General features: G+C 37.2%; 39 protein-coding genes, 1 tRNA gene and 2 pseudogenes. 17 read left to right on the top strand and 25 right to left on the bottom strand.

From position 1 onward, the window contains the following. Positions 1-506: 506 nt before the first annotated feature. From F6K27_RS16175 to F6K27_RS16155, 5 genes are all read left to right on the top strand, one after another. The gene (locus tag F6K27_RS16175; RefSeq protein WP_287276063.1) at positions 507-1,889 is read left to right on the top strand and encodes a cytochrome 450; all 1,383 of its coding nucleotides are present in this window, start codon (positions 507-509) and stop codon (positions 1,887-1,889) included. A gap of 873 nt (positions 1,890-2,762) precedes the next feature. Beyond that, on the top strand, positions 2,763-3,662 hold the full coding sequence (glyQ, locus tag F6K27_RS16170) for a glycine--tRNA ligase subunit alpha (protein WP_287276061.1): 900 nt from the start codon (positions 2,763-2,765) through the stop codon (positions 3,660-3,662). Between the two features lie 179 nt (positions 3,663-3,841). After that, on the top strand, positions 3,842-4,318 hold the full coding sequence (locus F6K27_RS16165) for a DUF4079 domain-containing protein (RefSeq protein WP_124142730.1): 477 nt from the start codon (positions 3,842-3,844) through the stop codon (positions 4,316-4,318). A gap of 329 nt (positions 4,319-4,647) precedes the next feature. Further along, positions 4,648-7,104, top strand: a complete 2,457-nt coding sequence (locus F6K27_RS16160; protein ID WP_287276059.1) for a ComEC/Rec2 family competence protein — start codon at positions 4,648-4,650, stop codon at positions 7,102-7,104. Positions 7,105-7,365: 261 nt separating this feature from the next. Beyond that, positions 7,366-7,450, top strand: a tRNA-Ser gene (locus tag F6K27_RS16155). Positions 7,451-8,097: 647 nt separating this feature from the next. Here the strand turns inward: F6K27_RS16155 and F6K27_RS16150 are convergent. The 3 genes and pseudogenes from F6K27_RS16150 to dxr all read right to left on the bottom strand — a co-directional run. Beyond that, positions 8,098-9,612, bottom strand: coding sequence for a site-2 protease family protein (locus F6K27_RS16150; protein WP_287276057.1), 1,515 nt, complete (start codon positions 9,610-9,612; stop codon positions 8,098-8,100). Positions 9,613-9,936: 324 nt separating this feature from the next. Continuing rightward, positions 9,937-10,437 carry a tetratricopeptide repeat protein gene (locus F6K27_RS16145; RefSeq protein ID WP_240038734.1) on the bottom strand — a complete coding sequence of 167 codons (501 nt, stop codon included), beginning with the start codon at positions 10,435-10,437 and terminating at the stop codon, positions 9,937-9,939. Next, a pseudogene (dxr, locus tag F6K27_RS16140) lies at positions 10,438-11,592 on the bottom strand (1-deoxy-D-xylulose-5-phosphate reductoisomerase); the annotation flags it as partial. It lies immediately after the preceding gene. A 641-nt stretch (positions 11,593-12,233) separates the two neighbouring features. Here dxr and F6K27_RS16135 point away from each other — a divergent pair. From F6K27_RS16135 to F6K27_RS16125, 3 genes are all read left to right on the top strand, one after another. After that, positions 12,234-13,094 carry a sulfotransferase gene (locus F6K27_RS16135; protein WP_287276055.1) on the top strand — a complete coding sequence of 287 codons (861 nt, stop codon included), beginning with the start codon at positions 12,234-12,236 and terminating at the stop codon, positions 13,092-13,094. 80 nt (positions 13,095-13,174) lie between these two features. Continuing rightward, positions 13,175-14,794 (top strand): DUF2079 domain-containing protein, encoded by a 1,620-nt coding sequence (locus F6K27_RS16130; RefSeq protein ID WP_287276053.1) that lies wholly within the window; start codon positions 13,175-13,177, stop codon positions 14,792-14,794. 672 nt (positions 14,795-15,466) lie between these two features. After that, a complete protein-coding gene (locus F6K27_RS16125) occupies positions 15,467-16,939 on the top strand; it encodes a DUF2079 domain-containing protein (protein WP_287276051.1) in 1,473 nt (490 codons plus the stop codon). A gap of 574 nt (positions 16,940-17,513) precedes the next feature. On the opposite strand, the gene F6K27_RS16120 is transcribed toward F6K27_RS16125, so the two are convergent. Then, the gene (locus F6K27_RS16120; RefSeq protein ID WP_287276049.1) at positions 17,514-17,951 is read right to left on the bottom strand and encodes a PIN domain-containing protein; all 438 of its coding nucleotides are present in this window, start codon (positions 17,949-17,951) and stop codon (positions 17,514-17,516) included. Continuing rightward, on the bottom strand, positions 17,945-18,202 hold the full coding sequence (locus F6K27_RS16115; protein ID WP_287276047.1) for an AbrB/MazE/SpoVT family DNA-binding domain-containing protein: 258 nt from the start codon (positions 18,200-18,202) through the stop codon (positions 17,945-17,947). The genes F6K27_RS16120 and F6K27_RS16115 overlap by 7 nt, the downstream gene beginning before the upstream one ends. Before the next feature lie 238 nt (positions 18,203-18,440). Between F6K27_RS16115 and F6K27_RS16110 the strand changes: the two genes are divergently transcribed. Further along, positions 18,441-19,208 carry a Uma2 family endonuclease gene (locus F6K27_RS16110; RefSeq protein ID WP_287276046.1) on the top strand — a complete coding sequence of 256 codons (768 nt, stop codon included), beginning with the start codon at positions 18,441-18,443 and terminating at the stop codon, positions 19,206-19,208. Between the two features lie 405 nt (positions 19,209-19,613). Here F6K27_RS16110 and F6K27_RS16105 read toward each other — a convergent pair whose 3' ends face one another. The 3 genes from F6K27_RS16105 to F6K27_RS16095 all read right to left on the bottom strand — a co-directional run bounded on the left by F6K27_RS16105 (position 19,614) and on the right by F6K27_RS16095 (position 23,808). Then, positions 19,614-19,820, bottom strand: a complete 207-nt coding sequence (locus F6K27_RS16105; RefSeq protein ID WP_124142740.1) for a hypothetical protein — start codon at positions 19,818-19,820, stop codon at positions 19,614-19,616. A 56-nt stretch (positions 19,821-19,876) separates the two neighbouring features. After that, positions 19,877-20,959: an RNA-guided endonuclease TnpB family protein gene (locus F6K27_RS16100; RefSeq protein ID WP_287276045.1), complete on the bottom strand. Its 1,083-nt coding sequence runs from the start codon at positions 20,957-20,959 to the stop codon at positions 19,877-19,879. A 137-nt stretch (positions 20,960-21,096) separates the two neighbouring features. Then, a complete protein-coding gene (locus tag F6K27_RS16095; RefSeq protein WP_287276044.1) occupies positions 21,097-23,808 on the bottom strand; it encodes a caspase family protein in 2,712 nt (903 codons plus the stop codon). A gap of 373 nt (positions 23,809-24,181) precedes the next feature. Here F6K27_RS16095 and F6K27_RS16090 point away from each other — a divergent pair, with 373 nt between their 5' ends. Both F6K27_RS16090 and F6K27_RS16085 read left to right on the top strand, forming a co-directional pair. After that, on the top strand, positions 24,182-24,577 hold the full coding sequence (locus tag F6K27_RS16090) for a CU044_2847 family protein (protein WP_287276043.1): 396 nt from the start codon (positions 24,182-24,184) through the stop codon (positions 24,575-24,577). Continuing rightward, on the top strand, positions 24,570-24,710 hold the full coding sequence (locus tag F6K27_RS16085; protein ID WP_287276041.1) for a hypothetical protein: 141 nt from the start codon (positions 24,570-24,572) through the stop codon (positions 24,708-24,710). Before F6K27_RS16090 ends, F6K27_RS16085 begins: the two co-directional genes overlap by 8 nt. 242 nt (positions 24,711-24,952) lie before the next feature. Here the strand turns inward: F6K27_RS16085 and F6K27_RS16080 are convergent, their stop codons facing one another. The 6 genes from F6K27_RS16080 to F6K27_RS16055 all read right to left on the bottom strand — a co-directional run bounded on the left by F6K27_RS16080 (position 24,953) and on the right by F6K27_RS16055 (position 32,179). Beyond that, entirely contained in the window at positions 24,953-27,163 is a 2,211-nt protein-coding gene (locus F6K27_RS16080) for a phosphoketolase (protein WP_287276040.1), read from the bottom strand. Between the two features lie 659 nt (positions 27,164-27,822). Beyond that, a complete protein-coding gene (locus tag F6K27_RS16075; RefSeq protein ID WP_287276039.1) occupies positions 27,823-28,623 on the bottom strand; it encodes a PEP-CTERM sorting domain-containing protein in 801 nt (266 codons plus the stop codon). 537 nt (positions 28,624-29,160) lie between these two features. Further along, positions 29,161-30,009 (bottom strand): nidogen-like domain-containing protein, encoded by an 849-nt coding sequence (locus F6K27_RS16070; protein WP_287276037.1) that lies wholly within the window; start codon positions 30,007-30,009, stop codon positions 29,161-29,163. A gap of 448 nt (positions 30,010-30,457) precedes the next feature. Continuing rightward, a complete protein-coding gene (locus F6K27_RS16065; RefSeq protein ID WP_287276035.1) occupies positions 30,458-30,949 on the bottom strand; it encodes a YajQ family cyclic di-GMP-binding protein in 492 nt (163 codons plus the stop codon). A gap of 290 nt (positions 30,950-31,239) precedes the next feature. Then, complete coding sequence (locus tag F6K27_RS16060; RefSeq protein WP_287276033.1) at positions 31,240-31,662, bottom strand: MAPEG family protein; 423 nt, start codon at positions 31,660-31,662, stop codon at positions 31,240-31,242. Between the two features lie 13 nt (positions 31,663-31,675). Beyond that, on the bottom strand, positions 31,676-32,179 hold the full coding sequence (locus F6K27_RS16055) for a DNA recombination-mediator protein A (protein ID WP_124155252.1): 504 nt from the start codon (positions 32,177-32,179) through the stop codon (positions 31,676-31,678). A gap of 91 nt (positions 32,180-32,270) precedes the next feature. On the opposite strand from F6K27_RS16055, the gene F6K27_RS16050 reads away from it, so the two are divergent. Next, positions 32,271-33,725: a carotenoid oxygenase family protein gene (locus F6K27_RS16050; RefSeq protein WP_287276031.1), complete on the top strand. Its 1,455-nt coding sequence runs from the start codon at positions 32,271-32,273 to the stop codon at positions 33,723-33,725. 885 nt (positions 33,726-34,610) lie between these two features. Here the strand turns inward: F6K27_RS16050 and F6K27_RS16045 are convergent. The 3 genes from F6K27_RS16045 to ebsA form a co-directional block, all read right to left on the bottom strand. Further along, on the bottom strand, positions 34,611-35,684 hold the full coding sequence (locus tag F6K27_RS16045) for a phosphotransacetylase family protein (RefSeq protein WP_124155253.1): 1,074 nt from the start codon (positions 35,682-35,684) through the stop codon (positions 34,611-34,613). 283 nt (positions 35,685-35,967) lie between these two features. Then, positions 35,968-36,213: a hypothetical protein gene (locus F6K27_RS16040; protein WP_205127411.1), complete on the bottom strand. Its 246-nt coding sequence runs from the start codon at positions 36,211-36,213 to the stop codon at positions 35,968-35,970. A gap of 97 nt (positions 36,214-36,310) precedes the next feature. Then, positions 36,311-36,682, bottom strand: coding sequence for a type IV pilus biogenesis protein EbsA (ebsA, locus tag F6K27_RS16035; protein WP_124145616.1), 372 nt, complete (start codon positions 36,680-36,682; stop codon positions 36,311-36,313). 299 nt (positions 36,683-36,981) lie between these two features. Between ebsA and F6K27_RS16030 the strand changes: the two genes are divergently transcribed. From F6K27_RS16030 to F6K27_RS16020, 3 genes are all read left to right on the top strand, one after another. Further along, positions 36,982-38,487: a glycosyltransferase family 2 protein gene (locus F6K27_RS16030; RefSeq protein WP_287276030.1), complete on the top strand. Its 1,506-nt coding sequence runs from the start codon at positions 36,982-36,984 to the stop codon at positions 38,485-38,487. A gap of 522 nt (positions 38,488-39,009) precedes the next feature. Further along, positions 39,010-40,227, top strand: coding sequence for a succinate--CoA ligase subunit beta (locus F6K27_RS16025; protein WP_287276028.1), 1,218 nt, complete (start codon positions 39,010-39,012; stop codon positions 40,225-40,227). A gap of 132 nt (positions 40,228-40,359) precedes the next feature. Then, a complete protein-coding gene (locus tag F6K27_RS16020; RefSeq protein WP_124145613.1) occupies positions 40,360-41,262 on the top strand; it encodes a CoA-binding protein in 903 nt (300 codons plus the stop codon). Positions 41,263-42,164: 902 nt separating this feature from the next. Here F6K27_RS16020 and F6K27_RS16015 read toward each other — a convergent pair. From F6K27_RS16015 to F6K27_RS15985, 8 genes are all read right to left on the bottom strand, one after another. Then, positions 42,165-42,449 carry a YiaA/YiaB family inner membrane protein gene (locus F6K27_RS16015; RefSeq protein WP_124145612.1) on the bottom strand — a complete coding sequence of 95 codons (285 nt, stop codon included), beginning with the start codon at positions 42,447-42,449 and terminating at the stop codon, positions 42,165-42,167. Positions 42,450-43,034: 585 nt separating this feature from the next. Then, positions 43,035-43,526 (bottom strand): hypothetical protein, encoded by a 492-nt coding sequence (locus F6K27_RS33675; RefSeq protein ID WP_353735997.1) that lies wholly within the window; start codon positions 43,524-43,526, stop codon positions 43,035-43,037. Positions 43,527-43,697: 171 nt separating this feature from the next. Beyond that, a complete protein-coding gene (locus F6K27_RS33670; protein WP_353735996.1) occupies positions 43,698-44,135 on the bottom strand; it encodes a hypothetical protein in 438 nt (145 codons plus the stop codon). A 326-nt stretch (positions 44,136-44,461) separates the two neighbouring features. Continuing rightward, positions 44,462-45,457: a hypothetical protein gene (locus F6K27_RS16005; protein ID WP_287276026.1), complete on the bottom strand. Its 996-nt coding sequence runs from the start codon at positions 45,455-45,457 to the stop codon at positions 44,462-44,464. 259 nt (positions 45,458-45,716) lie between these two features. Beyond that, positions 45,717-46,121 (bottom strand): hypothetical protein, encoded by a 405-nt coding sequence (locus F6K27_RS16000; protein ID WP_287276025.1) that lies wholly within the window; start codon positions 46,119-46,121, stop codon positions 45,717-45,719. A 229-nt stretch (positions 46,122-46,350) separates the two neighbouring features. Next, positions 46,351-47,058, bottom strand: coding sequence for a hypothetical protein (locus F6K27_RS15995; RefSeq protein WP_287276023.1), 708 nt, complete (start codon positions 47,056-47,058; stop codon positions 46,351-46,353). 143 nt (positions 47,059-47,201) lie between these two features. After that, positions 47,202-47,366: a hypothetical protein gene (locus F6K27_RS15990; protein WP_287276022.1), complete on the bottom strand. Its 165-nt coding sequence runs from the start codon at positions 47,364-47,366 to the stop codon at positions 47,202-47,204. Positions 47,367-47,386: 20 nt separating this feature from the next. Further along, positions 47,387-47,653 carry a hypothetical protein gene (locus F6K27_RS15985; protein WP_287276019.1) on the bottom strand — a complete coding sequence of 89 codons (267 nt, stop codon included), beginning with the start codon at positions 47,651-47,653 and terminating at the stop codon, positions 47,387-47,389. Positions 47,654-47,899: 246 nt separating this feature from the next. Here F6K27_RS15985 and F6K27_RS15980 point away from each other — a divergent pair, with 246 nt between their 5' ends. Together F6K27_RS15980 and F6K27_RS15975 are read left to right on the top strand one after the other, a co-directional pair. Beyond that, complete coding sequence (locus F6K27_RS15980; protein WP_287276017.1) at positions 47,900-48,238, top strand: RodZ family helix-turn-helix domain-containing protein; 339 nt, start codon at positions 47,900-47,902, stop codon at positions 48,236-48,238. Positions 48,239-48,241: 3 nt separating this feature from the next. After that, positions 48,242-48,394, top strand: a pseudogene (locus tag F6K27_RS15975) (Zn peptidase); the annotation flags it as partial.

Here is a 48,394-nt window from a genome sequence, read left to right as displayed (position 1 = left end):
TTAAGAGGGAAGATTTGGGGAGAGATAATACAAAAAATTCAACACTCCTTCAACTGAATTTTCCTCAAAATTAATGCGCGAAAAGACTTGACTACCATAATTATATAGATCTCAAATGGGTTCTATATAGCACTACCCATTCAAGTTAGGACATTTTTCAATCCTGTTTGCGGAGCATTTCCGCAGGAAAAACCCCAGGAAAAACCCTTTGACAGTCTACTGTTCCCTGTTCCCTATTCCCTAGCGCGTAGCGCCATATATAGTCGTAATATCATGTCCGGATAATAGCGTGATCAAAAAACCTTCTCCCTTTGAACCAATATTCCCTTCTGCCTTCTGCCTTCTGCCTTCCTTCCACCAAAGTGTAAGTATTCAAGCGGACATGATATAAGTACTGTATTTTATCTGCAAAATGTAGGTTATAAAATTCGCATCAAATGCTAGACTGTTTACTACTTATTACTACTTATTCCCCCATTTTTTCAACAACCACAGAGAAAAACAATATGACTTCAACCACTCCGCCAAGACAACAACCAACCTATACAGCATCATTAATAGATATTGGGCTGAATAATTTTCAAATCTGGGCACTTCAACATCCAGAAAATATCTTTAGCAAAGTCTTGCTGCCAATAATTATCTTCATAGAAGGTATAGTCGCAAATCATCCTACATACCTAGACCAGAAACGCTTAGTTCTAGGACCAAATTTTTGTTGTGCTGGCCAAGTAGTAATGGGAGAATTTGCAGCCATAGAAACAGCACTGACTTCTCCACAAGCTCGAACATGGCGTTTAGGCACCACCGTACTAGAAGCAAATCATTTGCCTAACCAAGATGTAGGTGGCAGAAATGTTTTCCTACTGGCATTGTCAGACCAAGAAGCAACAGGTAGTAATGACCATGAAGCTTTCCGCAGATGTTTACAGGATTATATTCTCAATGACTCCTCAATAGCACGTCAGCAAGATGCGATCGCCAGACAACTTATTGAAAAGTTAGCAGCAGATTATATAGATATGTCTCACGGTCCTGGTGGAGCTTTCTTTAGCGAGGATAAGCGGGGTTGGAAACGGTTTCTGATTGAATATCTTCACTATGTTTTATTTAAGCTAGACCCTAACGATAACGCTACAATGGACTTACTCACAGATTTACACTATACACGCCAGGGTACACTGCGCTACTTTGCAGGTGTTAGTACTATCTTAGAAGAGTTAAACATATTTAGGCATGGAAAAATTTCAGAGTCCATCGAGCAAGCAGCAACCATATATGAAAATTCTCCTGTCTTAGCCAACTTTAACGAACAGAGCGATCAGTATAATGGCATGACAAGACGAGAATTAGCCAAACTGATGACATCTATTATGAGTATAGCAGCTTTACAAGGTCCTCTACATCTTGGTCAAACTGCCATGGGCGATCAGCCTCTTCCTGCCTACAAAGGACAAAATACATCTGAAATTAACCCTACTCATTATTGGGATGAACTTGACCTCGACAACCGAGAGTCGGTGCGACTATATCTCTTAGAATGTTCCCGTCTCTGGGCACCCGTTAGCGCCTCCCATAAAATAGCAACCGATGCTTTTACAGTGACAATAGCTGGCAGATATCGAACTTTTCCTACTGGTACAAAAATATTGATTCCTATGAGTTTAGGATTATTAGACGAGAACTTTTGGGGTCCGACAACCTATCAATTTGATGCCAACCGAGAAAATCTTTGCCCTTACCACATGGGTTTCCATTCTGTAGGCGATCGTAGTGCTGGACGCATCTGTCCTGGTAAAGACGTAGCAATGAATATGCTTGTGGATGTCACGATGGCTTTAGGTAAGGTAAGACGTTCAACTTTTAGTTCTAATATTAATCCTGTTTAATTATGCAACCGCTTTGCAGGAGGAAGAATGCCTTTAGTTATCTAGGAGAGAAGGAAAGACCGAAAAATCTGACGTTGTTTGAGTTTTAAGATTTTGATATGTCCGCACCCTTTCCTTCCACTGCTATATGGTTTATGATGTGGTAATTATCATTTTCTTTGTGGGTGTAATACCCCACCGTCAACGGGGGTGTTCAAAATTACTTGGGGGAGCGAATCCCCATGTAATTTTCCTCCTGTCTCCTGTCTCCTGTCTCCTGTCTCCTTCTTCAATTAGGATATTGCCATTCAAGAAGAGCGTGGTAATTTTTGTGCGTTATGTATCAAATTGTAAATTAATTCAAAAGTTAGTTACATCAGTGACTTGAAGCGTTTTGTGGCTAAATATGCAACGTCTTTTTTTTAGCTTGCTCTACTTAATTACTTATAATCAAGTTTTTGTTTGTAGTTTTGCTCTAACCCTTGCAATACTTATATGAGGACTAAAGCTCTACTACGAGCCTGATTATAAATGATATCTTTTTCAAAGAACATCAAGTAATATCATGTTCAATTGACAAGTTGAAATAATTTTTACAGAAAGGAAATAATGACTTAACTATAGCAATAGAAAGATAGTTTAGGTTCTATACTGATAATGCCCTTGAGATAGGTAAATGTTTTTCAATCTGTTCCCTGCTATAATTAACGACAATATTAATTACCTATTTTGATTTCCAATTAAACTATAGTAAAAAATCGGTTTTTTGGGAGTTGACAAGGTAATTATTCTATGTTATAAAAAGGTATAAATTGGGAAAATAACAAGAGTGTTTGCTCCCAAAATGTTAAAAACTCTCTGATTTCAAAGAAACTCAAAATAAAAGAAAAGTCTGTGAATTTCCAATCAGTCATAGCCACCTTAAATCAGTTCTGGAGCGAGCGCGGTTGTCTCATCGCTCAACCTTATGATACTGAAAAAGGAGCAGGTACAATGAATCCCCATACATTTCTGCGGGCGATCGGTCCTGAACCTTGGTCAGTTGCTTATGTCGAACCCTGTCGTCGTCCTACTGATGGGCGTTACGGAGAAAACCCCAACCGCTTCCAACACTACTACCAATATCAAGTCCTGATCAAACCTTCTCCTAATAACATTCAGGATGTTTATCTAGACTCCCTCCGCGCTCTGGGTATTCGCCCAGAAGACCACGATATTCGTTTCGTAGAAGACAACTGGGAATCTCCCACTCTAGGAGCTTGGGGAGTAGGTTGGGAGGTTTGGCTTGATGGCATGGAAATTACGCAGTTTACCTATTTTCAACAATGTGGTAGTATAGATTGCCGACCAGTGTGCATCGAAATTACTTATGGTTTAGAACGCCTTGCTATGTATCTCCAAGAAGTAGATGCGATTACAAAAATAGCTTGGACTGATAAGGTAACTTATGGAGACGTTTATCTTCAGGGAGAAATTGAACAATGTACCTATAATTTCGAGGCATCTAATCCTGAGTTTTTGTTTACCCTCTTTGGTCTGTATGAAAAAGAAGCCGAACAACTAACAAAACAAGGATTAGTCTTACCAAGTCTTGATTACGTCCTCAAATGTTCTCATAGTTTTAACTTACTTGATGCTAGAGGGGTAATTTCTGTCACCGAACGCACTCGTTACATTGGCAGAATTCGTAATCTAGCACGCAAAGTCGGTCAACTTTACTTAAAACAACGGGAAAATCTTAACTTCCCATTGCTAAAATCTAACCCAGAAGATAAGGCTAAAGCAGCAGCTTAACGAAGTCAAAAGTCAGAAGTTAACCAACCCCTCGCCCCTCCCCCTCCCAGGAGGGGAAGTAGGGGATTTGAGCAAGCCTCCAAAAACATTTCGCCTTAAAAGGCGGGGTTGCGCGACCCAATTATTTTGATCAACTTAAACTTTGAACAAGAAAGCAAAAACTACCACCAGAGAAAGAAATGGAAATCAGAGAATATTTAGAACCAATAGCTGACATATTCCGCAATTTAGGTACGCCAGAACCAATTGTACATTGGGGACATCCATTGATGATGGCGATCGTTGTATTTGTTATGGGTAGTTTTGTGGGTTTAACTGGATGGCGTAGACGAGTAGTTACTGATGAAGCCATAGCTGTTGAAAGTGCCTCTAATCATCGTAAGATGGCACCATTTATGTTTTTATTTATCGCATTAGGTTATACGGGTGGAATATTATCTCTAGTGATGCAGGAACAGCAAATATTTGAAAGTCCTCATTTTTGGACTGGTTCGGCAGTATTGGTACTATTGGCAACAAATGGTTTGATCTCCCTGACAAAATTTGGTGGAAATCAAGCTGCATTGCGTACTACTCACGCTTACCTTGGTAGCATTGCACTTTGTATCATGTTTGTTCATGCAGTGTTGGGTCTAAGACTTGGTTTAGCTATCTAAATTAGGCATTGCTGAATTAAGGTATGAAAGTAGGTTTATAGGGAATAGGGAATAGGGAACACCGGATCTGGGAATTAATATTAACAAGTAGTTCAAACCATCCAAAATAAAAAATCCCAAATACAAAATTCTCAAATCATACCCAGAATCAGCAACGCCCTAAATTATTTATATTTTCTGTGGCGGGTTTAATACCCCACCGTCAACGGAAGTGCTTAAAATTGTTTGGGGTTTGTAGACACGAAGTGGCCTTCGTTGACTATCCATAAGTAATTTTTCCTTCTGCCTTCTTCCTTCTGCCTTCTTCCTCCTTCCTTCTTCAATGAAATATGAATCAAGCTGTAGCGATTGTCATCAGCCTAGCTTACATATTGGGGCTAGTATCTACCATTGTTCCTTGGGGTATATATGTTATGCTAACTGTGGGCTTAGTCTTAGCAATTATCGTACAACAAGGATACCGACAAAACTTACGAAGATCGACTAAAATCATAGCAACTCCTCAGCAAAAAATTAATTCTGAAGACTTACTCAGAAATGGTCAGTTTCCAGATTTACTCCCAAAAAGAACAAGAAAATCTCTACTAAATTCAAATTGGTTGTGGATAACTGCTGGAGCGGTCGCTTTTCTTGCTAGTTTTTATTTTTTAGTCCGAGTACCCCAACCATCAATAGATGACGTTAGTAAAATAATTCCCGTTGATCGTGACTCCCAACAGCAACAAGTGGTTACTGTTCGTGGAAAAGTGCTTTCTCTTCCCCGCAAGACTCGTTCAGAAAAAGCACAACTGTGGCTAAATGTGACTCAAGTGAGTGAAATAGTAGGTACTGATGGTTCGGCCAATGTACATCAAGATGTTACGGGTAAACTTTATGCCACAGTTCCTCTATTACAAGCAACAGGTATCTATCCTGGTGAAGCGGTAGCAATTACTGGATCTTTATACAAACCATCACCAGCAACTAATCCCGGAGGTTTTGATTTTCGTGCCTACTTGGCTAGACAAGGTGCTTTTGCCGGAATTACAGGTTATAAACTCACCATCACCAACGCCGAAAATACTAATACTTGGGGATTAAGTCGGATACGACAACGAATTATTCGCTCTCATGTGAGTTCATTGGGGGTACCAGAGGGTCCCCTTGTGAGTGCAATGGTATTAGGACGTAGAGCTGTAGATTTATCTTATCAATTACGAGACAAGTTTGTCAAAGTAGGGTTGGCTCATGTATTAGCAGCATCAGGTTTTCATATTTCGTTAATTTTAGGTGTGGTGCTGACTTTGACTAAAAGCTTGCCTCCCGGAGGAAGATTTAGCTTTGGCATCCTAACTTTAATTATTTATGTTGGTTTAGCAGGTACTTCACCTTCAGTATTACGAGCAGCATTTATGGGGTTAGCTGCTTTGGTTGGCATTGTTTCCCAACGTCAAGTTAAACCATTAGCTTCTTTAGTTGTGGCTGCAACTTTTCTACTATTAATCAATCCTTTATGGATTTGGGATTTAGGATTTCAGTTGAGTTTCTTGGCAACTTTCGGATTATTGGTAACAGCGCCACCATTAATGAAATATTTGGATTGGTTCCCCTCTGGTATTGCATCTCTAGTTGCTATTCCGATCGCTGCTTCTATTTGGACTTTACCTCTATTACTGTATGTTTTTCATGTTGTATCTCCCTATACTATTTTTGTGAATATAATTACTGCACCTTTGGTTGCGGTGATTACACTGGGTGGTTTTATCAGCGCTATCGTGGCTTTGATTTCTCCTTATGTAGGTAGTCTTATTGCTGGAATCTTGTATTTTCCAGTCAGAGTTTTAATAGAGATCGTAAATTTTTTTAGTGCGTTGCCAGGAAATCAAGTGGCGGTGGGTGCTATATCAATTTATCAATTGGTTGTGCTTTATGGGTTGATTTGTGGTATATGGTTGTGGAAAAATAGACCGCCAGAAGCGAATCAGAGAAAAAAGAAAAAGTTTTCTCTAAAGTTTTGGCAGTGGGGTGTGGTTTTGGCGATCGCCATCATTATTATTCCTCTTTGGTATACTCGAACTTCTGTGTTTCAAGCTACGATTCTTGATTCATCTGAGGAACCAGTGTTTGTGATTCAAGATGGACGGAAAGTAACTTTGATTAACTCTGGAGGTGAAAATACGGCCAGGTTTATGGTATTACCATTTTTACGCCAGCAAGGTATTAATAGAATTAATTGGTCTATTGCCCTTCATTCTCAAAAAGGTTTGAGTCGTGGCTGGCCAGATATTTTGAATACCTTGAGAGTGAAGATATTTTATGATGTGGAAGCTGATAATGAAAAGAATTATCAAACTAACAATCAACCTGTGCTAGATGCTGTAGGAGCTAGTCAAGCTGATTATTTTACTTTGGTAAATAATCAAACTATTGAACTGGGTTCGATACAGATGAAGTTAATTAATTCTGAGACCCCAATCGTGGAATTTATGCTTCATGGCCAAAAGTGGTTATTATTGGGAGATGTGAAATTGCCTGAACAGAGTCGGTTACTAGCGGCAAGAAGTTTTCCGCAGACTCAGGTGCTTTGGTGGTCTGGGAACAAACTAAATCCAGAGTTGTTGAATATTATTCGGCCAGAGGTAGCGATCGCTTCGTCTGATTCTGTCCATCCAGATATGGTGGAACTTTGCCAGAAAAATAATATTCTTCTATTTTGGACTGGTCGTGATGGTGCAATTCAATGGACTCCTGCTACGGGCTTTCAAACTACTTTAGAATCGGATAAGGTTGATAGTTCTCTATTCTGAGAAGGCAGTAGGCAGTAGGCAGTAGGCAGTAGGGGAGTGGGGGAGTAGGGGAGTAGGGGAGTAGGGGAGTAGGGTAGTGGAGAAATGTCCGCGCTCTGTTTGCGTAGTGCTATGAATTCGGGATTTTTTACAAATCAATCATAATTGCTATATAATATAAAAATGTGTATTTTCTGAAGATCGAAATTTAATTATCATTTTTGACTTTTAAATTTTGACTTTTGACTTTTGACTTTTGACTTTTAAATTTTGACTTTTTATGGAGAGGTGGCAGAGTGGTCGAATGCGGCGAACTCGAAATTCGTTGAAGGGTGACTTTCCGTGGGTTCGAATCCCACCCTCTCCGTTTAAGTTTAACTTATCTACAACATTGCCGATCGCCCTCACTATACTATTTTTTTAGTTGAATAAAAAGTCATGTGTATGCCCGAGCAAACCCTTATAGTTCATAGTATATCACAAAAATTGTAAGGATGCAACCAAAATTCCTTTGGCGCGCGTTTTTTTGGAGCTTCGCGCAATGAATATGAATATTGGTGATTTTTCACTCTATGAGCTATGGGTGGAAAGATTCGGTCGGGGAAAAACAAATATTTTTAGGAGCTTTTCACCATGAAAATATTTCTGAATATTTTGATTGTCTCTATGAGTTTAGAAGTTTAGTTGAATAAAAAGTCATGCGTATACCCGAGAAAGCCATCATATTTCATAGTATATCACAAAAATTGTGAGGATGCAACCAAAATTCCTTTGACTCGCGATTTTTCAGGAGCCTTATAAAATGAAAAGGTTGGTAATTTTCTACTAAGTAAGGAAGTATAGATCGATCAGGAAAAATCTGATTTTAATCTTAGAAGTAGAGGTCAGACCCCGGCGAGGTTTCGGAGCCATAGGAATGCTGACTCCTGTGAGTGGACCGGCACCAAGCAGCTCACAGTTAGTCAGAGATAACTTTTAACTTCTGAGTTCTGACTTCTAACTTCTGACTTTCACTTAACCACCTATACCCAACCGACCAGCTAAACCAGGAGTTAAAGGAAATAAAGTAGCGATCGCCATAAACAAAGCTAACAAACACAAAGTAGCTCGTAGATCGTCAGGTTCTATTAATTCATTTAAACAAGGACGTTCCAAATTTCGCTGTAATACCAAAATAATAATTGCCCAATACAATGCTAAAGGATTAACCAAAGAAGCGATGACTAAAACTACAAAAGTGAAAAATGTTGCTCTACCTGCAACTTTCCGAGCATAAATTGCCTGAATAATTCTACCGCCATCCAACTGACCCGCAGGCATAAGATTTAGCGCTGTAATTACCAAACCCAACCAACCGATAATTGCTAGTGGGTGAACATCTACTATATTTTGATTTACCGCCGAACCTAAAATCACCCGTGCTAAGGTTCCCACTAAAACAGAAGCTCTGAAAAATTCGGACGGCATCTGAAACATACTACCTTCGTGGGAAAGCAATAAACCCACCAATAGCATTGCCAAAGAAAGTATTCCTCCAGCAGCAGGTCCGGCAAAAGCTACATCAAACAGCACTTTCCTATTCGGTATCGCTGACTCGAAACGGTTAACAGACCCAAAACTGCCAATTTGCCAAGCTGGTAGAAAAAATGGCCAACTAAAGCGGACATTGTGACGTTTTGCCAAGACTTGATGGGCGACTTCGTGAATACCTAAAACTGCACATAGACCAAGTGCAATGGGTAATGCTTCTGGATACCGTGTGGGTTCGTTGAAAAAGTCAAACCCTAATAATAAACCACCTGCTTCAAAACTGGTGGCAATAGTAGCGATCGCTAGCACAACTGCCAGAATTTTTTGGGATGTAGTAGCGGGTTGAGGGTCATTTTTGCTTGGTAAAATGATGACTACTGGTTTCTCTTCAGGACTTTCTATGAGGAATAGTCGATAACGATCGCCTAGTTTTTCTTGCAAACTGACTGATAACTGGGTATGGATTTTTTCTACATCTCCCCGTAAATTACCTTTGAAAATAGCTCCTTCTTGATAAGGAATAGTTTCGGTGGTGAAGAAAGTATCGATACCAAAAATATCTTTGATTTTCTGGAGGTCTTCACTAGGGATAGGGAGAAATTCTGGAGTTTGTTCTTTTTGTGGTTCAGTGTTTGCTATTTTATCCTGGGTTGGTTGAGTTTCTTCTTCATTGCTAGATAGTTGTGAGTCGCCGATGGTTTTGAGACTGGGTTGGTTTTCTGGGTCTTTAGCTGCTATTGTTCGTAGTTGTCGTCCCAAGTATATATATAATCCTGTACAAGCTACGAGCAAAAATAGGACAAATACTAGGTTCAGATAGATTCCAGCAGCAAATAGAGCAAAAAATAGTAACCAAGGTGCCATTAATACTACTGATTGTAACCAGGCGAGAATGCCTACTCTACCATAAGGTCTTGCTCTATAGTATCCCCAGCCAAGAATTCCCAGAGTTATTAAAGCTACTATTACTGTGGTTATGTTTTCAGATATGTTATACATAATTGTATGTGCAATTCAAAATTCAAAAGTCGAAAGTAGTAAGTTTTCCCTTATATTTTTGTAAATAAAGGAAAGAGTTTACCTGTGATAATTATTCGTTTTTCATAATTGTTTTTAAGGAATTTAATAACTTACTTTTTTAATTGCAGTAATTAATTATTTAAACAATATTCTGTCAATTAGGCTTCAATTATGAAGATACCTAAATAATTTTTAGGAAAAATTATTTGAGTTAATTAATTTTTTTTCACTTTAAATTTAGCCTATATCAATAATCATTGAATTAATCATTATTTGCTATTTCAAAAAAATGATGTGATCGACTCACTCTTGTATAAATGTTTCTGTAGATCCTGTATCAACATGAACATAACTACGATGTTTGGCAGATGTATAATTTGGATTTAGTCTAATTGCTTGATTATAATCAGCGATCGCCCCCCAATTATCTCCTACTTTTCGCAATACATTTCCCCGTCGATAATAAACTTTTGGATGAGTCGCATCTAATTTAATTGCCTGGTTATAGTCATCAATTGCTCCTTGATAATCTTCTAATTTTTCTTTCACATCACCTCTATAAATATAAGCATCTGAGTTACCGTTATCTATCTCTATTGCATGATTAAATTCTGCCAAAGCTAATTGATAATTTTGTTGCTGATATTCTGCTAATCCCTTTTTATAAAAATCATTAAATCCTAGGTTATCATTTTCACTTTTTATTTCTGTAGATGCATCATCTTCGATTTTTTTTTCTTCTGCATTTGCTAGCTTTTCTTCAACATTAACTAATACATTTTTTAGAGGATTAGCTACTATCAAGCTTCCAGCTACAGCTTCTTTTCTTGCCCATTTATCTGTAGCTAAAATATCATCTAAACTGGGATTTTTCTGACAATCTGACTTATGCTTTTCACATACATATTCAATCAACTTAGGAATATCCAAAAAAGGAATTTTTTCTTCTAAAAATAATGCCACAGCCTGTTCATTTGCTGCATTCAAAGCCGCCGGCATCGAACCACCTATACGACCAGCAGTATAAGCCAATTGAATACAAGGATATTTCAAATTATCGGGTTCCTTAAAAGTCAAACTACCAGCTTTAACTAAATCTAATTGTTTCCAATCAGTATAAATCCTTTCCGGCCAAGATAAAGCGTAAAGTAGAGGCAAACGCATATCTGGCCAACCCAACTGAGCTAAAACAGAAGTATCTTGTAACTCAATTAAAGAGTGAATTATACTCTGAGGATGAATCACTATATCAATATTTTCATAATCTAATCCAAACAAATAATGAGCTTCAATAACTTCCAAACCTTTATTCATCATCGTGGCAGAATCCACGGTAATTTTACGACCCATTGACCAGTTAGGATGTTTAATGGCATCTGCCACTTTGACTTTTGATAATTTCTCAATTGGCCAGTCTCGAAAAGCACCACCAGAAGCAGTTAAAATAATTCTACGTAAACCCTCTTTAGGTACACCTTGAAGACATTGAAAAATTGCTGAATGTTCTGAGTCAGCAGGCAACAATTTTACTCCATGTTGTTCAATTAAAGGATTAACAACTGGGCCTGCTGCGATAAGTGTTTCTTTATTTGCCAAAGCAATATCTTTTCGGGCCTCAATAGCGGCAATAGTAGGTAATAAACCAGCACAACCGACAATACCCGTTACTACAGCTTCTGAGTCACCATATTTCGCAACTTCAATGACACCATCTTGGCCTGCAAGCAATATGGGTTGAGGTGTCAGGTCAGCAATGGCCTCTTTTAACTCTGTAAATTGGGACTCATTGTTAATAGCAACAATTTCAGGGCGGAACTGTCGTACTTGTTGAGCTAACATTTCTACGTTGCTTCCAGCAGCTAACCCAATAACTCGAAACTTATCTGGGTTTTGAGTAACAATATCTAAAGTTTGAGTACCAATAGACCCTGTAGATCCCAAGATTGTAATTGCTTTCATATTTTTTTGAGAAATTTGTCCACAATTCCACTATACGATTCATTGGTTATTTTGTGTTAAGAGCAAGGTTGCCAGAGTAATATATTTTAGTTATTCAGATTTTTAATATCAAAAGAGAAATGATAATTTTGCTGACAAATTACCCAGATTAATCCAGCATTACATGTACTTTTCTCTAGATATTCCTGTTTCTGAATTTTTTTTTACTATCGGGACTTTAGCAAAAAACGCCTTAAATGCGAAATGCTGCGCAAACAGAGAAGAGAGTTTCTTTAAGAATATGATTAATATCTATTTCTTGCTGTTTAGTTGACAAAAGTTTTGTACTGGTAAGTTAAAGTAATCAAAGGTTGAAAATAAAATATTAATAACTATGATTGATTCGCTACCGCTCAATTAATTTGCTGATTTCAATTCGTATTGTGGCTGTCTAGCGTGGCTTTCCCGAGCAGTTTATACGTCCCGTATCGCCACTAAATCATAGATTATAGCGGGAGTCCTCTTTGAAGATTTCCTGATAGTATCAAGCTAATATACTAGATATAATATAAAAATCAAAACTGATATAAAAAAAACTTACTAATGCTTGGCAGCTTTTTCTAAATAAGCTATTATAGAGCAAAAAATTATTACTGTGAAATATGAATGATTTAATTAAGGAAATACGTCAATCTATCCGACTTATTAAAAATGACATGATTCATAAGTATTATGACTTGAGAATCAATCAAGTTGAAGATCCATACCGAGCAATGTTCAGAACGGAACCATACAAGTTCATTTTTATTCTCAGCCATATGCGTTCTGGTTCTTCATTACTAGCTAATATATTAAGTTCTCATACAGAAATCTTAGGATATGGTGAAACTCACATTCAATATGCCTCTGAATTTGATTTGAATAAATTAGTATTTAAAGTCCATCATAAAACTCAAAATATTCGCAGGTGGCAAGACTTAAAAAAATTGAGAATGAATCATAAATATATTCTCGATAAAGCTTTACATAATAAGATTTTTTTAGATGAAAAATTGTTAACTTCGGAAAATTTATATAGTATATTTCTCATCAGAGATCCAGAGAGAACAATAGCTAGTATTCTCGATCTCAAGCCACACTGGAGTGAAGAAAAAGTATTAACTTATTATTTAAATCGCTTATCAACTTTAGAAAGATATGCAAAGTTAATCAATAGCAAAGAACGTACTTTGATAATTTCCTACGATCAACTACTGAATCAGACAGACTTAGTTTTTGATGCTTTAAAAAAAGTCCTTGGAACACAATCAGAATTTTCGGAGGAATACAAAGTAACGAATAAAACAGGAAGACCTGGAATAGGTGATTCTAAAGAGAATATCAAAGCAGGTCGTATTGTCAGAAACCCTAGAAAATTAGAACAAAAAATAACTCCGACATCAATTGCAGAAGGGATTAAGAAGTTTGAAAATTGTACTTCAACGCTTTCTGAGTATTGTAGCTTCGTGAAAAATCTCAACTAAGGTAGTCAGAAAATGAGTGAAAAAATTATAGTAATACTTGTTGAAAAAGAGCCAAAAAATAAGATTTAAAAATATAAAATATGACGCTTTTTCCACCACCTGTTGTGAGTAGGACAATAATTATAGCAGCATTAGTTCTATTTATCTGTAGTAGCTTACGCCATGCTTTGTTCTACTCTACAGGATTTGACTTGGGTATTTATGACCAAGTTGTATATTTGATTAGCCAAGGAAAATCTCCCATTTCTTCTTTTTTGGGGTATCACCATCTGGGAAATCATGCTGCTTGGGCAGTCTATCCTCTGGGATTATTGTATCTGATTTATCCTAATTTACACTGGCTACTTTTGGTACAAGCTATATGTTTGGCCTTGGGAGCGTGGCCTACTTGGTGTCTGGCCAAACAGGCAGGGTTAAATCAAGGACAAGCAGTAGCGATCGCCATTTCCTATCTCCTTTACCCAGTAATTTTTAATATCAATTTATTTGATTTTCATCCGGAAGTTATGGCGTTGCCTACTATTTTAGGAGCAATTTTAGCAGCTAGACTAAAACGTATTTTCTGGTTTTGTATGGCAATTATTTGGGTGTTAGGTTGCAAGGCAGTTTTATCATTAACTGTAGTTTTTATGGGTGTTTGGTTACTAACTTTTGAAAGGCGGAAGTTTTGTGGTTTAGTTGCTCTTTGTTTAGGTATTTTTTGGTTTGTGGTTGTCACTCAAGGAATTATTCCTTTTTTCAGTGGTGGAGAAGTAGCTGGAGTAGGGCGTTATAGTTATCTGGGAGATTCTGTTGTGGGAATTATGATTAATATTTTGCTACAACCAGGGGTAGTTTTAGGGAAGATATTATCTTTTGAGACTATCAAATATATTTGTCTATTATTTTTACCTGTAATTTGGGGAATATTTCCTCTACTTCAGACAAATAAAACTATTTTGCCTCATCTTATCCCTCTGATTCCAACTATTCCCACAATTGTGTTAAATGTGTTGTCTGAAGTATCATTTCAAAGAAGTTTAAATTATCAATATTCCTTGCCAGCGATCGCTTTTTTATTATTAGCAGTAATTTCTTGTTTAGCAGCAGCTTCAAAAGCTGAAGAAAATGATATTTCATTAAATTTATCTGGGAAAAGAGAGTTAGAAATTCCTAAGTTTAATCTGAGATTATCAGTACCAAATTTTCAAGCTCCTAAAATGATTATTTTGTGGTCTGTTTTAATGTTTTTATTGCTAGGGAATGTAGCAGATTTATTTTTATATTGGCAGAGTTTGGATACTTGGCAAGCCACAAATAATGCAATTACTTATGTCAAAACTGAAGGAGGGGTACTTACAGATAATAGATTAGCACCCCATTTTACTCATCGTTCAACAGTAAAATTATTAAATCAAACAAAGCCAGATAATTTAGATGAATTTGATTATGTAGTTCTGAATTTACGTCATCCTTGGCCAGATACTGAGGAGGCAGGTATTATCCTTTCTAAAAATCTCCAAAATAACCAAGAATGGGAATTAAATTATCAAGAAAATGATGTACTGGTATTTCAAAGGAAAGAAGGAAGAAGGAAGAAGGAAGAAGGAAGAAATATGAAAAATTTAAGTATTGTCAAACTATCATTTACTTCGTCATTTCAGTTACCAGTTATCGGTCAATTACCCGCAATCAAAATGTTAAATAATTTCCCTTTTTGATGGAGGTTAAGAGAGATAATAAGTTGATTATGGGCGGTCTGTCGGACATTATTGAAAACTTCTTTTCGATCGTGAGAATAGACAGTAAACCTCGCAGAAATAGTATGAAGTAAAGATATTTTTTGAGAAACAGTATAACATTCTTCAATTGCATAATAAATACTAAATATAGTAAGTCTAAATCAATGGCGATAGTTCTGCATAGTAATGGTATATGTAGATGAACAACGGCGTTTCATGGGAGCAAGATGCTCCCACTGCTTTTGTCCTTGACCAAAATAATTACAATAGACCACCATTACTTGAATGGCAAAAAATCTCTACATCAGAACTTACGCATTTTTATGGTAAAAACACTATATGTACCATAGTGCTATAGTTTTTATCTAGTATATGTAGTGTCTTTGCGTAAGTCCTGTAAATAGAAGTATAGTCAGCAAATATTACTTAATGTTATCACAGTCAGACTCAGTTGCTAAAAATTTGCTTACTTATTCTTTCTTCCTTTTTACTTCTAAATAGAAGTATAGTTAGCAAATATTACTTAATGCTGTCAATAGTCAGACTTAGCTGCCAAAATTTGCTTCCTTCTTCCTTCTTACTTCTTACTTCCTTGTCAGACTCAGTTGCCAAAATTTTCTTCCTTCTTCCTTCTTCTTTCTTCCTTCTAAAATGCTAATTGTCAAACAACTAAAATCTGCTCCTCTCTCTACAATAACCATAATTGCTGCCATAATTTTATTTATCTGTAGCAGCGTCCGTCATTTATTATTTCAATCTACGGCTTTTGAAATGGGAATTTATGACCAAGTTACTTACTTAATTAGTCAAGGTTTACCCCCTATTTCTTCCTTCTTAGAAGTACATCATTTAGGTAATCATGCTGCTTGGTCAATGTACCCTGTCGCATTACTTTATAAAATTTATCCTTCAGTTTATTGGTTATTACTAATACAAGCCATTTGTTTAGCAATAGGAACAATACCTACCTGGAGTTTAGCGCGTCATTCTGGCTTAAATAAAAAACTTGCTTTTGCTATGGTAATAGTTTATTTATTATACCCAGTAGTTTTCAATCTCAATTTATTTGATTTTCATCCAGAAGTAATGGCATTGCCAGCAATTTTAGGAGCAATTTTAGCAGCAAAATTAGATAAAAATCTTTGGTTTTGTATAGCTATTATTTGGGTTTTAGGTTGTAAAGATGCTTTATCTTTACCTATTGCTGGAATGGGTTTTTGGTTATATTTCTATGAAAAAAAACGACTGTGCGGAGCAATAGCTTTATTTGCTGGTGTAGCTTGGTTTATTATTGCTACTCAAGTACTAATACCTTATTTTAAAGATGGTCAACCACCAGGAGGAGTCGGACGTTATCGATATTTAGGTGGCTCTATACAAGAAATTTTACTGAATATATTTTTAAGACCAGAACTGGTGTTTGGCAAATTAATTTCACTGAAAACTCTAGAATATTTACTGTTACTAAATCTGCCTATAATTTGGTGGCTTGCTCCTAAATATTTAACTCCTTTAATAGCAGCTTCTCCCGTTTTGGCGATGAATATTTTATCTAAAATTGATGCTCAAAGAGATTTAATTCATCAGTATTCTTTGCCAATATTACCTTTTTTATTAATGGCTGTAATTTATACTATTGCTGATGGAAAATGTGGTTTATGGTATTGGTTGTGGAATTTACGCAAACCTCAAACAGATAAAGCTGAAAATATATCTACAATAGTTGGCGATCGCTTACCAAAATTTATTATTATTTGGTCTTGCATCGGATTTTTAGCTTTGGCTAAATATGGGTATTTTTGGTCTATTTATTTAGATTATCTAGATACTTGGCAAGCAGCACAAGAAGCTATTGCTTTAGTCGATACAAAAGGTGGTGTTTTTACTACTTCTGAAATTACGCCTCATTTAACTCATCGTAAGTTTATTAAGTTAATTGTTGAAGAAGATGAATTACCAACAAATGAAGCATTAGTTGAGTATGATTATGTATTGGTAAATGTACGTCATCCAGGGTGGAAAAGTAGTCAGGAATATTCAGAAAAATTAGTAGATAAACTCAAAGTTAATTCAGAATTTCAGCTTAGTTACGAACGGGATGATGTTTATTTGTTCAAAAAATAGGTATAGCGCTACGCGCAAGTCAAAAGTTAAAAGTAATCTCTAAGTGAGTTTTAGATGCCCAAATGCGTAGAGAGCGATCGCCTATTACCGTTGATTTAAACTATTTAGGGCTTGCTGATTAAATATCAAAGCATTGACTAATATTGGTTTGCTGCCTTTTTTTGCCTTGAAAAAGTGCAAGCTTTTCGGTCGCTCAAGCTCAAAAAGCTAGTGTTTTGGGGCGATTATGGCAGAAAAATCACTCTTACAATTTTTCCGACTACCTCCTCTACAATTTCCCGTTCCTCCTGTCTCCTGTCTCCTGTCTCCTGTCTCCTGTCTCCTACCCCTACTAAAAGACTTTTTCAGCAAACCCTATTTAACTGGACATAATATTATCAGAACTTACGCACCTGCAACGTATTTTCGTCATTGCAACCCACAGGGTTTGCGGAGCATTCCGGGACGGAAAGCAATCTCAAATCCTAATTTTTTGTACTTCATGCGTAAGTCCTGATTATGTTAATCCATGCTACTCTAAAAAAATAAAAGCATAAAATAGGGGGTTAACAATATTATGCGATCGCTGTAAATTTTATGTCGGTACTTCTACTAATTTTGCTACTTCTTCACCAAGACGTATGAAATGGTTAGGATTTAAAGTAAGTAACCGATCTACCTCTACTTTAAAAACAACTTGAGCAATTAAACCATCGTAAATTCCACCTCCTGTTAAATTCAAATTTACCATTTTATTAATAACAGTTTGATAATCTTCAGTAGAGAGAGAAATCACTTCAAATTCTGCTAAATTTTCTCTGATTAATTGTTGTGCAAGTTTTGGGGAAACAGCAGGTTTTATCGGAAGGCGAGTTAAAACGGAATAGAGTTCTGCCAAAGTATGAGTGCAAATTATTCCTTGAATATTTCCAGATTTAACTTTTTTTAATCGTGAAAGACAAGCTGAATGTTTAGGATGATTATTCCATAATGCAGCGACTAAAACACTTGTATCAAATAAAGCTTTTACCACGATGTTAATTCATTAATTCTTTCTGTTCTTAGTGCATCAATGATTGTTTCTGGATTAGATATTGGTTCAGCTTTAAACACTAATATTCCATCTTCATAGTAGGTTTCTAATTCTGGTTCTAAGGGTTGAAGAATAAGTTGATCATTCTCAACTTTTAAGGATAACTTAGTTTGATTGTTAATTCCTAATTGTTGGCGTATTTTTTCAGGGATTTCGATACGACCAAATTGATCGACAGTGAGTTGTTCCATATTGTAATTATCTGCTGTAATATGCCTCTTGAACTATCAGAGTTTAGTAGTAGACTGACACAGCTAAAACTGTGCAGAGTGCTTTTTTCGTATAATTCTTATTATAGCAAGGCTTGAGAATTTTTTCCTAATGCACCATTTAAGGTGTGTCAGTCCATTAGGGTGCGTTGCGTCAGTCCTGATATATTTAATCCATGCTACTCTAAAAAAATGAAAACATGATCGGAGGGGGCGAACAATGACTACAGAAACATCTCCCAAAACCGAGTTACTCACCGAAGTAACTCCCGACTGGGAACCACCCATGCCACCTACAGACTTAATCTTTGATGATGGAGAACTCTTGGAAAGCAAACGTCACCGTATTGCCATGAATCTTCTGATAGATTCCTTGTATCAACATTGGTCAGACCGCAACGACTTTTTTGCTGGTGGCAATATGTTTATTTATTATAGTAGCACTCAAGCGAGAAATCGCGATTACAAAGGTCCTGATTTCTTTGTAGTTTTGGATGTTGATGGCAAGACAGATCGTCAAGGATGGGTAGTTTGGGAAGAAGAAGGTCGTTATCCAGATGTGATAGTTGAACTCACATCTCCTTCAACTGCTAGTGTAGACATTGGCAAAAAAAAGGATATTTACGAGCGAACATTCCGTACTCCAAATTATTTTATTTTTAATCCATTTGATCAGAAGTCATTAAAGGGATGGCGTCTGCAAAATAAGAAGTATCAGGAGCTACAGCGGAACGATCGGGGATGGTTGTGGTGCGAGGACTTAGAGTTATGGTTGGGTACTTGGGAAGGAACTATTCTGCAAGAGTCGGCAGTGTGGTTACGATTTTATGACGAGCAAGAAAATTTAGTATTATTGCCAGGAGAAGTAGCTGAACAAGAACGTCAACGTGCTGAACAGGAAAGTCAACGTGCTGAACAACAACAGCAACGAGCGGAACGTCTGGCTGCTAAACTAAAAGAGTTAGGGGTCGATCCTGATTCTGTCTAATATATCCCCCCCTGCCCCCAGATCCCCCCTAACCCCCCTTCATAAGGGGGGAACCGCTTAAAAAAGGGGGGAGCCTTCAAAGTCCCCCTTTTCAAGCTATGCTTTATAAACATCTTTCTTAACATAAAACTTGACAAAAGATACAAGTTCTGTGTATGTCTGGAAACGGCTTTTTCCGGAGAAAATTGTATTGAATGAGACAATTTTTTGAGGACTTTAAAGAAAATTCTTACTTCCCCCTCTTCCCCCTCTTCCCCCTCTTCCCACCCTCCTACAAAGGTTTCAGGAGTTCCTTATAAAGGATAGCTTTTCAAGGGGGATTTAGGGGGATCGTAAATGTATCTCATTTTAATGGGAAATGCTATAACAGCAATCTTGGTATTTTCCTTATTCTCTAGACAAACGTTATCTATCCCGAAATTCTGCTTTGGTTTGATCGTCCCAACCTGCATACTTGAGACAAGCTTCTGCTGCATCTTTATTTTCAGGTTTAACGAGGTCAGGATGAAATTGTAGTTGATTACATCTTTTAACAAATTTTACCCATATAAACCCCGCCACAAATGCAAAGTCTTGTCCCCACTGCTCTATAAAACTGATACAAACAGTCACATAATGTAATAATCTGATGTTTACTTCCTGCTTCTACTGAGTCCGTCGGCGGTTACTCATCCACAGGCATTCACGGTCGAGCCGACCGCATTTCTCAAATTTATACTGGCGTTTAAATCTCGATCTATTGAAAAGCCACACTCTGGGCAATCATAAGTCCTCTGATTTAAGGGCATATCCTGGACATGACCGCAGTTAGAGCAAGTCTTTGATGATGGAAAAAATCTATCTACTACTACTAGCTTTGAACCGTACCATTGGCACTTGTACCCAAGCTGTCTCCGAAATTCATAAAATCCTTGGTCTGCTATTAATTTAGCTAGTTTATGGTTGGCTAACATTCCGCGAACATTCAAATCTTCTATGACAACAGTGCCGTGGTTTTTGGCTAAGTATGTTGTCAATTTATGAAGTGTGTCTTTACGGATGTTTGCTACTCTTCTATGCAATGCTGCTATCTTCAGTTGTGCTTTTCTCCAATTAGCTGAACCAATTTTTTTATTGCGGTTCAGGTATTGTAGTCTAGATAGCTTGCCTTCAAATTTCTTGTAAGATTTAGCTCCTTCAAATACTTCTCCTGTGCTTAAAGTTGCTAAAGTTTTTACTCCTAAATCTACACCCACAACTTCAGTTTTTTTAGGTATTGGAGTGGGAGTAAATTCGTAGCTACAACTTAAGTACCAATCGCCTGCTTGTCTACTAATGGTTATTTTTTGAGTTGTTGCCTCAATAGGTTCATAAGTTTTGACAATACCAATAAAAGGTAATTTGTGATTCCACCCATTTAATTCTATGGGTCTTCCAGAATTATCAATTGTGAAAGAATCAGACCTACCTTTTTTCTTAAATCTTGGATATTTACTTAACCCTTGAAAGAAGTTCTCAAATGCTTCACCCAAGTTGATAAAAGCATATTGATAGACTTTAGATGACAAGTTTTTCATCCAGGGATAAAGAGGTTTTGTGTGGTTGGTAAAAGTTTCTCTAAGCTTACGAATATTTGGTTTATAACCATCTTTATATGCCTGATTCCATAAACTTAAACCCCAGTTATAACACCATCTGCTATAACCAGCGTGTTGAGCCATCAGGGTTTTCTGTTTGTTATTCAGTTTGAGCTTGGTTCTGATGGATTTCATGTATGCGTAAGTGCAGCCTGTCTAAATAGTATGCTTTTTAAGGTATTGTATCGTTATTCTTTGATTAAGTCAATGCAGATGAAAAAGCACAAAACTTCAGAACTAATGACTTAAGTGGGGCATCTCCAAGACCAATATCACTCACTTGTTATACGGAGAAGTTGACCCGAATCTGTATCCCACAAGCGCAAAGTCCTATCTCTACTTGCACTGAGAATCTGTTGACCATCTGGACTAAAGGCGATCGCTGTGACATCATCTTTATGACCTTTCATGGTATGGAGAAGTTGACCCGAATCTGTATCCCACAAGCGCAAAGTCCTGTCCCTACTTGCACTGAGAATGAGTTTGCCATCTGGACTAAAGGCGATCGCTGTGACATCACCTGTATGACCTGCTACGGTATGGAGCAGTTTACCCTCTCTATTCCACAAGCGTATTGTGTCCCTACTTCCAGTGAGAATTAGTTGACCATCTGGACTAAAGGCGATTGCTGAAGGACTTCCGAAATTCTGGAAAAGTGTCTGGTTTTGTATCTGGAAAAGTGGCTGTTTTTGTAATTGTACACTCAATTGCATCCCCAAATAAATCGATAAACCTGCTCCTAGCACAACCACACTGATAAAAGCAGCAAATTCCCCAACCCTAAACCATTTATTTATCTTGCGTTGCTGAATACTGCGCTCAATAAATTCCTTCCCCAACACAGACAGCAAACCTAAATCAAAATAATTCCCCAAAAAATTCTCTGCTTCTGTCAACTTTAACCCCACTAACAAATAATCCCTCAATTTCCCTTGACTTTTCCACTCTTCAGCCGCCATCTCAATCTTACGCTTGATTCTAATTACATCGCGGTTTTCACTCACCCAACTCCGCAATAGACTCCAGTGACGAATCAAAGCTTCATGTGCCACATCCACCACTGCAACTCTCTCTGCTCCTCCTCCTTTAGCTACTATTTCAGTGGTAACAACCAACTTTTCATCAGCCAACTTCTGAACTACAGTCTCAATCAGTTTTTCTCCATAACGCTGATTAACTAAATTCGTCTGCAATACTCTTCTGCGGGTATCCTCTGTACCCTCCCCCAACTGGGTTAGTTCTAGAAAAATATATCGCGCTGCTGCTTTTTCCTCTTCAGAAAATCCCTTATACACCTGATCAGCACGTTGACGCAATGTACCCATCACACCACCCAATTGCACATAAGTGTTGAGTCGCAAACAATTATCAGTTCTTTCCTCCCACAGTCGTGTCAGTGTATATTGTAACAATGGCAGATACCCTGGAGCATCCGCTACATCTGCCAGTATTTGTTCCACCAGTGCTGACTCAATTTCCAAATCTACCTGTTTTGCTGGTTCGACAATAGCTTTTCTTAACTCTTCTTCCGACATTCCCATCACAACAACACCATGTTGCTGCATAAGTTGTGCCAGTCCGCTATATTCCTGTTCAATACATTTACTAAAAAAATCTGCCCGCATTGTCAACACTAAACAGAGTTTATCGGTTTTCGGTAAAGCATCAAACAAACAAGCAAAAAACTGCTGACGTTCTGAGGTATCCTGACATAAGGTAAAAGCTTCTTCAAACTGATCTACTACCAGCACCAGTTTCGGTGTATCTGCGACAGAAATTATTTGCCTCAAACCTTCAGAACCTTTTTTGATCAATTCCTGAGCTTGAGCTAATTGGGTAGCGCGTTCGATATCGGATAACTCAGAATCTAAAAAAGCAAGTGCCAAAGAATTTAGGGGATGTTCGCCAGGATGAAAAATTTTAATCTGCCAACTTTCACTACCAGACAAACGCCTTCCCAACTGTAATTGATATAACAATCCTGCCCTGACAACACTAGATTTACCACTCCCCGAAGCACCCAAGACAGCCAGAAAATTACCAACACGCACCTTTTCTAATAATTCATCTGTTAGAGCAGTACGTCCATAGAAATATCTGGCATCCTCTTCTGTACAATCAAAATAAGCTAAACCTTTGTAAGGACAAATACCTTGTCCTGATGGAGTAGGGATATTAGTTACTGCCGTAAACCTCCGGGTAAGATTAATAGGTTCCCCAGAATTACTAAAAGTCGGACGTTGAGGAAAAGCATTCTGTTCTTGATTAAGTAAATCAACTAAAGTGTAATTTGTCACCCATCGGTTTTGTTGAGGTTCCAATCCTTTGATAAGTGCTGCGGTGAGAACACTATGATTACCATCAATTTCCTCAAAAGCCACTTCAAAAGCACGAGAAGCAGCAATAAAACACCTATCTCTCGCTTTACCTATATTTCCAGGGTTTGCATCTGCAACATTTAGGATTTCTCCAGCATGACAGCAATCTAAAATAATAATCTGCTGCCGTACTTCACTTTCTTGCAGGAGTCGTCGCAACCATTGTAAAGATAAACCCCAGTTACCTACGTCTGGGTTGACATCACTGCTGGCCAAAAACCCTTCTTGTATCCGTCCCTTGCTTTTTCGTAAACCGTGGCCAGAAAAATAGAGGAGAGCTGTATCTGGGGGTTTTCCATCAGGCGTGAATAATTGTATTATCGTATTTTCTAAATGGTTGAGAGTGACTTTGGTTTTTTGACCAACACGAACGGTATTATTCTGTTTATCCTTAACCGCAGGAAGTCGCGTTACCTTAAAGTCCCCATAATTTTCCAGTAATTTAGCTACAGCTTCTGCATCTTGCCCAGGAGCAGTTAAATTATTGAGACGTTCATAGCTGTAGGTATTAATTCCAATGACTAAAGCATCTCGACTCATAATCAGCTTTTTGATAAATTGTAGGTTGGGTTGAGGAACAAAACCCAACAACTTTATTTTAAACAACAAATTTATTTTAAGCAACAAAACAATGAGGTGTGTGTTGGGTTTATCCTAACGGATAAGCTCCCAATGATATCAAATCCGGTAGCATCGGTGTAATTAGATAGTTAATCTAGGAGGACCGAGTCAACCCACCCCTCGCCCCTCCCCCTCCCAGGAGGGGAAGTCAGGAGTCAGAAGGGAAGAGAATGCGCGAAACATTTGCTCTTGGATGAAGATGAATTTTTTTTTATACCGAACCCGAGCGGATTTGATATAACACTTCGTTCTACCCAACCTAAATTTTTAGCTGTGCCACGCCAGTAGGTACTCAGGAGGCATACAACAGTGTTAGAATTATTTTCGATAAATATTTTAGCCCAAATTATACTATGCTATGATAGAATTAACCCCAATTAAACTAGATGACGGTACAACTATTTACGTTGAAGCTACAGAAGATTTGGGCATTCCGACGGTAGACAGTCCAGAAAATGTAGCAGAAGACGAGAACGAAGAACAAGGTCTTCAAGACAAGGGTATGAGTGCTACTGAAAAGCTAAAACAGCAACTAATAAAACACGCCCAAACAATTGAAAGTACGATCCGGGGTTATACTATTATTGGCTTAAATGCTTTTAAGAAAAAGAGAATACCTAATGTAGAGAAAGTCACCCTAGAATTCGGCATTGAATTGGGTGGAGAAGCTGGTATTCCCTATGTAACCAAAGGTACTGCTAAAAGTAATCTCAAGGTGACAGTTGAATGTTCGCTTCCTGAGCAAGTTGAATAAACAACATCATAGTGCTGTGCGCAGGCAACAGGCAACAGGCAACAGGCAACAGGCAACAGGCAACCCACCCCTAACCCCTCCCAGGAGGGGAATAAATTGCCGTTTACGCAGCATCTCCGTTGGAATAATATAAGACTTTTAGTAGTTAGATTATTGGGGTGGGGGCGGGTTTACTCAGTCGTGGGTGATATTATTAACTTAACGCGGAACCCGCCCCTACTGGACTGACACATCTAATTTTATGTATTAGATTATTGGGGTGGGGGCGGGTTTACTCAGTCGTGGGTGATATTATTAACTTAACGCGGAACCCGCCCCTACTATTGCAACATTTTAGCTGTGTCGGTCCACTACGACTTAGATTAACTCATCATCTCAATTCAACAATCCGATCGCTCGTCCCTTCAATGTCTCAGCCGTGATACCATTAAAAGCCATCACCTGACCAGCACTAGAAGCAGTCTCACCCCGACGCCAAGCAAAGGTATCCCGCTTAACCTGACTCCGTAACATTATCGGTTCCAACATTAAACTCGCACCGCCAGTCACGCCAATTAAGGCATCACCACCAAATAACTTTTCAAAACCAGCATCATCTAAAAATCCGCCATCAGCTTCAGAGCAAGTATCCCAACCTGTATCCTGGGAACGATACAAACGGCGGGGATTAATCACCGAGACTATGCGCACCCCAATACCTTCAGTTTCCAAATAAGCAGCAGCTTCAAATACTGGAATTAATGGCATATCTCCCACTACCGCAAACACAACTGTCTGGTCTCCTGCAACTTCTTGGAGAACAACAGCACCATCCCGCAACCCTTGTCTTGTCTGTTCAAAAGTAGTCCGAATTGGTAGCGGAGATTTACTTGCAGTGATTGTTATACCCTTATTCTTGGTTGTCAGCGCCCACTCATAGCAAGCTTGAATACTGTTAGCATCGGGTGGGAACAGGGCAAACACATTCCCATTGCGCATCATCGCTGCAAAATAAGCCTCAATTTCTGGGCGTTGGTGCGTCCAACCGTTGCGCCCCTGCTCTAATGCTCCCGCAGTAAATAATGTAATTGTTGAAGGAGTCAGGTGACGCAATTCAGCCATTGCTTGGGTGACAGTCTGCCAAATAGGTACGCCGTTAATAGCAAAAGATTCATAGGAACACCAAACTGTCCTCGCTCCCATCAATGCCAAACCCGCAGCCATTCCCGCACAAGCATCTTCGCTCAAAGGTTCGTAAACCTGACCTTTCGGACCTTGGAAATAAATGTCGTCGGGGGTGGGGTGAATAATTTTCAATGCCTGGTTAACATTGTTAATTCCCGATGCAGCGTTACCATCCGCATTTGTCAGCAAGAAATGAGGGTCTTTTTGACCGACATGAGCTATTAATGCTCCCATTGCAGTTGTGGCAACTTTCGGATCTCCACCAACGGCAAATTCTTCTAGAGGTAGTTGACCTAATTCTGCTAGCGGGTATTCAAATTCAGTGACAACAGTTTTAGATGCAGGCCCCCCACCAGCACGTTCGCAATTTTTCCGGACTAATTCCCAACCTGCTACTGGTAAAGCACGTTCTTTGAGAGCGTCGATCATGTGGGGACTGTCGAGAGTATCTTTAGGATACAGGTTGTGAGATTTTGAACCTCTAGCATGAACCCCTGTACCTTTAAGTTGTTTGATAATAAAAATGGTGAGTTTGCCACCGAGAGCAGATTTTGCAGCTTTATCCACATTTTCTAATACAGCTTTTGTGAATTCTAGACGCTTTTCAAAAGAGAAAGCACTGCTATCTATATAATCTCCTGCTTGGTTTTTGTCGTCGAAGTCTTTAGCATCTACCAGTACTACTTCTGCGAAACCGTTGCCTTTCCAATAGGCAATCATTTCTTCATTGGTTTTGGTAGATACCATACTGTGGTGTTCTTGACTGTAACCATTCCACACTAATACTGGTAAAAAGTTGGTAACTTCAGGATAAGCAGTATTGAAATGTGCCATGGCGCTGACTGGGTATGGTTCGCCCATACCACCATCTCCCATGGTAAATGGAAATAGAGTGTCACGGTGTAATAATGCTGCTGCCATGGCGAAGTGTTGCCCTTGACCCAGTGGTCCGGCAGGGTTTAAAAGTCCTGGGATGCAGCCAGATAGGTGCCCGAGAAGTCCGTGCATTTCCCGGAAGCGATCGCGCATTTGCTGTACTGTGGAAATTTCCATGTCTTCCAGGGAGCGGTCTAAAAATGCAGCGCTATAAAAACCGGGGGCATGATGCCCGACTTCTGTCATAATATTTTTGTAGCCTAACATTACCAGTGCTGCATAAGCTTCAGCTTGACTGGCAAAACCACCAGGGTGTCCTGATGCTTTACTGCCTGTGACTTGTAGCATTAGGTAACGGAGAGCATCAGCATAGAGGAGAGTTTGATATACCCCAGCAGGGTCCCTTGGTGAGGCGATCGCTTTACTTCCTTCTGCTATTGCTGGAGTATTAGCGTGGGTCTCAAAATCAGGCCAAGCTTCTCCAAAATATTGGATACCTTCGCAAAAATCTGGAACTGTTGTTGGTTTTGGCGTTGTTGCAGTCATATAAATTTGTCTGTAATTTTTATCTATTTAATTTTCAGTTAACAATAATTTAACATCTACGGGGATCGATGTTAATTTCTTTTACTTTGAGTATTAATAAGCTCTAGCAATGTTTATTAAGTTCTATCTAAATTGAAAAAAACTTAACAGTTCAAGTCATTAGAAAATCAAAAAGATAACTAGATAAGAATATGACTCCGACCCAACTACCAATGTCAAAAGCTTATACTCTCATTCAATTTCTCCAATGGGTGGTTCACTTATTGACATTTTTTCATAAATGTGGTTAAGAATATGACTATGTATTTCAGGTTCAGCTTGATGGTCTGTCATATTCTTCAGTCACTCCCAGGCCATTATTAATTGTTTAAAAACAGTTTCTAAAAGAAAATTGCTTTTCAAGGATTTTTTGGCCTCAACAACAAAATTGCGAGATATAGCACTACATAATTAGGGCGCGGACAATACTAAATGCTGAAAGTAAGTCAGAGATGACTTTTGACTTTTGACTTTTGACTTCTAACTTGCCCGTAGCGAGATACACCCTAATATTTTTATATTATTTTTGGGTGCATCTCCTCACAAACAAATATCTGAAGGATATAATGAATTTAGGTTTTAAAATTGACGTAGGTTTGCCAGAAATTAGACCTGTGAACCTACACTTTTTCTTTATGCTTACGTTTCAGGAAAGTTGTGCCTAAAGCACTTAGGGCTAATAAACCTAAAACTGAAGCCGGCTCTGGTGTTTTTTCGATATCCCCAACTGTAAAATCATCAAATGCAAAAACATCTCCCTGTCCAGTAGTTGTCAAAAAGTCAACAGACATAAATTTTTCAGAATGATCCTCAGCAACTATACCAAAAAAGAGGACTGAACCATCTGTACTACCAAAGCTTCCGACTGTATTAGGAACTGTAAAGGTCTCTATTGTTCCGTTTGATAGCTCTACCGCGAGCTGACCAGCAAAATCACCAATATCAATACCATAGAAACCAAAAGCCCCAACTGCTGTGTCAAAGTCTACTTGAAAGTTATTAGATCCACCTGTTGATAATTCCCAGAAGTTAGTACCAGAAGTACCGTATCGACCAACTCCATTCGTGCTACCAACAGGAACAGACCGTATTCGTCCCCCCCCACCAGAAAGAGTAGCTGTAATATCAGAATCAGGGAAAGTTAAATCTAATAGTCCACTTGCTCCTGTAGCAAATCCTTCAAAATCTTCAGTTCCTACCTCAACTAAATTAGATAGAAAATTGGATTCAGCATCAGAGGCATTGGGAAAAGAAGCCAAAGGTACAGAATTACTATTATTCAAGTCTTCTCCAAAGAAAATTTGAAAAGCCTGTGCAGGAACATTGCCAAAAGTTATGATAGTACCAAAAGCAAGGGCACTAGAAACAATAGTTCTGGTGAGTTTTACACTTTTTACAGCAGCAACAGTTTTGTTCAACATGATTAAATCTCCTGAGAAAATTCATTACCTGATATTGTTTCAGCGTTACTCCGGAAATTTATGCAAATTTTTTTTGCCTCACGAGGTCAATAAATGCCTGAAAAGTTCTAGCAGTATGGAATAGAGAAAATAAAAATTACACAATAAATCAAATCAAAATCATTTCCATAGAGGAGTAACTACTTTGCAGTTGTCCCTATCTTGAGTTGACTTATTGTTCAAATAAAAACCTAAATAAAAACCTAAAAAGCGTCGGGAGGAATTACGCAGCGCCCGTTTTAACGGCTGGTTAAATAACGACACGCGGGTAATAAGAAGAAGGAAAAATAATGTGGGCCTTGCATAAATGCGGAATGTAGGTTAGTAGTTTTGTGGAATGGGCATCTTGCCCGTTCCCAAATTGTCTAAATTGCGAGATACACCCTAATACTTTTATATTATTTTTGGGCGCATCTCCTCACAAACAAATATCTGAAGGATATAATGAATTTAGGTTTTAAAATTGACGTAGGTTTGCTAGAAATTAGACCTGTGAACCTACACTTTTTCATTCTGCTTACGCTTCAGGAAAGTTGTGCCTAAAGCACTTAGGGCTAATAAAACAAGTATAGAAGCAGGTTCAGGAACTGAAGTTACGACCTTCCCATCTCTTACCGAAAACTTATACCTTCCTAAAACATTACTATTGAGGCTGTTACTAACTAATGCACTACTCCCTCCATCAATGAAAGCTCCATTAACTCCAGATCCAGGTAACTCAAAAAATGTCCCTGGGTCGCCAGTACCATTGGAAAAACCTACACGAGCAGACTCGCCGCCTAAACCTTGTGAGTTACCACCACTGGCCTCACCACTTTCCCACAAAATCTCGTTGTAGTTAAACTCAAAGTCAAAGTTACCAACTCCAGTATCAGAGCGATCGATTAATACTAACTGAAAGCTATTGAGTGGAACACTTTGAAAGTAATGAGCGACATTAATCCAGTTAACACCGAAAGCATCACGACCATCTACAATATCTGTGCCATAGGTAACAGGATCGCCGGGGCCACGAGTATCTACATCAGCGAAAAATGGTGCAATGATTTGCCGAGTTGTGTTAGTCAGATTGAATGGTGTAAAAGTAAATAAATTCTGGTCAAATGTAACGTTTCCGTTGTTGTTGATGTATAGTTGGTCGGAGATGAAGCTGCCGAAATTAATATCAAAGCCCATTGAAACTAGACTTGTCGAACCATCATCATTGCGTGGCAGGGTATTTGAGTTAAATCCTGACCTGATAGCAGCAGCATTAGCAGTTTGGGTATTACCGAAAGTCACGCCTAAAGTTGCTAATCCTACTGTTGCTGTAGCTATTGATAGTTGTTTAACAGTTTTGTTCAACATGATTAAATTTCCTGAGAAAATTCATTACCTGATATTGTTTCACCGTTACTCCGGAAATTTATGCAAAAATTTTTTGCCTCACGAGATAAAAATATGCCTGAAAAGTTGTAGCAGTATGGAATAGAGAAAATAAAAATTACATAATAAATCAAATTTTGAAGAAGACAAAAGACAAAAGACAGAAGACAGAAAGCAGAAGGGAAAATTAATTATCGATTCAAACCCCAAGCAATTTTAAGCATTTTAATCATCTTCCAGACTATTTCATCTTTTGAAATTCAAAACAATAAAAATTATCCCGAAAATATCCAACACCAGGATATTGTTCGAGATATTCCATAGCAATTGTCGAAGCAAAGGCCAGGACAGGTCAAAAGCTTAAAACTCAGACAGCGTAATACTTTTTCTTCTTCCTTCTTCCTTCTTCCTTCTTCCTTCTGCTATCTAATTAACGATAATTTGTAAATTGTAATGGCACAGGTAAATCTTCTTCTTTTAACCTTTGCATTACTGCTTGTAAATCATCTTTAGACTTAGCAGAAATTCTGACAGAATCACCTTGAATAGATGCTTGTACTTTCTTAAATTCATCTTTAATCAACTTAGTGATTTTTTTAGAAATTTCTTGAGTAAGACCTTTTTGCAGTTTAACTTCTTGCCTAACTCTACCGCCACTAGCAGATTCCACCTTACCAAAATCAAATATCTTTAACGATAAATTACGTTTCGCTGCTTTAGTTTGTAAAACAGTATGAACTGCATCTAAAGCAAATTGACTACTGGTATTAATCGTAATTGTATCTTCTGCCAATTCTAATGTCGTATTAGAATCTTTCAAATCATAACGAGCTTTTATTTCTCGCTCTGCTTGGTCTATAGAATTAACTAATTCTTGTCTATCAAAATCGCTGACTATATCAAAAGATGATGTAGATGCCATAATTATTGAATATATATATTACTGTTGTTTAACTTTAAGTATTAAAAAATTGACTACATTAATATAACAGTCGAAGGAAATCTTAGGACAGTTCAAAATTTTAAAATTAAAACTTTTTGTTCTGCTATACCATGAATTAATTTGAGACTTTTGATTGAAAAAAACTCTTTATATCGTTTTTATTTCAGGTCTTGATATTAGGAAAAAAATTCCTAATACCAACAAATAGTATTACCTTTAAATTTTAATTGAGAAACAGAAACTATTCTAAATTAAACCAGAATCATAGATTAAAAATTATTAATACTAATCAAACTGAGAATAAATAAAATAGTAGTACCAGAAGAACTAACAACAAACATTAGCGATCGCCCAATAGGCACATTCAAAATATAAAATATTGAATAAAAAAATCGCCCAACCACAAAAGCAATTGCCGCTCCCATTGCCAAAATAGAATCCTGTTGTGTTAGATATGCCATCAAAGAAGCTGCTGTAAACACAATAAAAGTTTCAAAAGAATTTTGATGTGCCCAGGTTGCCCTCTTAGCATAATCAGGCAATTGTTCAAACATAGCTCTAGGCGCACCCAGGTCATAGCCTACTTTAACACGACCGTAGGCTACCACCAAAAAAGGTGCGTAGACTAGCACTGCTCCTATTACTATGGAATCTAATAATATTGATGACGCTGGTAACTCCAACAAACTCATTTTTTTTGCTATATTAATCTAGATAGAACAGAGTTACTACTTTACGTTGTTCTTCTGCATCTTGACAAGTCTTCAACAAAGTATTACTTTCGTGAAACGCAAAACAAATAAGCTGTTGACATCGAGAAATAATTTCCTGATTACATATAGAGCTTGCTTCTCCTAAAGATAATTGATCATTTTTAGGATTTTCCACTAAATGAATAACCTTATCCAGTTCTTGGCGAGATTCTCTCGGTTGCCGTTTCATACTTTGAGGTAAAATAACAGTAACTAGATTAGGATCGGCTCTCATTGCCCCCCGAACTACTGCTAAATTAGTACCTGTTGCACCTGATGTAATAACATGATTAGATCCTAAAACCAAGGCATAACTTAACAACTCAATTAATTGTTGATGAGTAATAGGAACATGGCGAGAACCCAACATAGCAATTCTTTTAGAACCTGTTTGTTGGATTGCTAAAAGTTCCTGTAAAAAATCATCTACCTTGGGAATATCAATTGATTGACTCAAAGATTTTATCTACTGTAATAAAATTGCCTAAAGGATTATAACAATTAAATATATTTTTGTACATCTATACCTGCTGTAGGAAAAATAACAATTGATCGTTAAAAATCAATCGCTCAAAACTCCAGGATGGGCAAAAGCTTTTGCTCAACCAGCTCAAGAATTCCCACCTACTACTTTACCAATTATTTCTGGTGCTGTACCCTCTGGATTAAGAGGTTGTTTATATAGAAATGGTCCTGCTAGATTATCCCGGAATCAACAAAAAGTAGGACACTGGTTTGATGGAGATGGTGCAATTCTAGCAGTGCATTTTAATTCTTCTTTTCTAGAAGGTCAAGAACCTTGGGCTACTTATCGTTATGTGCAAACAGCAGGGTATCAGCTTGAGACAAAAAAAGAAAGATTTATTTTTGGTGGTTATGGAATGAACCCTCCAGGAAATCTGTGGTATAAGCTCACTCAGCCAATAAAAAATGCTGCTAATACCTCTGTTTTGGCTTTGCCAGACCGACTTTTAGCACTATGGGAAGGTGGACATCCCCACTCTCTCAATTTGGAAACTTTGGCAACTTTGGGACTAGAAGATTTAGGAGGCTTAGAAAATCATCAAAGCTATTCAGCACATCCTAAAATAGATAGTGTCACAGGTGACATATATAACTTCGGAGTAACTCCTGGACTAAATAGCTCGCTCAATATATACCGCAGTAATAGTACTGGAAAAATTCAGCAAAAAGGTCTGATTCCCATATCTGGTGTCCCTCTAATTCACGATTTTGTGTTAGCAGGTCCATATCTAATATTTTTTATTTCACCAGTACGTTTACAACTACTGCCAGCTTTTACAAAGATAAAAAGCTTTAGTGATGCTTTAACCTGGCAACCAGAGCTAGGAACACAGATTTTACTGGTTGATTGCTCATCTCTACAACTCATCAGTCGTCAAGAAACGGAACCCTGGTTTCAGTGGCACTTTGGCAATAGCTATGTAGACTCGGATGGCACAATATTAGTCTACTTAATCCGCTATACAGATTTTGACCAAACAAATAAGTACCTTCAAGACGTACCTACTGGCCAAACTCATACTCCTGCTAATGGGATATTTTGGCAGATACGCCTAGACCCTAAATCTGGTCGTATCATAGATAGTTATAAATTATTAGACATTCCCTGTGAGTTTCCTACGGTTGCTCCTGCTAAGGTCGGAAAACCATCTCGCTTTACTTATTTGTCAGTTCATCAACCGGGAATAGATATTAGTCAAGAAATGTTTGGGGCGATCGCCTGTTTCGACCATCACAAAAATACCCTTACTACCACCGATTTAAGGCCAAACTGCTACCCAATGGAACCTATCTATGTCCCTGATGCTGAAGATGCTCAGAAAGGATGGGTATTAACTGTTATTTTTGACGGAGAGCGCAACTGTAGTGAGGTCTGGATATTTGATGCTTCTAACTTAGATGCTGAACCTGTTTGTCGGTTAGCCTTACCAGAAGTTATACCAATGGGTTTCCACGGTATTTGGAGTCAGGAGCATTGAAAAAGGCAAAAGGTACCTATGCTGAAGGTCTAATAATATCAAATCCGGTTAAACAGTTATAGATTGGTTAAGTCTTGAGGAGTCAACCCACCCGCGCGCTCCTCCCAGGAGAGGGAGGACTGAGTCAGGAGGAGAGAGAATCACTTTGATGAGCGTAGTTATGACGATTGAATAATTTTTTTATGTCTAATTCAACGGATTTGATATAACAATTACCAAAAGTAAGATTATACTTAGGTAGCACTTCAATTATTAAGTAATTAACACAAGCTAAATTATCTTTTTGATAATTAGGGCTTACATATCAAATATAAAAGCATTGACAGGTAAAGGTTTTAGCTTTTTTTCGCTATAAAAAAGTGCAACTTTTTAAGCTTGAGCGACCAAAAAGTTAGGATAAAAGGCAGAATAATTGCAGAAAAATCAAGGGATAAAATATCCGACTATCTCCTCTAAATCCCCCATTCCTCCTGAATCCTGACTCTTTAATCCTGACTTCCCCTCCTGGGAGGGGGAGGGGCCAGGGGTGGGTTCACTCCTACCTCATAGCAAAAGACTTCCATAAGCAAACCCTAATTACCACGCTGGTTAGCATTAATTATTCTTGTTTTTACTTCCACTCCTGGGAGCAGGTCTAATTTTTTGTCGTCAGAGAATATTTACAACCCTATTTTTTTTGAGATTCTGTGCTTCCCACACTCCCCACACTTCCCACACTCCCCACCCCCTCTTCCTTTTTTTTCTAGTGACAATAAATTGACCCTGCCTCCTGGGAGGGGTTAGGGGTGGGTTCACTCCCTTGCCTTTCCCCATAACCCCAAACAATTTCAAGCACCGTGTAGACGGTGGAGTATTAAACCCGTAAAAGAAAAGATAATTTTTTGACTAAATCTCTAGCTGAAAATGACTGAGCAAATGCTCAAAGTTGAAGTCTTGTGCCATTAGTCTATTCACACATTCTACTTTCATAGGTTCGTGTAAACGTACAGTACCAAAAGTTCTATCTATAATTTCTACAGTAGATAGAGTATCACAGTCCACTGACAAAACAGGTACTTCCACATACTCAGCACGACGCAGTACTAACTCATCCGGAGGCAGTTGCCCAGTTAAAATTAGACAATGGGTAGAAGTTTCTAAAGCTGCTAGTTGAATGTCTGTGCGATCGCCTCCGGTAACTACTGCCATATTTGTAGTTTTACGGAAATATTTAATAGCTGCACTAACATTCATTGCACCAATTGTCAAGCTTTCGACCATTAAATCCAGACGGTCAGGGCGACAAAGTACCTGGGCGTTTAATTGTTTAACTAATTCTGCCACTGTGACACTGCGCAAGAGACTGCTTCTCGGCAATATTCCTAATACAGGAATTTTCCTAGACTCTAGAAAAGGTCTCACTAAAGTAGTTACTGTTTCTTGTGCTGCTAGTGATACATCATTAATGACCACACCCAAAAGGGAACTACCCAAACGTTGTTTAGCTGAGAGTAAAGAGTCTATATAAGAACCAGAATTTGGACGAGTAACCAAAATTACGGCAGCATTAAGAATTTCCGCAACTTGTACTATGGATAGTTCAAATAGATTACCCTCATCTAAATTACTTGGTCCTTCTAATAAAACTAAATCTTCTCCTTCTACCTGTAGATATTGAGCTAGAGATTTTTGATAGTCAGTGTTGTCCTCTCCAAGCAAACGCTTTGTGATAGTACTTTCATCTAGCATCAACAGAGTTGGCCGAATACTATTTTCTGAAAGCTTGAGAGTTTCAGTAATAAACTTTACATCAGCATCAATTTCTACAGATACTGAATTTAAAGAGTTTCCCAAGGGTTTTCCATAAGCAATGCTTATCCCTTGCTTTTGCAGCTTATGGGCTATTCCTAAAGTAATTGTAGACTTGCCACTGTAAGCTTCGGTCGATCCAATTAGCAAATGATTGGCAGATTTTGGCACACCCTCACTCCCGCAATCAATGAACTTGTCAATGTCAATATAATTTGGATTTTAGATTAAATGTTGTCAATTTGTTTCACATTTTTAAATTATAAGGTTGACACTCCCGCGCCGTCAAACGGCGGGAATTGTTAAGAAATATAAATCCTTAAAGGGTTAGCCAAAAGCCCCCTATACACTCGCTCAAAATTGAGTTTGTGCTTACTTTTCACTAAAATATTGACACTACCATTAATATCTTCTGAAACCAAATGTTGAGCTTTTGTCTGATACAACCCATACTTTATTCTGTTACCCGAAAATTTAGTTTGACTGGGGTTATTGGCATTGTCAACAGGTATTTATCTCGGTCGTAAAAACTCACCTTGGACGAGTAAGACTGTTGTTGTTCCAAATAGTCAATTCCGTATCGAAAACACAAGGCTTTAAGTTTTTGCCTCAATTGCCAAAAAGGAATCTGAACAAAGTTTTTATTGTTGGAGTGACCAATATTAATCTCTTGTTTGATATTTTTAGTATATAGCGACATTAATCAAATGTAAAACACTGCTAAAAGCACGGGGTTTCAAATCCAAACTTTTCGATGAGAACAAGATTAAATCTCAGGAATTACATTTCAAGCTGAATCACTCATAGCGAAGTAACTTTCCATAAAAATTCTTAGAAAAATCTACATTACGAGTACGATGATAAATTAGCAATACATCGATTAAAGAATCAACAAACTCATAAGTGGCCATTGTTGTATCATAACTAAGCTCCTGATTACCATCAAACTGCATTCGGCAACGAGTTATGTCTGCAGGTAATATAGAAACATTCCAGGTGATAACAAAAGGGATATTTTCTCCTCCTTCTATACCTCTCGCTCCTTCAAGACTTTTTTGTTTGTAAAGACTAATAGCATGAGCTAGGTATTTACGTCTGTTATCTGGGTAATATGGAGTGTAAACAGCTATTTCCCCTTTTTCGGCTGGCTTTAATTGATTAATTGACATCCTCTAGTTTCCTGAATCAATAATATCCATTCCTCGGAAATTATATTATAAGTAACTATAGTCTCAATGTATAAAAGCTAAATTTAAGTCAACGTTTCAGCTGTCTTAAAAAATCAGCTCTAAAACTTTATATTACCTGTGGTGTAGCAATTGTTAGCCAAACTACCCTCTAGATTCTTGACTTACTAAATTCTTCACTTAACAAAGATTATATTTATAGTTTTTTCAGACGGAATTAGGTTAGTCTCTTAAAACATAAGAAAATTATTAGTGATTGGATCTTTAAGATTAATTTAGTTATGCCGAACAGTTCTTGGCCAAAAAATGATTATTATAGGGAAACCCAAATTCATCAAAACGATAATTTCTGTAACGAACAGCAAAATAATCAGGCAGCAGAAACTCAGAAATGCTTAGACCGGAGTCAAATCAAACAAGAAAAGGAAGTGTTAAGTAGTCATCAGAATATTTACGATGGTCGTAGACGTAAAGCAGCATTTATGTCATTTCTGATTTGGACCACTACTATCGCTCTGCACTTACTTTCCTGGGGATATTGGGTAATTTTAGGTCTGACTGGTTTACTATCAGTTCAACTTATGAGAATACTATTCGCTCAACCAAAACTACCTCCAAAACCTCTATCACAAGAAAATTCGACAGACTGGCCTTATATATCTCTGTTAGTAGCAGCTAAAAATGAAGAGGCTGTAATTAGTAAATTGGTAAAAAATATCTGTACTTTAGATTATCCAACCAATAATTACGAACTTTGGGTAATAGATGACAATAGTACAGATCAAACTCCTGTATTGTTAGAACAGTTGGCAAAAGAATATCAGCAGCTTAATGTTATTAGGAGAAGTCCAGATGCCAGTGGAGGTAAATCAGGCGCTCTCAATACTGCGATACCTTTGATTAAGGGAGAAATTTTAGGAGTGTTTGATGCAGATGCAGAGGTAACACCGGATCTCCTCCGAAAGGTAGTACCACTTTTTGCCAGAGAAAAAGTAGGGGCAGTACAAGTTAGAAAAGCGATCGCCAATGCAGGTCTAAATTTTTGGACAAAAGGCCAATCAGCAGAAATGGCTCTAGATAGTTTTTTTCAGGAACAACGAATTGCAATTGGTGGGATTGGAGAACTCAGGGGGAATGGCCAATTTGTACGTTTGAATGCCCTGAAAGAATGTGAGGGATGGAATGAACAGACTATTACTGATGATTTAGATTTAACAATTCGTCTACACTTGAACCAATGGGATATAGATTTTCTCAGTTTTCCTGCAGTAATGGAGGAAGGAGTAACTAACCCAAAAGCTTTGTGGCATCAACGTTCCCGATGGGCAGAAGGTGGGTATCAGCGTTATCTAGATTACTGGCAATTGATTTTGCGTAACCGAATGAGATTTGGTAAGACTTGGGATTTATGGCAATTTTTGGTGACCCAATATCTAATATCGGTTGCTGCTGTACCTGATTTTCTGATGGCAATAATTTTGCGTCGTTTACCCATCACCAGTCCTTTGACTGTGTTTACTGTAACAGTTTCTGTATTGGGAATGTTTATTGGTTTACGTCGAACTAGGAAACAAGAAAAGAGTATGGTTGGAGAAGGGAAGTTGGACTTTGTTTCTGAGAAAGAACATCCATTGTCTATACTACTTACTTTTTTAGAAAGTGTGCGAGGCACTTTTTATATGTTGCATTGGTTTGCAGTGATGGGCGCTACTATTACCCGGATGTCTATATTACCTAAGCGACTAAAGTGGGTAAAAACAGTTCATAAAGGGGATTGGGAAAGTTAAAAATTTAGGTTATTATTATCTAATTACTTAGTTTGATGGTAATTTGAACTACTCTTACTAGCGATCAATAATGTTTTTAACAGACTAAGTATCGGAGATGAAATATATAGCAATTCTATTTCTAAAGTGTGAAACCTAAATTTGATATTATTTAACTAAAATCACGATACTCAAAGTTATAGGCATAAAAATTTTTCAGATTTAGAATTGCTAAAATTATCATAAACTAATTAATTGATTGATCTACATAAAATTAATCTAATTACTTCTAATAGTAACATTGATCAAATAAATTCTGCAAATACCGTTTTGAACAAAAAGGAATAAAGAAAGTAGTTCCTTTTTAAAAGAAATAATTATCCTCCTTCAAGACTATTAATTAATAATTTAAGAAAAATTAAATTTGATTTGAACTATTAAGTAAATTCGCAAACATAATAGCTGCAAAATTTATCAAATAAATATCGGAGAACTTAAAACAATCATATTATCAACTTAAGAAAATTAAACGTTAAAGTTAGTATGGATTTATTAGAATATCAGGCAAAAGCTTTGTTTAGTGGGATGGGAATTCCTGTTTTACCATCTCAAAGAATAGATTATCCTAAAGATTTAAAAAAATTAAAAATACCTTATCCAGTCGTACTTAAATCTCAAGTTCATGCTGGAGAAAGAAGTAGCTTAGGTGGAATTAAATTTGTTGAAAATACAATTGATGCTGTGGCAGCAGCTCAGGCAATTTTTAATTTGCCGATCAAAGATGAGTATCCAGAAGTTTTATTGGCAGAAGCAAAATATAATGCTAATCAAGAATTATACTTAGCAGTTGTTTTAGATCCAATAGTACGCCGTCCTGTACTTCTCGGTTCAGCACAAGGAGGTATTGATACAGAAGCAGCGATGACAAGGATGCAACAGGTAGTTGTTAATCAACAATTTTCTCCCTTTTATGCACGTCGTCTAATGGTAAAAATTGGACTCGAAGGAAAACTGATAGAATTAGTGAGTCATATAGTGGAAAAAATGTATCAATTATTCATAGAAAAGGATTTAGATTTAGTAGAAATTAATCCTTTAGGTGTGAGTCCGACGGGAGAAGTCATGGCTTTAGATGGTAAAGTAAGTGTTAATGACCGTGCCCTAGGTCGTCATCTAGAATTGGTAAATTTAGTGGGCAAAAATATTACTAATAATGATGAAATTCAAGAGAAACAAGTAAGTCAAATAGACAAAAATTCTTTATTAATTACAAATAATACCAATGCAGCAGCTAATGAAAAAATTATTCCAGATTATCAACTAAAGTTTACAGAATTGCAAGGAAATATCGGAATTTTATGCAATGGTGAAGGTTTAACAATGGCTACTGTTGATTTGGTAATGGAAGCTAATGGAAACCCAGCAAATTTTCTGAATATTAAGTTGGGTGATTATTTGGAGATCAAGGATAGTTTACGAATAAAAATGTTTGCTGCTTTGGATTTAGTTAGTCAAAAGGAAAATGTAAAGGTAGTATTGGTGAATTTTCTAGGTATAGTTCAGACAAGTGATGAGTTGATTACTATAGTTTACGAGTATTTGAATAATTTAAAAACTATGGACAAGAGTAATATTATTTTTATACTGCGTTTATTAGGAGGTGAAGTGAGTAGAGCTAAAGAACGTTTATCAGGTCTACCAGTAGAGGTAATCGAAAATTTAGAAGATGCAGTTACTAAAGCTGTTTCTTTAGCTAAGTAGTGGTAATCAGAAGAGAAATTACATATAATTTTAACTCGAATATCATTAAGGGTAATAAATCAAAACCTTTGACTGATACTGATAATGATGGCCTGCTTAATAAATGCCTATACAAATAAGGGCTGAAGAATTATGAATTTAACTCTAGATAGTAAGGTAATAGTTCAGGGTGTTACAGAAAAAATGTCTACCCAGATAGCCTTAATGATGAAGTCCTATGGAACAAATGTAGTAGCAGGTATTAGTCCTGGAGAAGGGGGACAAGAATGGTCTGGTATACCTGTGTTTAGTTTGGTAGAGCAAGCAGTGGCAAAAGTGGGTATTATTGATACCACTTTGATAGTTGTGCCTGCTTATAGGGTATTAGATGCTAGTTTAGAGGCGATCGCTTCTGGCATTAAACAAATTGTCATCGTTACAGAAGGAGTGCCACCTCTAGATATGGTCCAGTTATTGAGAAAAGCTGAGGCTACAGAAACTCTGATTGTTGGACCTAACTGTGCAGGTATTATCGTGCCGGATAAATTACTGTTGGGCACTCATCCAACTCAGTTTTACACACCAGGCCCAGTGGGGATTATTAGTCGCAGCAATACTCTTACTTATGAAGTAGCTTGGGAATTAACAAAGTCAAGATTGGGGCAATCTATCTGTGTTAGTATTGGTTGCGATCCAATTGTTGGTTCTTCTTTTTTGCAATGGTTACAAATACTAGATGAGGATGACCGCACAGAGTTAATTGTTTTAGTAGGAGAAGTTGGTGGTGCAAGTGAGGAAATTGCAGCTTCTTATATATCAGAAACAATTGATAAACCTGTAGTTGCTTATATTGCTGGTATCTATGCTCCAATAAATCAAAATTACACTCACGCTAGTAGTTTAATTAGTGCTAGAAACTCAAGGGTAAAACATAATTTCCACAATCAGATGAAGAGTAAAATTTCAGCTTTTAAAGAATTTAAAATACCAGTAGCAAAACGACCTTCGGAAATCCCTAGCTTAGTGAAATATTCACTAGAAAAAAAGTATGTTTAATTGAATTTTTGACTAATTAATTATTAGTCAAAGTTAATGAAGTTTTAACTTTTTTAGTTTAAAGAGCTAAGTAAGAGTTTAGAGCTGATTTATAAAGTAAATCTTAAGTTAGCTAGTGGCCCAACAATCAAGTGAATTAAAGGGCCATAAATCATCGCTTCACTTACATCTGAATACACCTCATAATCTTTACTTAAATGTCGAAATCTATTCAACCAAGCAAAAGTGCCTTCAACAATCGATCACTTAGGTAGGCGCTCAAAAGTTTGGGCAGTTCTTCTGATGACTTCCACTCTAACGCGATACTGCTGACGCAAAGCTAGGCGAATGCCACAAACTTTCGCTTACTGCACTCGCAAAATTTTTACCAGAATAACCCTGATCTACCCAAAGCACCTCTAGTTTCAACAGCTTATCCTTAGCTTCATTCAGTACCACGACTGCTCCTAATCGTTCTGATTAAACCTGTGATTGCCAGGCAGACTTATAAGTATGTCTGATGTCAAATCCGGTGCTGATTCTCATTGTTAACAGACCCACTTCTAGTCTACTTCATATCAAATTTTCCTCATTGCTGAAAAATACAATTGTTTGATCACAAAGATTTCAGCTATTTTTTGGTGAGTCTGTTTAACCGGATTTGATGTAATTAGGGCTTGCTGATTAAATCTAAAAGCATTGACATATAAAGACAAGTGCCTTTTTGAGGTCGAAAAAAGTGCCTGGTTTTCAGCTCTTCATGCTCATGCATGGAGGGTATTTTAGGCAAAAGTTGGGCAGAGAAATCATTCTGACAATTCTTACTCCTACCTACTCTAAATTCCCCGTTCCTCCTGTCTCCTGTCTCCTGTCTCCTGTCTCCTACCCTTCACCCATAAGACTTTTTCAGCAAACCCTAATTATTATTTGTCTAAAGGGTGATGCTCTGCCAATAGTTTTTCAACTTTTGCTTCATCAAGTCTGGCAGTTATCCTTTGATATTCGTGATTATCTCTAATAGTTTTTGCTAGAGTAAAAGTGGAACCTACTGAGAATGTTAAACCCATTCCTAAAAAGCCTTTAATCCAATTATCTACAGGTAGGTAAATAATACCGATCGCGGTGCCAGAAGTAGCTAGAATAAAGGAAGCCCAAACTTGAAGTATCCATGCAGCAGTATCTTTTTGTTGAGTATATTTGTTAGTCATAAAATTATTACCTCAAATCAAAGTTTTTGGCTGATTTCTTTGTATTTTATATGTATAAACTTACAGTAATATTAGTAGAGTGACAGTTTGAATATATACACAGGTGATCACTCTTATTTTAGCTTTTTTTAAACGCTACAAATAGGGTTTGAGATGTACAACATGATATTTAGGAGTAGACAGTCAAGAAATTGTACTATAGCAGTACGTTTTTTGGTGTTTGACGATAAATTTTGGTTGTAATATCATGTCCGGTTAAATAACCTCACAATTATTAGAAATCTCCATAAAAGAGGGAGTAGGGACTAGGGGGAAAGAATTGATGAATAAAAGTACGATAATTGATTTTATTTTTTATGATTGGAGATGTCTATTAGACTAAAATCTTGATCATTAGGTAATTGGAAGTATGTGCAATTAGACAAACTTTTTATTAGATCATTTCCGGATAATTAGCTATCAAAAACCTTTTGCCTTTAAACCAATATTTCCTTCTGCCTTCTGCCCTCTGCCTTATGCCTTCTACCTTATTCAATTTGTAGGAGTTAACGGCCGTTAACCCCTACTATGTTTTATCGTCAAAAATTAACTTTTCTTTTGTTGATTCTTTTGTTCTAGAACAATTTCTTTCATGGCTTGAAATGAACGGGAATTTGATGCACCTTCAATAGCTTTCACTGCTAAATCTTGAACCTGTGTCAAGGTGGAATCTAATTGTGCAGATAAATTTTTAATTCGTTGTTCTTGATTTTGAATTGTCTGCTGTAAAGATTGAATCCGTAGTTCATAAAATTGCTTTTCTCCTTCGACTTCTTTTGCTAATAAATCAGATTTAATTTTCGCTTGATAAGTACCAATATTTCGCCCATTTTCCTTACCGTTATTAATATTAGACTCTAGTTCTTTTTTAAAGTTTTCTACCTCAGTTTTGACCTCTGCAAATTCTTTTTCCCGTTCAGAAATAGACTGCTCTCTTTCAGACCATATTTTCTCTTGTTGCTGTTGAAATTCTTCTAACTCCTTATACAAATTTTTCTTGTTTTGTTCATACTGGTCAATATCTAGATTGTGTTGCAAATTCAAGTCATATTTATAAGTTTCTTCATCTCGTTGGCGAGTTTTATTCTGCTGTTCATTTCGTTCTTTTATTGTGCGTTGATATTCCTGTTGTTCCTTTGACCAAGTTTGTTTACTTGACTCTATTTCTTGTTGTAATTCTTCCTGGCGATCGCTAAATTATTTCTCAAATTATTTGGCGCTTTGTTCATACTGTTGAACTAAATTATCTAAAGTATTTTCCTCAATATTTTCTAAACCATGCAAATTGTTTAATTGCTGAATTTCTTCTGTCACTTGCTGTCGAACTTCTTCTAATTTAGTTGCTTCTGAAGTTAGTTTTTCTGATAATTCACTGATAGCTCCACCAAAACCACTTTGCACCATCAACAAATTTTCAATTGTGTACTGCATACTTGGTTTGTTACGAGTTTGATTTAAGTTCATAAATTTTGTCACTTCTTTTTCTGGTTTTTTGGATATTGAATCTACAGAGGTTTTAGCTGTAGTTTTACTTTCCTGACTTAGCTTATCTCTTTCTGCTTCTAGGGCAGACTTTTCTTTTTTTAATTCTGCAAAAGCTTCTAAAATTTCAGCCTTGGTATTTTTATAATTAACTCTTTTAGCCATTTTTTTCTCCTGTTAAACTTGAAATTTTTCGATTGACTTGAGCTGCGATATAGCTGGGAAAATTTTGGCATAAATACCAACTAAGTAAGCATTCAGCTATTAGTGTTCAGCTCTCAGCTTTTTAATGAATGAAGTAAAAATAGGAGACTGACGACTGAATGCTTACGATCTACTGAATAGAGTAGACAAATATTAGGATTGCTGAATGGCTATATGATGAATGTAGTTTATAGCTTTTATCACAGTCGAAGGAAAGGTTAAAACTCAGAAAACATAATATTTTTTCTTCTTCCTTCTTCCCTCTTCCTTCTTCCTTTCAACAACAACTACTTAGTTTGAGCGCCGTTATTAGAACTAGCAAAAGCTCTCATAGCTAAATCTTGTGCTTGCTGTACTGCCTCTTGTAACTGAGTATAAATATCGTTAATTTGTTCAGTTTGTCGCTCAATTGTTTCTTCTAAAGATTCAATCTTTAACTCATAACCATTCTTCATTCCTTCCCACTCTTTGGCAAATAAATCTTCTTTAACTTTTGCCTGTCGAGTTGCTTCTTTAATTGCGTCATCTTTCGCTTTCACATAAGCCTGTTTCAACTCTTCTTCAAAACCTTCAACTTTCTGTCTATTTTCTTCAAATTCAACTTGATTTTCTGCCAAATAACTTTCTCTTTCCTGCCATTTTTTTTCTTTTTCTTGATTTAACTCTTGTAATTCTCGTTCCAACTTCCGCTTCATTTCTTCATATTCATCCATTTCAATTTTACGCTGATGTTCCAATTCATATTGATAGTCAGCAGCTTCATTTTCTCGTTGTTTAATTAACAATTGATTTTCCTCTTCAATTGCTGCTTCATACTCTTGTTGTTCCTTTTGCCAAGCCTTTCGCTTAGTCGTCATATCCTTTGCAATATTTTCTTGATGCTCACTAAAATTCTGCTCTAGAAATCCTAATTTTTCTTGATGTTCTTGAGTTAAAATATGCAAAGCATCAGCAACAACACGAACTTTTTGTAACTCTTGTAAATGTTTATTTTCAATTTCAATGGCAAGTTTTAACTCCTCAAGTTTAGTAGATTCTTGATGCAAATTATCTAATAACTGATTAATAATACTACCAAAATATAATTGTAAATCAGCCAAACCTTTAACAATACTATCTGTGGTATAGGTAGCAGCAGTTTCTAGGATTTGTTTCCCTTTTTCCTTCTCTGCTTCTTCCTCCTTAGTTGCCACTTTTGATGCAAGATTTTTCTTAGCAGCTAAAATTTCTTCAAATGATTTCATCACTCTAAATTTGCTACTTTCTGATGCAGTTTGTGTCATTTTTTTTCTCCATAATATTGATAATTTTACTAGCTTCATCTCCATAAATCACTCGCTGTTTGCGGAGCATGAACTTAGGAAATGCTAACTGTTTAAATACCGTTTGCGGAAAATTCCGTCAGGAAACGCTTTTTAATGTGATATAGTGACAACTAACCGAATAATTGAAGTTTAAAGCCTCTCCTTTAAAGGATAAACAAGAAAAAACTTTCATTATTAGTCAATCCTCTTGTTTTCAAGGAGGGGTAATAATTAATAATTAATTATTAATTGTTGATCCCAGCTTCCGAAGCTGCTTCAAAATAGCTTCATATTCTTGGGCAGTATTTAATTTTTTCCTAGTCGTTTCTGGAGCTAATGACTTGAGGATTTTCTGGCATTTTTCACAACGATTTCCTTTCCAGCAGTAGCAATTATCTACTAACTCTAAAAGAGTGGATTTTAAGCAATTATTTTCTGTTAGTAATGCCTGGTAATTATTTTGAATATATTCAACAACTAAACTAATATGCTGTAAATCTTGACTGAAGTTTTCCAGATCATTAATAGTATCAGTTCTAATTTGATGTTTAACTTCTAAATTCCCCCGTAAACTATCTTCCCATTGCTGGATTTCTGGTGTTTTTACACCCTGATGAATCCTGAATTTAGCAATTTTACTCATTTGTACCTCTTTAAGTTTTCCAATTTTTTTAATCATAAAACTACAAAAAAATTAAAGCTGAAAGCTGTAAATAGAAACGCAAAAAATGCATTAATATTAATATTGCGCCTCTATATATAGCGTCAGGCTAGTGAGGTACTTTTATCTTTCTTCCCTGTTGCCTGTTCCCTGTTGCCTGTTGCCTAAAGCCTAGAATTTTGTACCTCACTCTTTTTGGGAATTGCTATTTTTATGAAGATAATGCAGCAGCTAAAGACTCATTTCCCTGTGGTAACGCTTTATCATTACTAACATTTAAACTCAGCGAATAATTTCGATCACTATTAGTATGAGCTACCATCAAACTAGCAGTTTCTTCAGCAGATAAATTATCTAAGCAAACCATTTTTATAGTTCCTTCTAAGTCAATCATTCTTGATAGATTATTTTCATCAGAAAGCACTGCTGCTGCCTGCTGAATAATCGACCAATCTGTACGTTCTTGCCAACGCCATTTTAAGCTATAATAATTGATGGGTTTTACTACACCATTTTCATCTGGTTTTTGACCGCTGTGCTTGATAAATTCAGGCAGAAAAATTCCTGTTGCTGGCTCCACTCCTTGACTTTGAACTGAAGCAATTAAACGATTAAAATCATTCAAAGAACGACCTTTAATATATGTCACCATTAACACTCCATGAGGTAATTCTCCTGACTCAGCAATAAACCAGATTTGACCCCATAATGTATTAATTGTTTGACCTAAATTGCCGAAAAATTTGCTAAACTTGATGATTGTCATTGAGATTTTAGAACCATAATCTGTGTCTCCAATCACCCATTGTCCTGACTGACAATTATTACGAACAGCAATAGGAATTTCTGGTACTAATAAAGCTTGTTTCGGTTTAGCTCCAAACACATAAATTTTTGCTTTAACATTAGAATTAGACATCTTTTATTTCCTTTAGTTTTATTTTTTGTCTGCCTTGAAAAAAGTAGTAGGTTATATAACAGGCAACAGGCAACAGTGAGAAAAGTATCTCTGGCGTCTTACGGTTCATCATCAACATAAGTCAAACACCAACTCGTTCCTTGCTATGGTGAAACCATTGCCTGTTCAACCATCTCCGCGTCACCGCGTCCCCGCGTCCCCCCATCTCCCCATCTCCATCTCCCCATCTCCATCTCCCCATCTCCCCATCTCCCCATCTCCCCATCTCCCCATCTCCCCATCTCCCCATCTCCCCATCCTACCCCCACCAACCAATTTTTTCAGCAGTCTAATTAATTAGATATGTCGCCTTTGCTGGTTGTGGATATTGATAATCTGTAGTTGCTTCCTGCTGCGCTTTAATAATTCGCAATGCTCCCAACAAATGCTCTAACATTTCTATGTGAGCAGGAGTAAAGTGAATACTGAAGCCTTCCACGTCTCTTGCATACCCTGGGCAAACAAGAGAAGCTGAACTCTGTTCTTCATGGGTAGCAATATACAGCCAGTCTTCGTCTTCCAATTTGTAGTGTGTATCTGTCCAGGTTCTCAGCATAATGCTATCCTCCAGGTGAGCGGTACTTGTTGAGACTCTCATAAATTTACAATTAGCCAACTTGAGTATGACTCCATATATAGAGCCTAAATTTAATTGACTTAATTTTCAACCTTGCCAGTAGTGTCTCATGAGTTGACTTTTTTTTCAACTAAATCTATTGTAGCGCTAGTTGATTTTATCGTCAAGAGTAAAGTTGAAATTTTCGTCAAAGTTGCTTACAATGCTTATTAGGAGGTAAAAGCCGTGGAAAAAAGTTTTGGAAAGTTAATTAGACAGGCCCGTAAAGACAAAGGATATTCCCAACGAGAGTTGGCCAAATTCTTAGGAGTAGACTTTACATATTTGTCCAAGCTAGAAAACGATCGCGCCGACTATGCACCAAAAGAAGAAGTGATTCGTGGGTTAGCTAGGAATCTCGATTTGGATGAAGAGGAATTAATTTTCCTCGCTGGCAGAATTCCTCAACAGTATGAGGAGATTCTTAAGCAAAATCCAAAGGAGATGCTAGCATTGTTCCGACGAATGCAAGAAAATCCTGAGTTCGCTCACAGAATATCTCAAGCTGCAACAGAAGGAGAATAAAGCGTGAGTATCCTCAAACCGTATTGCTTTTATCGCAAAGAGTCGATTGAGCGTCGGGCAAATGATATTCTCAGACGAATGCATAAGACCACAAATTTTGCTCCCAGATGGCCTTTTGAAGCTTCTTTAGTTGCTGATTTTTTAGACTTGGGAGTG

Origin of the sequence: Okeania sp. SIO2F5 (assembly GCF_010692685.1) — a bacterium.
In the GTDB taxonomy this organism is placed as follows: Bacteria; Cyanobacteriota; Cyanobacteriia; order Cyanobacteriales; family Microcoleaceae; genus Okeania; species Okeania hirsuta.
This window is presented reverse-complemented; position numbering and strand designations above follow the sequence as displayed.

What these genes read in the sequence shown, in the direction of transcription:
- F6K27_RS16175 (WP_287276063.1), top strand. Translation starts at nt 507, where the DNA reads ATGACTTCAACCACTCCGCCAAGACAACAACCAACCTATACAGCATCA.
- F6K27_RS16165 (WP_124142730.1), top strand. Translation starts at nt 3,842, where the DNA reads ATGGAAATCAGAGAATATTTAGAACCAATAGCTGACATATTCCGCAAT.
- F6K27_RS16160 (WP_287276059.1), top strand. Translation starts at nt 4,648, where the DNA reads ATGAATCAAGCTGTAGCGATTGTCATCAGCCTAGCTTACATATTGGGG.
- F6K27_RS16150 (WP_287276057.1), bottom strand. Translation starts at nt 9,612, where the DNA reads ATGTATAACATATCTGAAAACATAACCACAGTAATAGTAGCTTTAATA.
- F6K27_RS16135 (WP_287276055.1), top strand. Translation starts at nt 12,234, where the DNA reads ATGAATGATTTAATTAAGGAAATACGTCAATCTATCCGACTTATTAAA.
- F6K27_RS16130 (WP_287276053.1), top strand. Translation starts at nt 13,175, where the DNA reads ATGACGCTTTTTCCACCACCTGTTGTGAGTAGGACAATAATTATAGCA.
- F6K27_RS16125 (WP_287276051.1), top strand. Translation starts at nt 15,467, where the DNA reads ATGCTAATTGTCAAACAACTAAAATCTGCTCCTCTCTCTACAATAACC.
- F6K27_RS16115 (WP_287276047.1), bottom strand. Translation starts at nt 18,202, where the DNA reads ATGGAACAACTCACTGTCGATCAATTTGGTCGTATCGAAATCCCTGAA.
- F6K27_RS16110 (WP_287276046.1), top strand. Translation starts at nt 18,441, where the DNA reads ATGACTACAGAAACATCTCCCAAAACCGAGTTACTCACCGAAGTAACT.
- F6K27_RS16100 (WP_287276045.1), bottom strand. Translation starts at nt 20,959, where the DNA reads ATGAAATCCATCAGAACCAAGCTCAAACTGAATAACAAACAGAAAACC.
- F6K27_RS16090 (WP_287276043.1), top strand. Translation starts at nt 24,182, where the DNA reads ATGATAGAATTAACCCCAATTAAACTAGATGACGGTACAACTATTTAC.
- F6K27_RS16080 (WP_287276040.1), bottom strand. Translation starts at nt 27,163, where the DNA reads ATGACTGCAACAACGCCAAAACCAACAACAGTTCCAGATTTTTGCGAA.
- F6K27_RS16075 (WP_287276039.1), bottom strand. Translation starts at nt 28,623, where the DNA reads ATGTTGAACAAAACTGTTGCTGCTGTAAAAAGTGTAAAACTCACCAGA.
- F6K27_RS16070 (WP_287276037.1), bottom strand. Translation starts at nt 30,009, where the DNA reads ATGTTGAACAAAACTGTTAAACAACTATCAATAGCTACAGCAACAGTA.
- F6K27_RS16065 (WP_287276035.1), bottom strand. Translation starts at nt 30,949, where the DNA reads ATGGCATCTACATCATCTTTTGATATAGTCAGCGATTTTGATAGACAA.
- F6K27_RS16060 (WP_287276033.1), bottom strand. Translation starts at nt 31,662, where the DNA reads ATGAGTTTGTTGGAGTTACCAGCGTCATCAATATTATTAGATTCCATA.
- F6K27_RS16040 (WP_205127411.1), bottom strand. Translation starts at nt 36,213, where the DNA reads ATGTCGCTATATACTAAAAATATCAAACAAGAGATTAATATTGGTCAC.
- ebsA (WP_124145616.1), bottom strand. Translation starts at nt 36,682, where the DNA reads ATGTCAATTAATCAATTAAAGCCAGCCGAAAAAGGGGAAATAGCTGTT.
- F6K27_RS16030 (WP_287276030.1), top strand. Translation starts at nt 36,982, where the DNA reads ATGCCGAACAGTTCTTGGCCAAAAAATGATTATTATAGGGAAACCCAA.
- F6K27_RS16025 (WP_287276028.1), top strand. Translation starts at nt 39,010, where the DNA reads ATGGATTTATTAGAATATCAGGCAAAAGCTTTGTTTAGTGGGATGGGA.
- F6K27_RS16020 (WP_124145613.1), top strand. Translation starts at nt 40,360, where the DNA reads ATGAATTTAACTCTAGATAGTAAGGTAATAGTTCAGGGTGTTACAGAA.
- F6K27_RS16015 (WP_124145612.1), bottom strand. Translation starts at nt 42,449, where the DNA reads ATGACTAACAAATATACTCAACAAAAAGATACTGCTGCATGGATACTT.
- F6K27_RS33670 (WP_353735996.1), bottom strand. Translation starts at nt 44,135, where the DNA reads ATGGCTAAAAGAGTTAATTATAAAAATACCAAGGCTGAAATTTTAGAA.
- F6K27_RS16005 (WP_287276026.1), bottom strand. Translation starts at nt 45,457, where the DNA reads ATGACACAAACTGCATCAGAAAGTAGCAAATTTAGAGTGATGAAATCA.
- F6K27_RS16000 (WP_287276025.1), bottom strand. Translation starts at nt 46,121, where the DNA reads ATGAGTAAAATTGCTAAATTCAGGATTCATCAGGGTGTAAAAACACCA.
- F6K27_RS15995 (WP_287276023.1), bottom strand. Translation starts at nt 47,058, where the DNA reads ATGTCTAATTCTAATGTTAAAGCAAAAATTTATGTGTTTGGAGCTAAA.
- F6K27_RS15985 (WP_287276019.1), bottom strand. Translation starts at nt 47,653, where the DNA reads ATGCTGAGAACCTGGACAGATACACACTACAAATTGGAAGACGAAGAC.